This is a genomic window from Escherichia sp. E3659 (assembly GCF_005781135.1).
In the GTDB taxonomy this organism is placed as follows: Bacteria; Pseudomonadota; Gammaproteobacteria; order Enterobacterales; family Enterobacteriaceae; genus Escherichia.
Genome location: NZ_VATQ01000054.1, coordinates 1 through 46,002, shown reverse-complemented (window position 1 = coordinate 46,002; position 46,002 = coordinate 1). Strand labels below are relative to the sequence as shown.

General features: G+C 46.2%; 39 protein-coding genes and 3 pseudogenes. 30 read left to right on the top strand and 12 right to left on the bottom strand.

Going from position 1 to position 46,002, the window contains the following annotated elements; translation table 11 throughout:
• Positions 1 to 710 precede the first annotated feature (710 nt).
• Positions 711 to 1,682 (bottom strand): RepB family plasmid replication initiator protein, encoded by a 972-nt coding sequence (locus FEK47_RS23735; protein ID WP_130224619.1) that lies wholly within the window; start codon positions 1,680 to 1,682, stop codon positions 711 to 713.
• 772 nt (positions 1,683 to 2,454) lie between these two features.
• On the opposite strand from FEK47_RS23735, the pseudogene FEK47_RS23730 reads away from it, so the two are divergent.
• Positions 2,455 to 3,556, top strand: a pseudogene (locus FEK47_RS23730) (transposase); the annotation flags it as partial.
• A gap of 163 nt (positions 3,557 to 3,719) precedes the next feature.
• On the opposite strand, the gene FEK47_RS25580 reads toward FEK47_RS23730, so the two are convergent.
• The 4 genes and pseudogenes from FEK47_RS25580 to FEK47_RS25565 form a co-directional block, all read right to left on the bottom strand.
• Positions 3,720 to 4,025 (bottom strand): transposase, encoded by a 306-nt coding sequence (locus FEK47_RS25580; RefSeq protein WP_240726352.1) that lies wholly within the window; start codon positions 4,023 to 4,025, stop codon positions 3,720 to 3,722.
• Between the two features lie 163 nt (positions 4,026 to 4,188).
• A complete protein-coding gene (locus FEK47_RS25575; protein WP_240727897.1) occupies positions 4,189 to 4,476 on the bottom strand; it encodes a transposase in 288 nt (95 codons plus the stop codon).
• Positions 4,477 to 4,629: 153 nt separating this feature from the next.
• A pseudogene (locus FEK47_RS25570) lies at positions 4,630 to 4,698 on the bottom strand (hypothetical protein); the annotation flags it as partial.
• Positions 4,699 to 4,814: 116 nt separating this feature from the next.
• Positions 4,815 to 5,024: a hypothetical protein gene (locus tag FEK47_RS25565; RefSeq protein WP_240726354.1), complete on the bottom strand. Its 210-nt coding sequence runs from the start codon at positions 5,022 to 5,024 to the stop codon at positions 4,815 to 4,817.
• Positions 5,025 to 5,632: 608 nt separating this feature from the next.
• On the opposite strand from FEK47_RS25565, the gene FEK47_RS23715 reads away from it, so the two are divergent.
• Both FEK47_RS23715 and FEK47_RS23705 read left to right on the top strand, forming a co-directional pair.
• Positions 5,633 to 6,928, top strand: a complete 1,296-nt coding sequence (locus FEK47_RS23715; protein ID WP_138183404.1) for a FliC/FljB family flagellin — start codon at positions 5,633 to 5,635, stop codon at positions 6,926 to 6,928.
• Between the two features lie 292 nt (positions 6,929 to 7,220).
• The gene (locus tag FEK47_RS23705; RefSeq protein ID WP_276606028.1) at positions 7,221 to 8,723 is read left to right on the top strand and encodes a FliC/FljB family flagellin; all 1,503 of its coding nucleotides are present in this window, start codon (positions 7,221 to 7,223) and stop codon (positions 8,721 to 8,723) included.
• A 240-nt stretch (positions 8,724 to 8,963) separates the two neighbouring features.
• Here the strand turns inward: FEK47_RS23705 and FEK47_RS23700 are convergent.
• A pseudogene (locus FEK47_RS23700) lies at positions 8,964 to 10,177 on the bottom strand (IS91 family transposase).
• A 786-nt stretch (positions 10,178 to 10,963) separates the two neighbouring features.
• Between FEK47_RS23700 and FEK47_RS23695 the strand changes: the two are divergent.
• From FEK47_RS23695 to flhC, 3 genes are all read left to right on the top strand, one after another.
• Positions 10,964 to 11,596, top strand: coding sequence for a response regulator transcription factor (locus FEK47_RS23695; protein ID WP_135487820.1), 633 nt, complete (start codon positions 10,964 to 10,966; stop codon positions 11,594 to 11,596).
• Positions 11,597 to 12,741: 1,145 nt separating this feature from the next.
• A complete protein-coding gene (flhD, locus tag FEK47_RS23690) occupies positions 12,742 to 13,089 on the top strand; it encodes a flagellar transcriptional regulator FlhD (RefSeq protein ID WP_130209555.1) in 348 nt (115 codons plus the stop codon).
• Positions 13,090 to 13,099: 10 nt separating this feature from the next.
• Positions 13,100 to 13,651: a flagellar transcriptional regulator FlhC gene (flhC, locus tag FEK47_RS23685; RefSeq protein WP_135487821.1), complete on the top strand. Its 552-nt coding sequence runs from the start codon at positions 13,100 to 13,102 to the stop codon at positions 13,649 to 13,651.
• A 122-nt stretch (positions 13,652 to 13,773) separates the two neighbouring features.
• Here the strand turns inward: flhC and flgN are convergent, their stop codons facing one another.
• From flgN to flgA, 3 genes are all read right to left on the bottom strand, one after another.
• A complete protein-coding gene (flgN, locus tag FEK47_RS23680; RefSeq protein WP_130224462.1) occupies positions 13,774 to 14,220 on the bottom strand; it encodes a flagellar export chaperone FlgN in 447 nt (148 codons plus the stop codon).
• 15 nt (positions 14,221 to 14,235) lie between these two features.
• Entirely contained in the window at positions 14,236 to 14,529 is a 294-nt protein-coding gene (gene flgM / locus FEK47_RS23675; protein WP_130224460.1) for a flagellar biosynthesis anti-sigma factor FlgM, read from the bottom strand.
• A gap of 68 nt (positions 14,530 to 14,597) precedes the next feature.
• Complete coding sequence (gene flgA, locus FEK47_RS23670) at positions 14,598 to 15,296, bottom strand: flagellar basal body P-ring formation chaperone FlgA (RefSeq protein WP_135487822.1); 699 nt, start codon at positions 15,294 to 15,296, stop codon at positions 14,598 to 14,600.
• Positions 15,297 to 15,573: 277 nt separating this feature from the next.
• Between flgA and flgB the strand changes: the two genes are divergently transcribed.
• The 21 genes from flgB (at position 15,574) to cadA (ending at position 40,107) form a co-directional block, all read left to right on the top strand.
• On the top strand, positions 15,574 to 15,987 hold the full coding sequence (flgB, locus tag FEK47_RS23665; RefSeq protein ID WP_135487842.1) for a flagellar basal body rod protein FlgB: 414 nt from the start codon (positions 15,574 to 15,576) through the stop codon (positions 15,985 to 15,987).
• 8 nt (positions 15,988 to 15,995) lie between these two features.
• Complete coding sequence (gene flgC, locus FEK47_RS23660) at positions 15,996 to 16,400, top strand: flagellar basal body rod protein FlgC (protein WP_130209545.1); 405 nt, start codon at positions 15,996 to 15,998, stop codon at positions 16,398 to 16,400.
• A gap of 10 nt (positions 16,401 to 16,410) precedes the next feature.
• Complete coding sequence (locus FEK47_RS23655) at positions 16,411 to 17,124, top strand: flagellar hook capping FlgD N-terminal domain-containing protein (protein WP_135487823.1); 714 nt, start codon at positions 16,411 to 16,413, stop codon at positions 17,122 to 17,124.
• A 44-nt stretch (positions 17,125 to 17,168) separates the two neighbouring features.
• Positions 17,169 to 18,374, top strand: coding sequence for a flagellar hook protein FlgE (gene flgE / locus FEK47_RS23650; protein ID WP_135487824.1), 1,206 nt, complete (start codon positions 17,169 to 17,171; stop codon positions 18,372 to 18,374).
• Between the two features lie 11 nt (positions 18,375 to 18,385).
• Complete coding sequence (locus FEK47_RS23645; protein ID WP_135487825.1) at positions 18,386 to 19,123, top strand: flagellar basal body rod protein FlgF; 738 nt, start codon at positions 18,386 to 18,388, stop codon at positions 19,121 to 19,123.
• 23 nt (positions 19,124 to 19,146) lie between these two features.
• A complete protein-coding gene (gene flgG, locus FEK47_RS23640) occupies positions 19,147 to 19,929 on the top strand; it encodes a flagellar basal-body rod protein FlgG (protein WP_135487826.1) in 783 nt (260 codons plus the stop codon).
• Positions 19,930 to 20,044: 115 nt separating this feature from the next.
• Positions 20,045 to 20,698, top strand: a complete 654-nt coding sequence (locus FEK47_RS23635) for a flagellar basal body L-ring protein FlgH (RefSeq protein WP_240727895.1) — start codon at positions 20,045 to 20,047, stop codon at positions 20,696 to 20,698.
• A 68-nt stretch (positions 20,699 to 20,766) separates the two neighbouring features.
• Positions 20,767 to 21,828, top strand: coding sequence for a flagellar basal body P-ring protein FlgI (locus FEK47_RS23630; protein ID WP_276320030.1), 1,062 nt, complete (start codon positions 20,767 to 20,769; stop codon positions 21,826 to 21,828).
• The gene (gene flgJ, locus FEK47_RS23625) at positions 21,828 to 22,778 is read left to right on the top strand and encodes a flagellar assembly peptidoglycan hydrolase FlgJ (protein ID WP_167854666.1); all 951 of its coding nucleotides are present in this window, start codon (positions 21,828 to 21,830) and stop codon (positions 22,776 to 22,778) included. The genes FEK47_RS23630 and flgJ overlap by 1 nt, the downstream gene beginning before the upstream one ends.
• Positions 22,779 to 22,876: 98 nt before the next feature.
• Positions 22,877 to 24,511 (top strand): flagellar hook-associated protein FlgK, encoded by a 1,635-nt coding sequence (gene flgK / locus FEK47_RS23620; protein ID WP_135487828.1) that lies wholly within the window; start codon positions 22,877 to 22,879, stop codon positions 24,509 to 24,511.
• A gap of 36 nt (positions 24,512 to 24,547) precedes the next feature.
• On the top strand, positions 24,548 to 25,483 hold the full coding sequence (flgL, locus tag FEK47_RS23615) for a flagellar hook-associated protein FlgL (RefSeq protein WP_135487829.1): 936 nt from the start codon (positions 24,548 to 24,550) through the stop codon (positions 25,481 to 25,483).
• Between the two features lie 97 nt (positions 25,484 to 25,580).
• The gene (locus FEK47_RS23610; RefSeq protein WP_135487830.1) at positions 25,581 to 27,233 is read left to right on the top strand and encodes a methyl-accepting chemotaxis protein; all 1,653 of its coding nucleotides are present in this window, start codon (positions 25,581 to 25,583) and stop codon (positions 27,231 to 27,233) included.
• Positions 27,234 to 27,408: 175 nt separating this feature from the next.
• Complete coding sequence (locus FEK47_RS23605; RefSeq protein ID WP_135487831.1) at positions 27,409 to 28,146, top strand: RNA polymerase sigma factor FliA; 738 nt, start codon at positions 27,409 to 27,411, stop codon at positions 28,144 to 28,146.
• A gap of 237 nt (positions 28,147 to 28,383) precedes the next feature.
• Positions 28,384 to 29,277, top strand: a complete 894-nt coding sequence (motA, locus tag FEK47_RS23600) for a flagellar motor stator protein MotA (RefSeq protein ID WP_130224440.1) — start codon at positions 28,384 to 28,386, stop codon at positions 29,275 to 29,277.
• A complete protein-coding gene (motB, locus tag FEK47_RS23595; RefSeq protein ID WP_135487832.1) occupies positions 29,274 to 30,233 on the top strand; it encodes a flagellar motor protein MotB in 960 nt (319 codons plus the stop codon). Before motA ends, motB begins: the two co-directional genes overlap by 4 nt.
• A 1-nt stretch (position 30,234) precedes the next feature.
• Positions 30,235 to 32,253, top strand: coding sequence for a chemotaxis protein CheA (gene cheA, locus FEK47_RS23590; protein ID WP_135487833.1), 2,019 nt, complete (start codon positions 30,235 to 30,237; stop codon positions 32,251 to 32,253).
• Positions 32,254 to 32,263: 10 nt separating this feature from the next.
• Positions 32,264 to 32,773: a chemotaxis protein CheW gene (locus FEK47_RS23585; protein ID WP_135487834.1), complete on the top strand. Its 510-nt coding sequence runs from the start codon at positions 32,264 to 32,266 to the stop codon at positions 32,771 to 32,773.
• A gap of 44 nt (positions 32,774 to 32,817) precedes the next feature.
• On the top strand, positions 32,818 to 34,338 hold the full coding sequence (locus tag FEK47_RS23580) for a methyl-accepting chemotaxis protein (protein ID WP_135487835.1): 1,521 nt from the start codon (positions 32,818 to 32,820) through the stop codon (positions 34,336 to 34,338).
• A gap of 334 nt (positions 34,339 to 34,672) precedes the next feature.
• Positions 34,673 to 36,202 (top strand): lysine decarboxylation/transport transcriptional activator CadC, encoded by a 1,530-nt coding sequence (gene cadC / locus FEK47_RS23575; protein ID WP_135487836.1) that lies wholly within the window; start codon positions 34,673 to 34,675, stop codon positions 36,200 to 36,202.
• A gap of 363 nt (positions 36,203 to 36,565) precedes the next feature.
• The gene (gene cadB / locus FEK47_RS23570; protein WP_135487837.1) at positions 36,566 to 37,897 is read left to right on the top strand and encodes a cadaverine/lysine antiporter; all 1,332 of its coding nucleotides are present in this window, start codon (positions 36,566 to 36,568) and stop codon (positions 37,895 to 37,897) included.
• Between the two features lie 77 nt (positions 37,898 to 37,974).
• Positions 37,975 to 40,107, top strand: coding sequence for a lysine decarboxylase CadA (gene cadA / locus FEK47_RS23565; RefSeq protein WP_135487838.1), 2,133 nt, complete (start codon positions 37,975 to 37,977; stop codon positions 40,105 to 40,107).
• Positions 40,108 to 40,860: 753 nt separating this feature from the next.
• On the opposite strand, the gene FEK47_RS23560 is transcribed toward cadA, so the two are convergent.
• From FEK47_RS23560 to FEK47_RS23550, 3 genes are all read right to left on the bottom strand, one after another.
• Positions 40,861 to 41,493, bottom strand: coding sequence for a hypothetical protein (locus tag FEK47_RS23560; RefSeq protein ID WP_135488310.1), 633 nt, complete (start codon positions 41,491 to 41,493; stop codon positions 40,861 to 40,863).
• Between the two features lie 433 nt (positions 41,494 to 41,926).
• Positions 41,927 to 42,898 (bottom strand): ParB family protein, encoded by a 972-nt coding sequence (locus tag FEK47_RS23555; protein ID WP_240726337.1) that lies wholly within the window; start codon positions 42,896 to 42,898, stop codon positions 41,927 to 41,929.
• Complete coding sequence (locus tag FEK47_RS23550) at positions 42,895 to 44,100, bottom strand: AAA family ATPase (protein ID WP_135488311.1); 1,206 nt, start codon at positions 44,098 to 44,100, stop codon at positions 42,895 to 42,897. The genes FEK47_RS23555 and FEK47_RS23550 overlap by 4 nt, the downstream gene beginning before the upstream one ends.
• 325 nt (positions 44,101 to 44,425) lie before the next feature.
• On the opposite strand from FEK47_RS23550, the gene FEK47_RS23545 reads away from it, so the two are divergent.
• The 3 genes from FEK47_RS23545 to FEK47_RS23535 all read left to right on the top strand — a co-directional run bounded on the left by FEK47_RS23545 (position 44,426) and on the right by FEK47_RS23535 (position 45,895).
• The gene (locus FEK47_RS23545) at positions 44,426 to 44,929 is read left to right on the top strand and encodes an omptin family outer membrane protease (protein ID WP_276606025.1); all 504 of its coding nucleotides are present in this window, start codon (positions 44,426 to 44,428) and stop codon (positions 44,927 to 44,929) included.
• A 229-nt stretch (positions 44,930 to 45,158) separates the two neighbouring features.
• A complete protein-coding gene (locus tag FEK47_RS23540; RefSeq protein ID WP_130209503.1) occupies positions 45,159 to 45,425 on the top strand; it encodes a DUF1778 domain-containing protein in 267 nt (88 codons plus the stop codon).
• Positions 45,413 to 45,895: a GNAT family N-acetyltransferase gene (locus FEK47_RS23535; protein ID WP_130209501.1), complete on the top strand. Its 483-nt coding sequence runs from the start codon at positions 45,413 to 45,415 to the stop codon at positions 45,893 to 45,895. Before FEK47_RS23540 ends, FEK47_RS23535 begins: the two co-directional genes overlap by 13 nt.
• Positions 45,896 to 46,002: the final 107 nt, after the last annotated feature.

Here is a 46,002-nt window from a genome sequence, read left to right as displayed (position 1 = left end):
CGATTATGCGGGATACTTACAAAACCATCAGAGCGACCTTTCATTTTTTGTAATAACGAGCAGCCACAAAAATATGCATGATAAATCATACAGATATAACAGATACCTTAGTTAATCACCCCGTGAATATGTCACCATTCAATGTAACAGCACTCTATAAGCACTTTATCAGTTATCGCTCACTCTTTACCTGATAACCACGCCGCGAACCTTCACTTCTGAGCTCTGTTATCCAATACCTTTTCTCTATCAGCTTTTTCCGGGATATCAGTACGTTAGTTTCACCTAAATAAACTATAGGCAGCAATATAAGCTATAGACAGTAACATAAGCTATAGAGAGGATGCAGGGTCGATATTTATAAGATAAATATAAGCTATAGTCAGTATTAATACTGACGCTCAAACCTGATAAATTTCCCATTACTGATTGATTTAAATGATTTTTATTGCTTATCGCATATAAAGCAGTACTGCTTAACTCGTCGATGCAAACACAATTGAGAAGAGCAGACTATGCATAACGTAGTTTAAAAGACATCAACAGCAATACAGGCCAGTACCACTGATGATGTAAGAAAGTGAAGAATAAAATATAAATTTCAATAAGTTATATGAGACATAAAGATGCCAGTTTTGTGAATCTGAGAAACACTATCCCATTGAATATAAGCTATAGTGAGCATCCATGAGTATGTTACTGACTACAGCTTATGTTTTACGGAGATTCAGAAGTGCTTCCAAATCTTTGAGATCAATTCCCAGCTTTTCAAGTAGCTTAACTTTTTCAATCAGCGAAGAGTCAACCGAATCATTTATATGCTCAGGTTGCTCATAAGCATCGCTATCCGAGCGGGGCGCTTTTAACTTAGGCCGACGGTAATGCACGTTAAAATACACGCTACGCCCACGTTGCAGCTCCGTGTAATCGAGGTATCCAATCTCTTTCAACTGCTCCATAGCTCTGCGAACCGTCTGATTTTGCGAAAAAACAGGCGATTTCAGATTTAGTCGGGCGCGCAAACGCGCTATTGAGATAGGCGCAGGATTTTTGGGCAGGCTTTCGATATAGGTGTAAAGCGCCTGTGCAGACTCCCGTCTCTTCAGCGCGTTTATCGCTTTCAGTTGCAAAAGTACTTTCCGATCAAACTGATAAAGTTCAAATAACCGGGGATCAGCCTGAAGTATGACAATATCTTTAGCGGTGTCGTAGTACGCGGATTGAACCAGATGAGTCGTATACTCTTTAGTCTGGCTGGTAAAAGAAATGACGGTCCCGGCAATTCGTTTTAATGAAGGGCTGATGCGTTCACGAAGCTTTTTAGAGGATCTGCTTGAGGGGATCCCGCAAAGCTTTACAAATTCAACAAAAGAGAGTTGAACCTTATCACCTATAACCTTATGTTTTGCAAAGGAATGAATGATTCCAACCCAGGTTTTAAAATCATTATCCATATCCAGTCGCGGACCAATGATTTCCACTTTGTCAAAGCCTTCAGCCTTAGCAAGTGAGAGCCTGGTCAGCTCTTCAGTGGCATCTGTCGTCGAGAGTGTATTTTTTTTACTGTTTTTGAGCGATTTGAGGGTAGGCACAAATACCCCCAGACGCATCAGAGCAACAGGTTGTACTGTGTTATTTGCATTTGGAGTAAGAGAAACGACTTCTCCTGTTCGTTTATCCACCTCGTAAAAAAAGCTTTTAATATCAATATCTTTTTCCAAAATCAGCTCCAAGTTTGGGCACCCAGTCCATATAACCGAGCTAATAGCACAAAAAAATGCGCTATTGATACGCTGTGCATAACCTGTTGATACTATTGTATAACGTTATCTTGCTGTATGTATCTCATTATAAAATAAGGAAAAAATTCATTATATCTATCGCTTCATTTTATAGTGAATGCACACTATAGCTTATATAGATAGCAAACTACAGCCTGGGTTTATCTCACTACAACTTATATATGTGCATACTATAGTTTATATTTTACAAACTATAGCTTATCGATATCGTCTGAAAGGCAGAGTGGGCGCAGGCTACAGCGATCGGGGATCTATTTAGGATCTTAAATGGATCTATTTAGGATCAACTTTTATGATCTAACCGAACAAAACAATTACCCGCAACTCCTTACGACGTGAGTAAACTCTGAACCAGAGGTGACTCCACATAACAGAACAGTATCAACCAACAGGATACCCCGTAACAGCACTTACCCTGATTTCGCAACAGCGCGCAGATGTTGCTGTTACAGCCATGAACTCGGTCCTGACCTATCCACACCACGACAGCAGTTTATGGTTAGGAAAATGAATCATCGTTTTAAAAATCTCCTGACCATGAACAGCAGTGTCAACAATGCAGTAATGATGTGCTGATCTCCTCCCTGAAAACAGTACCAGTCTAAACTGAAGTCTCCGGTCTTTCTTCCTGCTAACAGAGAGGCTTATTACCATGAAAAAGACCCGTTATACCGAAGAACAGATTGCGTTTGCGCTGAAACAGGCCGAAACCGGCACCCGCGTCGGGGAAGTCTGCAGAAAGATGGGTATTTCTGAGGCCACCTTTTACAACTGGAAGAAGAAATTTGCCGGTCTGGGCGTGACGGAACTGCGGCGTCTGCGGCAACTGTAGGATGAAAATCAGCGGCTGAAGAAACTGGTGGCCGATCTGAGTCTGGATAAGGAGATGTTGCAGGAGGTACTGAAACAAAAGTTCTGAGGCCGGCTCAGAAGCGCCAGGCGGTGCATTTCCTGCAGGAAGCATACCGCATCAGTGTCCGCCGGGGATGCGGGTTGCTGATGCAGAGCAGAACAGAACTGTCTACCACTGGCAGAGCCGGCGTGACGATCGGGCGATAACCCTGCGTATCCGGGAGATCGCGGAAACCCGGATACGGTATGGTTGTCCGCGTATTCATATCCAGCTGCGGTGGGAGGGCTGGCTTGTTAACCATAAGAAAACACACCGGATTTACTGTCTGGAAGGTCTCAACCTGCGCAGAAAGCGCCCCCGCAGACATGTCAGTGCAGTACATCGCCAGCAACGTCCGGTCCTGACGCATATCGATCAGTGCTGGAGTATGGATTTCGTGTCGGATAATCTGTTTAACGGACGGCGTTTCCGGGCGCTGACTGTAGTCGATAATTTTAGTCGGGAGTGTCTGGCGATCCATGCCGGAAAGTCGCTGAAAGGCGAGGATGTGGTCGGTGTGATGGAAGGGTTGCGGGTGCTGGGTAAGCGCCTGCCGGTACGTATTCAGACAGATAACGGCAGCGAGTTTATCTCAAAAAGTCTGGATAAATGGGCGTATGAACACGGCGTGACCATGGACTTCTCGCGCCCCGGAAAGCCGACAGATAACCCGTTCATTGAATCATTTAACGGCAGTCTGCGGGATGAATGCCTGAACATTCACTGGTTCCTGTCACTGGAAGATGCGCAGGACAAACTCGACAGCTGGCGCAGGGAATATAATCATGAAAGGACACATTCATCATTAAATGACATGACTCCGGCTGAATTCATCCGAAGTCTCCGGAAAGACGAAGATCTCTGATTTAGCACTGCACTGATTTTGGGCCAGGGTCATTTGGCCGGGTTCTCAAAAAATGCATGGAACTAAAACGGGTCTATTTACAATAAAATGCCGTTTTCGGCGTATTTTTAACCTGAAAACTGTTTTTCAGACGCACTTATCCTGCAGCCTGTGCCAGAAGCTATCGTTTCCGATCAATGTTATGCAGTCTTTCTGCCACTAATTCGGTCGCATGTCTCCCTGCCTGTGCACTGCTGAAGCGCAGCCGGTTACCGCACAGAAGGCATTTCTGCGCCTCCATCTGCAGGGCTTCATACACTTTGGGCAGCAACTCTCCCCGTTTACGGCTGGACAAAAAACCGTAGTAACGTACCATCTTAAAATGCTTCTCCGGGATATGACTGATATAGCGTCCGATCATCTCTTCCTGGGTCAGCGTCTGCTGGCGGTATTGCTGCGTGCGGTGGTCGTAATAATGGTGCACCACGGCACCGCCGCTGTAGTGCCTGAGCTTCGCCGCCTACACAGGTGGTCGCTTCAGGTACCGGCCCAGGTATTTGACGCTTCGCCAGGCCCCCCGGGTTTTCTTTGCGAAGTGCACTTTTCAGTAGCGTCCGTACTGTGCATCCAGATAACGGCGCCACTGTTTCTCATCCCGGATGATGACCATAGCCCGGCAGACTGGCGGGCTTAATCTGTTCATAGTTGTCCCGCAATAACTCAGTGACAGCAGTGCGCCAGATTTCTTCCCCCCTGTCTTTTTTAAAGAATATATCTTTCCAGATGCAGTGCTTCACACAGAGTCCACCGCGGGTGACGGAGACGTGAATGTGCGGATGCTGGTTGAGCTGGCGACCGTAGGTATGCAGGGCGCAGAAGATACCGACCTCAACGGGCCCACCTGAGCATGGCCCGGGTAGCGGCACGGAACAGGGCATTGAGGAGTGGCCAGTTATTGTTGAAAAAGGGCCACAGCAGGTGGGGCATGGTAAAGGTGATATGCTGCCAGTCGCAGTCGGGGAGGATATGGCTCTGCTGCGAACCCACTGCTCTGTGGCTTTGAAGCCGCAGGCGCTATAGGCCTTTGACTTGCAGCTCTGACAGAAAAAGCGGGAATGGGTGCAACCGGGTGACGAACAGCAGAAGCGGCGAACGCCCATCTCAGATGGTCCCGCAGGCGAGCATGCGCTCAACGCAGAGGCGGGTCCAGGGGCTGACGCTGTCGCCATTCGAAGCGAGGTACCTGTTCCAGCCGTCATCGACGGTGAAAAGGAGTTTAGCCGGGCGCGGGATATACATCCGGAGTATTACACACGGGTATCTTGCCGGTGAAGCGAAAATCAACATACTGCCCGCAGTCGCAGTCGGGTTTTTCGGGCCAGTCAGCCCAGTTGTCGGTGGGTTTGTCCCATGGGTCGAAGGAGACCGGCATTATCCCCAGTTCTGTACAGGTCATGAACTGGTCCACGGGCATGCTTTCTGTCATTGCGCTATCGGTACAGTCATATCCGGCCCTCTCTGCATCACCGGGGTGTTGCTCAAAACCGCGGATAACCGTGACCAGAGGCGGATAGCCCAGTGTGTCGAGAAAAAACTGAGGCCATGGTGGACGCAGTGCTGTATGACTTCTTCGGCGCTGTCATAAAAGAACTCATGCGGGCTCTCATGACCGTGCTCAGGCGGAGCGGATATTATGAAGCGTTTGGGGTAGCGTCGGTACGGGATACGCCCGTCAGCAGGAGACCTGCCGGGTTTTCCGGGTTTGTGTTGTTTACGTTTTTTCGGAGATTTGTTGCGCGGCATACAGAGGATATCCTGGGGGAATTAACATACCGCAGAGCATAAAGCTGTGTGCAGGTCATGAACACCACCGGAACGCTCGCCCTGAAAGGGCGCTACGTTCATAAAAAACACCGGAACGCTCCATTAATGTTTCAATCTTTAGTCGTTTTATTTCCATGCCGATATTACATATGCCTCAGTCCTCAGTCGCTTTGTCATAAGCCGTACTGCTAAACAGTAAACATAATTACATGTTTTATTTGAATTAAATATCAACAATCCACTCCGTCTAACTTACAGGAACGATATACTATGTCACAGGTTATTAATACTAATGCTCTCAGCCTTGTAGCACAGAACAACCTCAATAAGTCCCAGTCAACACTGGGTACAGCTATTCAGCGCCTGTCTTCTGGTCTGCGTATTAACAGCGCAAAAGACGATGCTGCTGGTCAGGCTATCAGCAACCGTTTCACCGCCAGCATCTCTGGTCTGACTCAGGCTTCCCGCAACGCTAACGACGGTATCTCTATCGCTCAGACCACTGAAGGTGCGCTGAACGAAGTGAATGATAACCTGCAGAATATCCGTCGTCTGACTGTTCAGGCGCAGAACGGTACTAACTCAGCTTCTGACCGCCAGTCCATTCAGGACGAAATCGATGCCCGTCTGTCTGAAATCAACCGTATCTCCGATCAGACTGAATTTAACGGCGTTAAAGTTCTCAGCCAGGATCAATCTTTGTCTATCCAGGTGGGGTCTAACGATAAAGAAACTATCGATATCGATTTGAATAAAATGGATGCTGGCACCCTCGGCATGACAGATTTTACTGTGTCAGAAAATATCAATGGGTTGCCAATTACTGCAGTGGAAACCGACGGCGGTTGGTGTGGCGCCGAGTTAACTTATGCGGTGGCTAATCTGGAAAATGAAGGTGACCAAAATATTCACGCGCAGGATATTGTACAGGAAAATGGAACGGGTAAGCTTTATGCTCAATGCGACGATGGGAATTTCTATTTACTTGAGGATTACGGTTCCGTGTTTGAGTTTAATACTAAGACCCCAGTTGCAGTGGATCCCAAAAATGTGAGTTCAGTGGTTGGTCAGAAATATAGCGGTTACATCCAAGTTAATGAAAATTCGGTAGCTGCTCTGGGGGGAAAGACATTGAAATCTGACGAAGAGGGAAATTTTTATGTAGACGATGGTAAAGGCCACATCACCAAGGCAGACTACACAGAGAAAAAAGAAGGTAAAGGTCACGATATACATATTGAATGCGAATTCACCGATACCGGTGTTGCGGTTAAGGGCGCTAATACCGTTACGCCTGATGCGCTGAAAACCATCGATGCTGCACTGGCTCAGGTCGATAAACTACGCTCTGCCCTCGGTGCCGCGCAAAACCGTTTCGATTCTGTGATCAGCAATCTGAACAACACTGTTAATAACTTGTCTGAATCTCGTTCACGCATTCTGGACGCTGACTTTGCCTCTGAAGTGTCTGAAATGAGTCGCGCTAACATCCTGCAGTCTGCGGGAACGTCTGTTCTGGCACAGGCTAACCAGGTTCCGCAGAACGTTCTGCAGCTTCTGCGGTAATTGGCATTCTGTCGGCAGAATGATTCTGCCGACAATCCCTATATTTATCCTGTTCTGCAATCCCACTAAATTTGGCGGACATCCGCTTAAAACCTCAAATGTCTTCTGTTCTGGTCAATTTAAACAGGACACTTTTTTCTCAGCCTGTTGTTCATAGCGCACGGGAGACTCTCCCCCGTTGGCCGTATGATTTCGCTCAAGGTTGTAGTGGCGGATATACGGTATGAACCGCCCCGGTTGTAAGCGTCTCAATTAGACCGTCTGTGCAGCAGACCCCGGTTCCGGGAAAATAGTGTCCATCATTTTTAATGGACACTATCGCGTGAAACACCGGACATGGCTCCTTGGTAAAAACAGACTGGTACGTGAAATTATTCTGTCGGGCAACGACCTTCAGGATCTGCTTAACCATTTTCGTGTGGATGAGCTGATGCTCAGGAGAGTGTGGCACGGGATAACCTCCGGCGATGGGGTTCAGAATGACGCTATTCTGCCACACATCGATTTGCAGCCGCCAGGCTGCTTCGTTCTAGCACAGAACAACCTCAATAAGTCCCAGACAACACTGGGTACAGCTATTCAGCGCCTGTCTTCTGGTCTGCGCATTAATAGCGCAAAAGACGATGCTGCTGGCCAGGCTATCAGCAACCGTTTCACCGCCAGCATTTCTGGTCTGACTCAGGCTTCCCGCAATGCTAATGACGGTATCTCCATCGCTCAAACCACTGAAGGTGCGCTGAACGAAGTGAACGATAACCTGCAGAATATCCGCCGTCTGACTGTTCAGGCGCAGAATGGAACTAACTCAGCTTCTGACCGTGAATCCATTCAGGATGAAATTAACGCCCGTCTGTCGGAAATCAACCGCATCTCCGATCAGACTGAATTTAACGGTGTTAAAGTTCTCAGTCGGGATCAATCTTTGTCTATCCAGGTGGGGTCTAACGATAAAGAAACAATCGGTATCGATTTGAATAAAATGGATGCTGACACCCTCGGCATGACAGATTTTACCGTGTCAGAAAATATCGCAGGGTTGCCAATTACCACAGTGATTCCCGATGGTATGTTTTATAACGCCGAGATAACTTATACGGTAGCTGATCTGGACAATCGAGGTGATCAAAACATTCATGCGCAGGATCTCGTACAAGACAAGGCAACGGGCGATCTTTATGCGAAATGCGACGATGGGAATTACTATTCCGCTCAAGTCATTGATAACAGCGTGGTTAGTTTTAAGACTAATACCCCAGTGACAGTGGATCCCAAAAATGTGAGTTCAGTGGTTGGTCAGAAATATAGCGGTGATGTCACCATTAGTGATAATTCAGTGGCAACTCTGGGGGGAAAGACATTGAAAACTGACGACCTGGGAAATTTTTATGTGGACGATGGTAAAGGCCACGTCACCAAGGCTGACTACACACAGAAAAAAGTAATAACTAAAAATGGTATTGTAAGTATTGAAGGCGAATTCACCGACACCGGTGTTGCGGTTAAGGGCGCTAATACCGTTACGCCTGATCCGCTGAAAACCATCGATGCTGCACTGTCTCAGGTCGATAAACTACGCTCTGGTCTCGGTGCCGTGCAAAACCGTTTCGATTCTGTGATTAGCAATCTGAACAACACCGTTAATAACCTGTCTGAGTCTCGTTCACGCATTCTGGACGCTGACTTTGCCTCTGAAGTGTCTGAAATGAGTCGAGCTAACATCCTGCAGTCTGCGGGAACGTCTGTTCTGGCACAGGCTAACCAGGTTCCGCAAAACATTCTGCAACTTCTGCGGTAATTGGCATTCTGTCGGCAGAATGATTCTGCCGACAATCCCTATTTTTATCCTGTTCTGCAATCCCACTAAATTTGGCGGACATCCGCTTGATGGTTAGGATTTTGGAAAAGCGTTTCAAAAATATCATGACCATGAAAACCGCTATCAGAAACGCAGTGATGACGTGAGGTCGGGTGAGTTAGGGTAATAAAATGCTGTTTACGTCGAAGATTTAACCTGAAACCCGTTTTTCAGGCGCACTTATCCTGCTGCCCGGGCCAGAAGCCATCGTTTCCGGTCGATTTTATGCAGCCTTTCTGCCACTAACGCCGTGGCGTGTCTGCCGGTCTCTGCGCCGCTGAAGCGCAGCCGGTTGCCGCACAGAATGCATTTGTAGGGATCGGTATGCAGAAACGCCTTCATCAGCGCGGCGAAGCCCGGCTGCTCCGTTTTTTTCCGCGCCTCCATCTGCAGGGCTTCATACACCTTCGGTAGCCGCTCTCCCCGTTTCCGGTTAGACAAAAAGCCGTAGTAACGTACCATTTTAAAATGCTTCGCCGGCACGTGGCTGATATAGCGACCGATCATCTCCTCCGGGTCAGCTTCTGCTGACGGTACTGCTGCGTCCGGTGATCATAGTCGTTGTGCACCACGGCACTACCGCTGTAGTGCCTGAGCTTTGCCGCCGATACCGGCGGGCGCTTCAGGTAGCGGCCCAGGTATTTGACGCTCCGCCAGGCGCCACGGGTCTTCTTCGCGAAGTGGACCTTCCAGCGGCGCCCGTACTGCGCCTGCAGATAACGCTGCCACTGCTTTCTGTCGTGGATATGCCCCAGTCCCGGCAGGCTGCCGGGGTTAATCAGGTCGTAACTGAGGCGCAGCAGCCGGATGACCGCCCCGCGCCAGATTTCCTCCACGGGCTGCTTCTTAAAGAAGAGGTCGCGCCAGACGCCGTGTTTTATATCGAGGCCGCCGCGGGTGACGGACAGGTGAATGTGCGGATGCTGGTTGAGCTGGCGGCCGTAGGTGTGCAGGGCGCAGAAGATGCCGACCTCCACGCCCTGCCTGCGGGCCCGGCGGAGCATGGCGCGGGTGGCGGCGCGGAACAGGGCGTTGAGGAGAGGCCAGTTGTTGTTAAAAAACGGCCACAGCAGGTGGGGCATGGTAAAGGTGATGTGCTGCCAGTCGCAGTCGGGGAGAATGTGGCTCTGCTGCGTCACCCACTGCTCGGTGGCTTTGAAGCCGCAGGAGCTGCAGGCCTTAGACTTGCAGCTCTGGCAGAAGAAGCGGGAGTGGGTACAGTCTGCCGATGCGCAGCAGTAGCGTCGAACGCCCATGCTGGCGGTGCCGCAGGCGAGCTTGCGCTCAACGCAGAGGCGGGTCCAGGGACTGACGCTGTCTCCGTTCGAAGCGGGGTAACGGAGACAGCCGTCATCGACGGTGAAGAGCAGTTTTGCGGGGCGTGGAATATACATGCCGCAGAGTATAAAACGGTGCTCAGGACATGCAAACCATCGGAACCGCGAAGCGGTGACGCTCGCCCTGAAAGGGCGCTACTGTTCCGTTAGTACTACAACACCGTTATGTGCAATGTTCTCCGTCAGGCAACACAACCCGATGGTATAAAGAGTTCAGGCACGAGAAAACCGCGCCAGAAACAGCCTGGTTAGCTACTGTAAGCATCGTCTGGCAGTAATGGAGAACTTGCTAAAACAGAACGTCATCACATGATTACGTACAGGTGAAGACTAAGTGCACCTGTTGGAGGTAAACGACTTTTGGCCGTGCTGAGGCATCCACTGATGGATATCATCGTGGATGATGGTGTTACTGTCCTGTAATGCTCTGCAAATGACGCAGTGGAGGCAAGCCCGAAACTGACTATATGGTCAGCGGATTATCAGGTGCTGCGGAAGGGACGTAATCTATATAACGGTATGCAAGTGGTAGGTTACTGGACGATGATATTTATGAAATAAATCACTATCTAATGGTGTAAACAACAAGGTAACTCTGTTAATAGCGAGTCCAACAGCATTGAGAAATTATCAGGGTAGATAGTTGTTCTGATAAACGACTAACGCTTATTAAATTAATTATATTTTTATGAGCGGATGTTTACACAGGATTATAACAGTTATTATGAAATACAAATCATATTCTCATCATGACTATATAATTTGTTTTTTTTACAATCAATAGGGTTAATCACCTAAAATTTATAGGGTGATCCAGGGATTCGCCAGAAAAGGAAGAAAACAATGAAGAAAATTAGTGTGGTGGTAGCTGATAAATATCCACTGATGTTAAATGGAATTGTAACATTCTTATCAAAGTATCCATCTCTTTATGATGTATCATCTACCTTCACTGATGCTCTGAGTGCAGCTGAGTATTGTTCACAATATCAACCGGATGTATTGATTCTTGGTGAGTTCTCTGATGGTCTGGAGGGCATTGAACTGATACGCTGGATAGGCTCTATGAGAGTAAAATCAAAATTAATATCATATATGGAAAAAAAACCGTATATAGATGCAAACAAATTCATTGATGCCGGTGCTATGGGAGTTGTCTGGAAGACAAGCCCTCCTGAAAATTTAAACCATGCGATTGAAAATATTTATAATAATACTCATTATTTTGATGATGGTTTACTTCAGACATCGCCCATCACAAGAAAACCCGTCCCTTGTAATTTTCTCACTATGCGTGAAAGACAAATTCTGCAACTTATTGCAGATGGGCAAACAAACAAACATATCGCAAAGATTTTGGACGTCAGTAATAAAACTGTTGAAACACACCGCTTAAATCTGATGAAAAAAATGGATGTGCATAGTGGCATTGAACTGTTAAAAGTAGGTCTGAGAATGGGAGTCTGTACCATATAGTGTAGAAGGGAAGGGTATAGCGCCTGGTAGTCAGAATAAAATTTGCGTGTTTAGGGCGTTTTTAGCTCCATAAGAGTACGAACCCATTCCGGGGAGTGCTGTCAGAACACTGTCACTGTAGTGGTCATATAATAAATATTGACCACTATTTTACGGCAATAGCAATGACGGCTCTCTGATCCTTCACGCGCTAGTCCATCGTTGGAAAAGAGAGAGCCAGCACTATAGTCGTCGTTCACTACATAACCGCTGTTTTACTGTCAGACCTTGTCTTTAGTGGCTTAACCATTTACTGGTCCCCATTTTGTTTTCAGACCTCTGAAGAGCATTTCACGGCGCTTTTCATCCTGCTATTTTCCTGCTGACCGGTGATGCTAAAGGCATAGTACTCCTGACGTTTTCGTCTGAGATGGCGTAGCTATGCTCCAGTCGACGTTTTTCACTTCACTACCTTTCCTGTTTGAATAACCTGATATCAACGAAAAGCAGCAATGTATACAAAAATAAGTATTTGTCTGATAACTCAATTGAAAGGTGGATGACAGCTTTTAAGAATGAAATCTCTCGAAGCCAGTTGAATTTACTGTAAAGTATCATTTCTCAGTACAAGATACTTAATTATAACTTAAACATCATTAGGAATGTTTTTATGTTACGCATGTAACGTGTTGTTTTTATTTAAATAACATTTTATCATGAAATGATTCCTAAGGTCTTTTGATAGCGAGATCATTTGTTTAAAATCTAACTCATGAAATAACTCAACGGCATTTTGCTTTTCTGGAAATAACCCATAGTTATCACCATTCGTAAGAGTTATGACCTTTTATGTAAAATTGAAATCATCCTCACAGCGTTGTGATGCCATATCGACATTTATGGTGACTACCATAAGAGTGGCATGTCTGCATATACAGTATAAATTTTTCTTTTAAAATAATATGTTAGATGGTTTTTTTGCATTTAATAGCAAAAAACATAGGTTTCCCAACGCCAGAATATTATTTTGAAGCAGTCATCTTTAAATATTTATCAGTAAGCCAACCTGATGTGTTTAGTAGAATCAGGTGATAATATAATGTTTTATTTTGTGTCTAAATATTAATAAACGAACTCGATAAGAGTCTGTCTGGAGAAATAACGTAATGAATGCGATTGAACTTTCTGAACAATCACAAGCAATCCATGATTTGAATCTGACTTACCTTTTATTGGCACAACGATTAATTTTGGAGGACAAAATATCTGCCGGGTTCAGACTGGGACTAAATGAAGCGACAATGGAATCTCTGGTAGGTTTATCTCTTCCCCAGTTGATTAAACTGTCATCTACCGGACAATTAATTTGTCGTTTACGTATAGACAGTGAAATGATACTTAATTGTTTAACCAGAGATTCAAGGATTGATGCTCTGCAACGTATTCACACTGGAATTATTCTTTCCACAGAATTACTGGATTCCTTGTCCGAACAGAAAAACATTGCCATTTGAGGGTACGATTATGAGTGATAAAAGCATTATTAATGAAGTTAAGGATGCTCAAATTGCAATGGAACTGATTAATCTTGGCGCCAGAATGCAGGTTCTTGAAAGTGAAACTAACCTTAGTCGTCGGTGGTTATTAAGACTTTACAAGGAAATTAAAGGGTGTTCACCTGCAAAAGGTATGCTGCCATTTTCTGCTGACTGGTATATGTCATGGGAACAGAACATTCATTCTTCGATTTTCTATAACATCTATCGCTTTTTGCAAAAGAAAAACTTTGGCCGTCCAGTCGAAGTCATGCTCAAAGCTTACCGACTGTATCTGGACCAGATCCAGAAGGAATCCGGTGAAAAGTCTATCCTGAGCTTAACCAGAGCCTGGACGCTGTTACGCTTTATTGACTGCGGAATGGTTGAATTGACGCGTTGTTGCGGTTGCGGTGGCAGTTTTGTCACAACACCAGGATACAGTTTACACACCTTTACCTGTAGCCTTTGTTTTCCACCTTCTCGCGCAAGCAAGAAAATAAAAGAACAATCACTTGAACATGTAAACAATGAGATTTAATGAAAACTAATACGCATATCTTCCTGCCATCTGTGGATTTTAAATGCACAGAATGGCAGGGATGGTGGCGATTATAAAGGCGCGGAGTGACGGATGTTTTCTGGCTGCTATCATCGCCAGATTCATACAGAAATCCGGTAACTATTTCCAACATGATGATAAGAATGATCGCCGTCTTCTCCATAAAGTGATGGCATACTTCCAGTTTGTACTATTAATTTTCTCAGCGTGGTTACTCTTTCCATATGGATTTCGAGTAATTGATTGCTCTTTTGATTCAAATCACTTGCACGACGTAGCACCAACGTAATTCCTTCCCAACGAGTGGCAAGTCTGGCATTATTTTTATAAGGAATATAAAGCTGTGCATTTTTTTCTGCATGCTTACGTTCTTCATCATAAAAATTAATTGCAGCCAACAAACGACTTTTATTGTCAGAGATAACCTGAAGCGAGACTGGATTTATTCTCGCGCGGCTGAGCTGGGAAACTTCTTCCAACAAGGTCCCCTCCAGCTCATCAAGAAGTGTTTGTAATTTAATAAGGTTTTTTTCTAACTGATCTTTCACTTTGTTGCTCCTGGTTTATGAAAATCGAATAATCTCATCAACCAACCGGGCGGCGATATGATCACTGTCCAGGGTTAATTCTCCGGCTGCTATTTGCGCAGAGATTTTGGCGAGGCGGGCGTGGTCTACATCGTTGGAATCATCTGAAGTAAACATGTCAGACAGATGACTTAATTCAACATGCACACTGGCATCTTGATCGTCGGATCGCAGTGATCCATCCTGCGGTTGAGGCTGACGTGAATCCGTTGATTGTCGGATATCAGCTCCCTGTACAGGAGAGGTCTGGCAAATACGCTCGATACTCATAGTTATCCTGATTCGAAATAATAATGAATGGTTACTATGGATATCGGCGTACAGGGAAATAACTGAAGTCAGTCGTTCTGGCTGATAAATGCCTTACCGTTACCTACGGCTGTCGCCAGCAGGGTTTGCCCGGAGTGCATTTGTACACGAAATGACTCTCTGAGGGTTGCATTGTCTAATGCTTTTCCGATGGTATGAATCTCATAATCATCGCCTTTGGTCATAACATCAACTTTTTCACCTGTGTGGATCACCCATTGCTGGCGTAGTTCGCTGAAAGTCAGAGGATGATTTGGTTGTATCCATCGGGTTGGTGTCGCACCAATAATCTTCTGTGGGTCGAGGATGAGATCGGCTGGAAGATGGTCAATATTCCCTCGCTGTGACTGGATATCATTCTGACTTACCGTTTGCCCTGGCGTGAGTTCATGTGCTGCCAGCCAGTATGTCGCGGTGGCGCTTACAGAAACCTGGATAAATTTCAGATGTGTTCCACAAGAGGCAATAACGCTGTGATTACCGCTTAGTTTTGTTGCATGGCCAGGCAAACGCAATGCCGGATTCTCACACAATGATGCCAGCTGAGTGGCAGGCGTCAGGATCGTAACCTGTAATTGTGGCATTCCCTGACTATAGGGGGCCAGCAGCAATGCGATACGTGACGGCAGCGACTGATTGGTTGACTGTGAGGCATGAGCCAGAATTGTCAGATTAAGATAAACGATCAGGAAAAGTAATAAAACCAAGGGTAAACGTTTAAATAACATTTGTTATCGACCTTTCGTCAGAAAAGCTTTCGACTTAAGAAATGCACAATAATATATCCTGATAAACAAAATTTTTACTCGCTAATGTGATGGCATAAAAGCGCTTGTTTGCCGGATAGATATTTCAAAATATATCAAAGTGTTTTTTGTATGCGATTTTGAGGAACAATCTGGTTAATTGACGTCATTGCTGTCGCATATTTGCGTTATGGTTTTTTCGACCTCTCACCATAAAATGCACCGCAATATTGTTAATAAACAAGAAAGGTTTTATCTCATGCTGGATAAACTCGACAGTGAATTCCGGTTTCAGCAGCATGCGTTGAGTCTGCTGACGCAACGCCAGGGCATCCTTGCTTCTAATATCGCGAATGCTGATACACCAGGATATCTCGCACGGGATATCGATTTTTCGCAACAGTTAAAGGACGCCGTTAACCGCAGTCAGGCGGCTGACAATAATATGAGTCTGACGGTCACCTCTGAAAGACATATTGCTGACAGTACGCATTTAATGAGTGATCCGCGACCTCTTTATCGTATACCCGATCAACCCAGCGCTGATGGTAATACCGTAGATATGGATCGCGAGCGTGTTAATTTTGCAGATAACTCAGTGAAATATCAGTCCAGTTTAACGTTTCTGACATCACAGATTAAAAACATGATGACTGTTGTTAGTCAGGGATAAATAAAATTATGTCACTTCTAAGTATTTTTGATATTTCCGGTTCAGCGATGGCTGCTCAGTCTCAGCGTCTGAACGTCAGCGCCAGTAATATGGCCAATGCCGACAGTATCGCGGGGCCGGACGGTAAACCGTATAAAGCCAAACAGGTCATTTTTAGCGTTGATCATGCTGCGGATCAGGAGATCGGCGGAGTGAAAGTCAGTGATGTGGTGGAAAGCGATGCGCCGGATCGTCTGGTCTATGACCCTGACAACCCTCAGTCAGATAACAAAGGCTATCTCCATATGCCGAATGTCGATGTGGTGGGCGAAATGGTTAATACCATCTCAGCTTCCCGCAGTTATCAGGCCAATGTCGACGTAATGAACACCGCCAAAACCATGATGCTCAAAACACTGACTTTGGGTCAGTAAGGAAATAGTAATGTCGGTTTTACCCGTCATGACACAACGCAGTTCTGCCGCAGCAAATAAAGCCAGTGAAGCAGCAACCAGTAATAGCGCGGCCTCCGCCACCAATGGCAGCAGCGCCGAAGATATTATGAATAACTTTATGCAGTTGCTGGTTGCGCAAATGCAGAATCAGGACCCCACCAATCCGATGGATAACAACCAGCTTACGACTCAGCTGGCGCAGTTTAATACGGCGGCGGGTGTGCAGCAGTTGAACGGCACAGTGAATAGCGTCGGAATGCTGGTTACCAGTATGCAGCAGATGAATGCTGCCGAATGGGTAGGGCGCCAGGTATTGGTAGAAGGTGATACCACTGTTTCTACCGCACAGGGTGGCAATAATCAGTTTGCGCTCTCGGTCAATCAGGATGCAAGCGACGTCACTGTCACGCTGACTGATGATGCAGGAAATGCTTACACCGGAAAATTGAAAGATGTTAAAGCCGGCGTGCATGAATATACCCTGGACGATCTCAGTGATTTCGAGCCTTCCGATCCGCGCACAGTAAGCGATACGAATTTTACCGTTTCGTATTCCGCGACCAACCCGGACGGCAGTACTCCTGACATCGTGTCGCTGAAAAAATCAAAAGTAGACAGTGTTTCTTTCACCCAGACAGGGGCTGTTCTGCAGTTAGGTAATGATGAGACGGCCACGCTGGCCAATGTCTACCTCATTGAATAATCAATTTCACACAACTTTTACTACGTTGTTTTTCGGGAAATAAAATGAGTTTTTCACAAGGTCTTAGCGGGTTAAACGCCGCATCACAGGCGCTGGACGTCGTCGGCAACAATATTGCCAACTCGCAAACTGTCGGGTTTAAGTCCGGCTCTATTTCATTTGCCGATGTGTTTGCAGGTTCGCAAATCGGTATGGGCGTTCAGGTCGCTGGCGTTGATCAGAATTTCAGCGATGGTGTTCTTGGCGCTGGCGCCAGCCCGCTGGATATGGGTATTCAGGGCAATGGCTTCTTCCGTATGGAAACCGAAGCGGGAAAAATATTTTATAGCCGTAACGGTCAGTTTAAGACCGATGCCAATGGCTATATCGTGAACAGCCAGGGGATGCGTCTGAGCGGTTATATGGCCATTGGCACACCGCCAACTATCCAGGCCGGTTCACCGGTTGGAGCTCTGCAGATCCCAACGGGCGCGATGCAGGCAAAAGCATCAGATGCAGGTAGCCTGAGCGGTAACCTGGATTCTGGTAATGATATTGTTAAGGTAACTCCTTTTGATCCTGCCAAAGGCGATTCCTATAACTATTCCACTCAGGTGAATGCTTATGACAGCCTGGGTAATGAGCATGCCATTAATGTTTATTTTGTCAAAACGGCAGATAACACATGGTCAGTCTACTCTGTCGACTCTACTGCTCCGGACAATAAAGAGCATAAATTGGCTATAGAATTTGAACCTGACGGAAAGCTCAAAGCGGGCAGCGCTAAACTACTGCCCGTCGCGGGTGCTTCATACCACGGTGCCACAGAACTTAGCTTCAATCTCGATTTATCCAAACTGTCGCAACAAGCCTCCGAGAACTCGATGGATAGCCCGGAAACTACTGGGTATGCGCCGGGTACGATGACCGGCTATGTTGTTGGCGATAACGGCCAGATTGTTGCTTCTTACAGCAACGGGCAGCAGCAGTTACTGGGCCAGGTTGTTCTGGCGAATTTCACCAACCCTGGTGGGTTACAGGCCGAAGGAAATAACTGCTGGTCTGCGAGCCCGGAATCCGGTCAGCCTGTCGTTGGGATCTCCGATACCGGCAACCTCGGCACGCTGCGCGGTAACGTACTGGAAGCTTCAAACGTGGATTTGAGTAAAGAGATGGTCAACATGATCGTCTATCAACGCAACTATCAGTCCAACTCTCAGACCATCAAAACACAGTCTGAAGTCCTGCAAACGCTGGTTAACCTGGGTTAATGGCTTAAAACATGGATCACGCGATATATACCGCTATGGGGGCCGCAACGGCGGCCCTCGATCGCCAGACCGTGGTGTCTGATAACCTGGCTAATGCCTCGACGCCGGGGTTTCGCGCACAGATTGCCGCTTATCGTGCCGTTCCGGTAGACGGCCCGTCAATGGCGACCCGCACGCTGGTGACCGAATCGACTCCTGGTAGTGACTACTCCTCGGGAACAGTCGAAAAAACAGACCGCACGCTGGATGTGGCGCTGCCGAAAGAAGGATGGCTGGCAGTACAACTGCCCGATGGCACCGAAGGTTACACCAAAAACGGCAATATTCAGATGACGGCGGACGGGCAACTGCAAGTCCGAGGTCTGCCACTGATGGGCGATGGCGGTCCGCTGACCGTACCTACCCAGGCAAAGTTAACTATCGCGCCAGACGGCACCATTTCTGCGTTGGGTGCCGGTGAAGAACCGTCAGCCGTAGCGCAAACAGGGCGCATCAAGATTGTCAATGCGCTACCAGGCGAACTACAGCATGGCGATGACGGTGTATTCCATACCCGTGATGCCAGTTCGCTGGCGGCGGATACGAGTCTGCAGCTTATGCCGGGAATGCTGGAAGGCAGCAATGTCAGCCCCGTCAATTCAATGGTGAACATGATCACCACCGCACGCAGCTTTGAAATGAACATGAAGGTCATCACAACCGTTGATGACAATGAACGTAACGCTAATCAGTTATTGAGCGCCAGCTAATCACTGGTAAGGAGTAATAACGCATGATCCGTTCCCTGTGGATTGCAAAAACGGGCCTGGAAGCACAACAGACCAATATGGATGTTATATCTAACAACTTGGCTAACGTAAGTACCAATGGTTTTAAACGTCAGCGAGCTGTATTTGAAGATCTGTTGTACCAGACACTACGACAACCTGGCGCTCAGTCATCTGAACAAACCACTATTCCTTCCGGTTTACAGTTAGGAACAGGGGTAAGACCGGTGGCCACTGAGCGAATTCATAGCCAGGGCAGCCTGGCCCAGACCAACAACTCGAAAGATGTGGCCGTTGAAGGGGATGGATTCCTGCAAGTTATGATGCCGGATGGCACCACGGCGTATACCCGCGATGGTTCATTCCAGCTTGATCAGAACGGTCAACTGGTGACAGCCAGCGGTTATCCGGTTCAGCCGGCGATAAACGTGCCGCAGGATGCGAAATCTATCACCATCGGCAACGACGGTATCGTCAGCGTCACCATTGCCGGGCAGGCGCAGCCGCAACAGGTTGGGCAGCTTACCCTGAGTACTTTTATCAATGATACCGGTCTGGAAAGCATTGGTGAAAACCTGTACCGGGAGACGCAATCTTCCGGTGCACCGAATGAAACAACGCCTGGTCAGAATGGTGCAGGTACGCTGCGACAGGGCTACGTGGAAACGTCTAACGTCAACGTGGCCGAGGAACTGGTCAACATGATTCAGACTCAGCGTGCCTATGAGATTAACAGCAAAGCTGTCTCTACTTCGGACCAGATGCTGCAGCGTTTAACGCAGCTTTGATTTGTGCCTTTGAGCCGCAGGTGGTTTCGCGGCTTTTTTTTATTATGTGATCGTTATGACCTATCCGATAGATTCTGGCCGCTTACTGCGGTGTCTGTTAACGCATGTTGCCCTGATGGCGCTTCTTTCAGGATGCGCGTATATCCCTCATAAACCGTTGGTCGAAGGTGCAACATCTGTGACGCCGCAGATCCCGTATCAGCCTGCTAATAATGGCGCGATTTTTCAGCCAGGCGGCACGATGAACTATGGCTTTCAGCCGATGTTTGAAGATCGTCGCCCAAGAAATGTGGGTGACACATTGACCATCGTGTTGCAGGAAAATGTCAGCGCCAGCAAAAGTTCGTCTGCCAATGCTTCTCATGGCGGTTCGACAGGGCTTTCGTTCAAGACAATCCCGCACTTTATCGAAGGATTGTTCGGTGGCGATCGGGCTAATACGGAGATCAGCGGCAAAAATGAATTCTCGGGTAAAGGCGGTGCGGCTGCTCGAAATACTTTCAGCGGTACGCTCACCGTCACGGTCAGCGATGTCCTCGCTAACGGCAACCTGCGCGTGGTCGGGGAAAAGCAAATAGCGATAAACCAGGGGACTGAGTTTATCCGTTTCACCGGTGTGGTTAACCCACGGACAATCAGTGGTAGCAATACAGTGGTTTCCACGCAGGTTGCCGATGCGCGTATCGAATATGTTGGTAACGGTTATATCAACGAAGCCGAACAAATGGGCTGGTTACAGCGTCTGTTCCTGAATCTTTCTCCGTTCTAAAGGTGTCGGTGATGAATCGTTATTTTTGGCATAAATTTACCCGTCTTACCGGCCTGTTATTGTTAATTATGCTTTCCCTGTCGGTCAGGGCAGAACGTATCCGCGATTTGGCTTCGTTGTCAGGTGTGCGTGGTAACTCTCTGATGGGGTACGGTCTGGTCGTCGGTCTGGATGGTACAGGCGACCAGACCATGCAAACACCGTTTACGACGCAGACGCTGAACAACATGCTTTCGCAGCTGGGGATCACCGTCCCGCCTGGGTCGAGTATGCAGTTGAAAAACGTTGCTGCAGTAATGGTAACGGCAGAACTGCCGCCTTTTGCCCGTGCGGGTGAAAAATTTGATGTGGTCGTCTCGTCTATGGGTAACGCCAAAAGTTTGCGTGGCGGCACATTGCTGATGACGCCGCTGAAAGGCGCGGATAATCAGATCTATGCGCTGGCGCAGGGCAATTTGCTGGTTTCCGGCGCCGGAGCACAAAGCCGGGGAAGCAGCGTACAGGTGAATCAGCTCAACGGCGCACGTATTACCGACGGCGCAACCGTTGAACGTGAAGTACCGATGGATTACGCCAGCCAGCGCCCGTTAAAACTGCTGCTTAACGCGAGTGATTTCTCTGTTGCCCAGAAGATTAGCGACACCATTAATCGCCGTTTCTATTCCGCAGCTGTGGCTGAAGATGCGCGGACAGTAAAACTGTATGCGCCAAATGGCGAGGCTGCCAGAGTCCGTTTTCTGGCTGCGGTGATGGATTTGTCACTGAATGCTGGTTCCGGAGATGCTCGCGTCATTATTAACTCGCGTACCGGGTCGGTGGTCATAAACCGCCATGTCACGCTTGATACCTGTGCTGTTGCCCAGGGTGATCTGAGCGTGGATATCGCCCACTCCAGTCAGGTGAGCCAACCGGACACCCCATTGGCTGGCGGACAGACGGTAGTTGTGCCGCAAACTCAAGTCTCTGTTCGTGAACAGGGCGGTTCTTTGCAACGCGTCAGCACCAGTGCCGATTTAAGTCATGTAGTACGGGCGCTGAACAGTCTCGGTGCGACGCCGAATGATTTGATGGCGATCCTGCAAGCGATGAATGACGCCGGTTGCCTGCACGCACGCCTGGAGATCAATTAATGAACAGCCTGTCAATGATATCTAATGGTGCCGCATTTGATGAACATAGCCTTGACGGGCTTAAGCGGGACGTAAAAAGTAATTCGGCAAACGGTCTGAGAGTCGCGGCACAACAACTCGAAGGGTTGTTTGTACAGATGATGCTGAAAAGTATGCGCGATGCCTCGTTGGGAAGCGGGGCGATGGATTCACAACAGTCCTCGATGTTTACTTCGATGTTCGATCAGCAAATTTCGCAGAACATCGCGCAAACGGGGAAACTTGGCTTTGCGGATCAGATGGTCGCCCAGATGGGCGGTGGTGTTCATCCGCATACCGCCACTTCTCAGCCGTATGTCCCGTCCACGTCGCATTTTAATGCGGCGCTGCCTCATTCACCGGCGCATCCTTTCTCGCTATCGCAATTAGTGCCTCGTTCTGTTCGGGAGTTACCCGAAACGGCGTTACGGGAAGGGGGCGGTTTTATTTCACGCCTGTTGCAACCTGCTCTGGCCGTTGCCCGCAAAAGTGGGATCCCGCATCAGCTTATTATTGCGCAGGCCGCGCTTGAATCAGGCTGGGGAAATCGTGAAATCCCAACACAAAGCGGCAAACCCAGCCATAACCTGTTTGGCATAAAAGCCGCATCTGACTGGCACGGTGAAACGACGGAAATAACCACCACCGAATATAAACATGGGGTGGCGAATAAGACCAAAGCGCGATTTAAGGTTTATCCCTCTTATACAGCGGCGCTGGAGGATTACGCGTCATTACTGGTTAATAATCCGCGTTACCGACATGTCTGCAATGCCGTAAAACCAGAAGCGGCGGCAAAAGCGCTTCAGTCAGCCGGTTATGCTACCGATCCTACATACGCACATAAATTAATCAGCATTATTCAACAAGTTAAAGGTCGGGCTGAGCATGCTGTGAATGCCTATAACACGGACCTTTCATCAATATTTTAAATACAGCCTTTAGGGAATTTCACTCAGGCCGATTTATTAGTAAAGCAGAGTTTTTATAACCTAAAGATTTCAATCAGCGTCGACATGGCGGGTACCTTATGAATTTATTATATCTGGCTCAGAATGGATTAAGCGCGGCGCAGTGTGCCCTTAACGTCGTCGGAAACAACCTGACGAATGCCGTAACGGCAGGGTATAGCCGTCAAAACATTCTGCTTGGAGAAGCGGGCGGCCAGTCTACTAATTATGGTTTTTTTGGTTATGGTGTCGCCGTGGATGACGTTCAGCGCATGTATGACGGATTCCTGAATAATCAGGTACGTGGCGCAACAACAGAATTTACCACCATGCAGGGCCGCTACCAGCAGGTCAGCCAGATTGATGACATGTTAGGGGATGATACCAATAACATCTCCACGACACTTGGCAATATGTTTACGGCAATGGAAGGGGTCAGTAAAAACCCGACAGATCCAGCCGCACGTCAGGGCGTATTGTCGCAATTTGAAGCGCTGGCGAATCAGTTTCGTACCGACAGCAAGACCCTGAATGGCCTTGATAAAAATACCAATACGCAAATCAGTCAAAGCGTTGAGGATATCAACTCCTGTACCACTCAGTTAGCAAAACTGAATGCGGAGATCGAAAAAATTCATGGTCAGACGGGCTCAATGCCTTCCGATCTGCTCGATAAACGCGATCAACTGTTAAATAAACTGAGTACGCAGATCGGCATTAAAGTCACGGAAAATAAAGAAACGGGCAGTGTGAATGTCTCAATGCAAAACGGCATGTCACTGGTCAATGGCAGCAAGTCTTACAATTTAAAAGCCACTCCGTCAGATAAAAATTCGTCGCAGATGCAAGTTGCTTACATTGATGCCACCGGTAATCCCCAGTTGCTGGATGAAGATGCCACGACAGGTAATCTCGGCGGTTTGTTTAAGTTCCGTAATACCGATCTGGTCGATGCCCGTAATCAGCTTAATCAGTTAGCGCTGAAAATGGCGTCGAAATTTAATGAGGTTAACCACGGGGGCTTTGATAGTAACGGTCAGGCCGGTGGCGATATTTTCAGTCTCGATGCTCCGCAGGCAACAGGCTATAACTCCAATAGCGGCAGCGCTTCCCTGGGGGTGAAAATAGATACTCCCTCAGCGGTTAATGCCGAAGATTATACCATCACCTGGAATGGCACATCTAATGTCTGGGAAGTGAAAAACAGCGAGGGTAAAGCCATTACGCCAACCGTTACTGGTGGGTCACTCTCATTTGACGGCATCACCGTGACGCCGACAGGAACACCTAATGATGGTGACAGTTTTACGCTGAATCCTGCTTCCGGCGCGGCAGATAGCATTAAAGTGGCGATTACCGATGGCGATGGAATTGCTGCCTCCAGTTCGGCTGATACGACAGACGTGAACAACAACGAAAATATTAAGAACCTGATAGCCCTTAAGGATGAAAACATTGTCGGTGATATGACCCTGACAGGCGCTTATGCCAACCTGGTTAGCTCTGTGGGCTCGACGGTCAGCACCCTTCAGGCTGAACAGGATACCGCCGGAAAAGCCTGTGACCAGTGGGCAATGCAACAGCAAGCGGTTTCAGGGGTGGATATGAATGAGGAATACGTCAACTTACAGATGTTTTCTCAATATTATCAGGCCAATGCCGAAGTGCTTAAAACAGCTAACAGTCTTTTTGACACGTTGTTAAGCCTTAAATAATACGTCACTGACAATATTCTATTTGAGATAATCGCTATGCGCCTTAGCACCAGTTTTATGTATCAGCGTCAGTTAGACAGTATGTCTAAAGCCATGACCAATTATAACGATCTCTCCGTGCGCCTTTCTGCCGGTCAGACACTATTGAAGCCGTCTGACGATCCGGGGCAGGCATCGCAGGCGGTAATGTATCAAAATGCGCTTTCACGTCTGGGCGAGTTTGATACCGCAAGAAAATATGCTCAGGATGCCCTCGGACAAGAAGATAACACGCTGACGTCTATATCCGGCTTACTGACCGAAGACCTTTCCGGCAAAATTGTTCAGGCGGGATCTGAAACGTACAGCAAAGCGGATCGCGAAGCACTGGCAACAGAGTTATCCGGGATCCGCAGCCGTTTGCTCGATCTGGCGAACAGCAAAAACAGTGATGGACAGTGCATTTTTGCGGGCTATAAAACAGGTGCTGCGCCGTTTAAAGCCGATGGTAGCTACGTTGGCGGTACGACGGCAATGACGCAGAATGTGTCCGACAGTACGGAAATGCAGGTTGGTACGACAGGTGATGCGCTTTTCCCGACTGATGCGGGAACGGGGGATAATATCCTGCAATCCTTACAGAAAAGCATTGATGCGTTAAATAATCTGCCGGAAAACCCGACCGACGCTGAACGAAAAGCGTTTGAAGCAACCATTGGGCAAACCAATACTGATGTACATAAAGCAATTGATAACCTAGGAAAAGTTCAGGCGCGTGTAGGTTCAAGCCTGCAACAACTGGAGACGCTGGGAAGCAGTGCTGATACGCAGGCGATTACCGTACAGAGCCGACTTCAGGAATCAACCGGTTCTGACTGGGACACCATGATCAGCGTATTATCTGAATCGAAAATGTCTGAGTTTGCTTTAAATTCATCTATGAGCGTTTTTCAGGCAATGCAGCAACTTTCTATCTTCAAAACGCTTGGGTAAATATTTAACCCTGACCTGATCGGGGAAGGGTAAATATAGCTGTTATTACGGGTAATTATTTACCAGTAGGGATATTTTTTACTTTGGCTAAGAAATCATGTTAAAACATTTTAATATTTCGACCTGGATGAATATCCTGCTGGGTGTATTCATCTTATTTCTCGTGCTGATATCCGGTTTGAGTTATGTGAACTCAAATAACGCATCAAGGAATTTTGACAGGGCTATCTTATCTCTGGATAAAAATGAATCCCTGATGATGGCGGCTATCTATACTCTTGATAGTTTCAGCGGAATTAATTCGCTGATGATGCACAATATTACGAAACAAGAAATTACGCAGGATGAAATAGATACTTATCGTGATGTGTTAAGTAAGTCACGTAAGTTAATCAGCCAGTTTATGGATAAGCCGTTCACCACCGAGGAAGAACATAACCGTGCGCTGGCGGTCAAGAAAAGCTTTGATGATGCTCTGGACAGAGAAACCAATAAAATGGGGTTCATCACTCATCCGGAAGATTATCCAGGTAATATCGTTGCTGACGATATGGATGTGCAACATGCGCTACGTACCAGCATTGACGCTTATCTGGACGAAGCCGCTCGTGTTACCAACAAATTTAATGTCGAGTCAGACAGAGAAACGCAAAGAATAACCACCATCTCAGTGATTACACTGCTGCTGGGTCTTATTATCTTTTTTGTGTCACGTATCTGGTTGAAACGTAACCTTTTCCAGCGCCTTGATATGGCAAAAGAAGCATTCAGAAAAATCGCCAGCGGCGACCTGAGTCATGAAACAAAAATTGGCAATCTGAATGAAATCGGCTTTATGCTGGCTGAAGTGGAAAAAATGCGATTATCGTTGACGGAAACCGTTAATGGCATCCGTGCCGGCGTGAAGCAGATTTACCACAATGCCCATGAAATTGCTAATAGCAACAATGACTTGTCATCACGTACAGAAGAGCAGGCTTCTGCACTCCAGCAAACTGCTGCCAGTATGGAAGAGCTAAAAATCACCGTTCGTCAGAACGCCGATAACGCGCACAGCGCCAGACAACTCGCGGAAAGCGCCAGCATTAGCGCACGTAATGGCGGTGATGTGATGAACAATCTTGACGGTATTATGCGTGAAATATCAGACAGTTCCCGTCAAATTGCTGACATTAACGGCGTTATCGACAGCATTGCTAATCAGACCAATATTCTGGCGTTGAACGCGGCAGTAGAAGCGGCGCGTGCAGGTGAACAGGGGCGCGGATTTGCCGTTGTTGCCGGTGAAGTTCGCAACCTGGCTAAACGTAGCGCAGATGCAGCAAAAGAGATTCGTTTGCTGATCAATACTTGTGTCGCCAACATGAATACCGGTTCTCAGGAAATGGTTGTCGCCGGGGAATCGATGAAAGAGATCGTCAAATCTGTTATTCAGGTTACCGATATCATGGCAGAAATTACCTCAGCCTCTGATGAGCAAAGTATCGGCATAAGCCAGATTGCGCAGGCAATCAATGAAATGGATCTGGTTACGCAACAAAATGCGGCGATGGTAGAGCAGGCTGCTAAAACTACCAGTGATGTCGAAACGAATGCCGGTGAACTGGATAATATGGTTTCTTCTTTCGTTGTCGAAGAAGAAAAAGATAAACGTTCCTGGAATGTCAAAAAACAGGCCAGAAAACATTTATTACCTGATGTATCGAAAAAAACACCAATTCAGTCAGATGATGAGTGGGAATCGTTCTAAATTAAAATAATAGCAAGATACATATCAGGATAATTATTAGGTGTATAAAAAATGAATTTACCTTTGATTATTGAAGTCTTGATATGTTTCACTTTAATCGCTTTTATCAGGCTATATGATTTCCTGATAATGTCGAATAATAAACCTTCATTGTAATAATGCGGAATATGATAAAGTGAAGGGGTTATATAATCTGGCAGTAACATATAATAAGGGAGATTTATGGGCGCAATTTGGCGGATTGGTACGCCATGAAGCACTTAAATTGCAAGCCCGACTCCCTGCGGGTGTTGAACTGGATGACCTGATGCAGGCCGGTGCAATAGCTGTAATGAACGCCGTCGATCAGTTTGATCCCAGTATGGGGGTGAAACTGAAAGTTTTTCTGGCGCAGCGTGTTCGCTGGGCATTCATTGATGAACTGCGTGAGAATGACTGGGCGCCGCGCCGCATACGGCGAAAATCGCGTGAAGTTAGCGCCGCGATTGCCCGTGTGGAGCAGCGAACCGGGAATGCTGCGACAGAACAGGAAATCGCGGCGGAACTGGAAATGTCGCTGCAGGATTACCAGACCGTTTTACAGGAAACAAACTCAAGCCTGATTTGTTCGCTTGATGAGTTGATGGAAGATGGGGGTGAAGGATTTGAACTTTCCGAATTTCAAACGGACGAGGAAAATCCTCTGAATGATATTCTGCGCAAAGATCTTATGCAGAAAATTAGCGAAGAAATTCAGCTGTTACCCGAGCGTGAGCAGTTTCTATTAAACCTGTATTATCAGCAGGATCTTAATATGAAAGAGATTGGCCTCTTGTTATCTGTGACAGAAACACGCATCAGCCAATTACACAGTCAGACAATCAAAAGATTAAGAGCAAGGCTTGAAATGCATGCAGATATTAATCTGCAATAACTCGATGTCCTGAGGTTGGTCATTCAGTTACAGATATTATTATCTAATATGTGATTGTCGTACCTCCTGTACAGATATGCAACCGTGAGCATTCGCCCTCGTGATTTTATTACCACGAGAGAGATTTCTCATTGTCGTTGCTTACGCTGCCGTCGGGATGTTCGGTAGTTTTTCATCGTAGTGAACATCTCTGTCAGCCTTTTTCATACCAGGCATGACCGATGGTAAGGAGCGAACATGCTTGTTTTATTAGGATATTTTGTAGTTTTTGTGACTGTGTTTGGTGGTTATGTCCTCGCCGGAGGATATCTGATGTCATTATATCAGCCTACCGAATTTTTGATTATCGCAGGTGCTGGTCTGGGTGCATTTATCGTTGGTAATAATGGCAAGGCTATTCGTTCAACTATAAAAACATTTCCTGTCTTATTCCGGGCTAAGGCACTTTATTCAAAAGAAATGTACATGGATTTACTGGCTATGATGTTTTTACTGCTAAGTAAAGGACGTCAAAAAGGGCTAATGTCACTGGAAAATGATATTGAAGATCCTGAAAGCAGTGATATTTTTTCCTCTTATCCCCGCTTATTGAAAGATAAAAGCGTGATGAATTTTATGGTTGATTACCTGCGGCTGATGATCAGTGGCAGTATGAACGCCTTTGAAATGGAATCTTTAATGGATGAGGAAATTGAAACCTGCGAAATGGAATATGAAACAACGGTTCACAGTTTGCAAACTGCAGGTGATGCTTTACCGGCATTCGGTATTGTGGCAGCCGTGATGGGGGTCGTAAACGCCCTGAGCGCAGTAGACAAACCCGCCGGTGAACTTGGTGCTTTGATAGCCCATGCGATGGTGGGAACCTTTTTAGGGATCCTGCTGGCCTATGGTTTGGTGCTTCCGCTGGCGTCTCTGTTACGACAGAAAAGTGCCGAGCAAATAAAAATGCTTCAGTGTATTAAAACCACGTTGCTGTCATGTATTCATGGTTCTGCGCCGCAAATTGCGGTTGAGTTCGGTCGAAAAACCCTCTTTACCAGCGAACGTCCGGGCTTTGCCGAGCTTGAGGAACATGTTCGCCAGGCGAAATATTCGGCCAATAATTCTTCCACAGGTGAGGCCCCATGAAGAACAACGGGACCGGCAACATTGTTGTTGTAAGACGCTCAGGTAATAAAAAAGAAGGTTTACATGGTGGTTCGTGGAAAATCGCTTATGCCGATTTTATGACTGCCATGATGTCCTTTTTTCTGGTTATGTGGCTGGTTTCTTCCTCCACGCCAGAGCAGCGTCATCAGCTTGCAGAGTATTTCAAAATCCCCATCGGCGTACCTATGGCCGAACATGGTGACAAAGATACTCAGAGCCAAAGTATTATTCCTGGCGGTGGCGAGGATGTTGTTCATCAGGATGGGGAAGTTCAGAAAGCTGTTTTGCAAAAGCAGGAAGATCATTTCTATTCGGGAAATAAAACGCTGAAGCATGCAGAGTCAAAGCTGCAAGGCATCATGAAGACGGACACCCGTCTGAACAAATTCCGTTCAAATTTACACTTATCGTTGACCCCGGATGGACTGTTGATACAGATAACGGACAGCCAGGAACGCCCGATGTTTAAAGTCGGTAGCTGGACACCGGAAACCTATATGGTCGGAATTCTGGAGGCATTAGTGCCTGTTCTGAACCAATTACCGAATCACATAATGGTAACCGGACATACTGATTCGTTGCCTTATGCTGGCGGTGAAGCTGGCTATAGCAACTGGGAACTTTCCGTTGATCGTGCTAACGCGGCGAGAAGGATTCTTATTAATCATGGTCTGGAAGTCGGCAAATTCTTACAGGTTATCGGTGATGCTGACAGTATGAATCAGGCCGGTACAGCGAAAGACGATCCCGCCAACCGTCGCATCAGTATCCTCGTGCTGAGTGAAGAGAAAGAACAAGAAATTATGAACGAGGATAAGTTGCTTAACAGTGATGTGACAGGAGAAAAACTCTCTGTGCCACCTAGTAAACCTGACATCGATAATCCGCCGTTAAACCCCACGTCCGAAAAACCGGTTCAGGAGAAGACGAAATAAGATGGATATCAGCGATTTTTATCAGACTTTCTTTGATGAAGCCGATGAGCTATTGGCCGATATGGAAGGGCATTTGCTCGAGCTTAATCCGCGAACACCTGATAAGGAAAGCCTGAACGCTATCTTCCGGGCCGCTCATTCGATTAAAGGCGGCGCGGGGACATTTGGTTTTACTGTATTACAGGAAACGACACATATTCTGGAAAATATTCTGGATGATGCTCGTAGTGGAAAACTCCAGCTCAATGAAGGCATCATTAATCTTTTTTTGGAAAGTAAGGATATTATGCAGGATCAACTTGATGCATATAAATCTTCCCGCACGCCGGATGAGGACAGCTACCGATATATTTGTGAGGCGCTGAGACAGTTAGCCCTGGAATCCAAAGAGGGCTCTGTAAACAATAGTCATCAGGCCGAGCTGATAAAAGAAAGTAAAAAAGATACGGGAACGGGAGAAGATGTTTTAAAGATTACCCTCAAGGATCTAGGCGAAAAGGATTTCGAACCTCTTGTTGAGGAACTTAAGAATCTTGGCATGTTGCAGGATCTTAAAATTGAAAAAAGCAGCCTGCAGGCTCGTATGCTCACCACTACCGCTGCGGATGATATTCTGGCGGTATTATGTTTTATTCTGGAACCAGAACAAATCACGATTGATGTTTGTGATGACGATTTTGTAGAAAATACCTGTCTGGATGCAGACGGTGTTGCGCAAGAAACAAACGATAATGGTTTTTCTGCGACAAGCAGTTCCCCGATTGGCGCTGCGCCATCAAGAAAACTGCGTAGTGCCAGCGAATCCCGTAAACAAAGCACTGAATCCGGTAGTATTCGTGTCGCCGTAGAAAAAGTAGACCAGATAATTAACCAGGTCGGTGAACTCATTATTACCCAGACCATGTTGACACAGTTATCTGCGGGGCTGGATCCTGCTCAGTATGACTCGTTGATTAATAGTATTGCGCAACTCGAACGTAATGCCCGGGATTTACAGGCATCGGTGATGTCGATCCGTATGATGCCAATGGAATATGTCTTCAGCCGTTTTCCCCGTTTAGTTCATGACCTTGCTAATAAATTAAATAAAAAGGTAGAGCTGACGTTGTGGGGCGGTTCTGCGGAACTGGATAAAAGTTTAATCGAGCGAATTATCGACCCGCTGACTCATCTGGTACGCAATAGTCTGGATCACGGTATTGAGCCGATTGATGTCAGGCTAGCTAATGGTAAACCTGCTACCGGTAGCCTGACGCTATCGGCAGAGCACCACGGCGGTAATATTGTTATCGAAGTCGTAGATGATGGCGCCGGCCTCAACAGAGAAAAAATCCTTAATCGCGCTCATGTGCAGGGCGTCGCTATTAGTGAAAACCCCAGCGATGAAGAAGTCTGGATGCTCATTTTTGCAGCGGGTTTCTCCACCGCAGAGAAAGTCACAGATGTCTCCGGTCGTGGCGTTGGTATGGATGTGGTGAGACGAAACATTCAGGATATGGGCGGTCATGTGACAATCCATTCAGAACAGGGGCGTGGAACCACTATCCGAATAATATTACCTCTGACGCTGGCAATTCTGGACGGCATGTCTGTACGCGTTGGGGCTGAAATTTATGTTCTCCCACTTGGCGCGGTGATGGAATCACTGATGTTGCTGGAAATGCCGCTAAACAGAATGTCCGGCGGTGAGTTGGTATTGAAGGTCAGAGAGGAATATCTGGCCCTCATCGAGCTGAATCGTCTTTTCGGTATCCAGAGTGATTTACAGAGTGTAAATGAAGGTATTGCGGTCGTCGTGCAAAGTGCAGGTATTCGCTATGCGCTACTGGTGGATCAACTGATTGGCCAGCATCAGGTCGTCGTTAAAAATCTCGAACAAAACTATCGTAAGGTGCCGGGAATTGCTGCCGCCACTATTCTGGGGGACGGCAGCGTAGCTATGATCCTGGATGTTGCTGCGCTTTATTCCAGAACAGCAATGACGCCTGCAATAGTGGATTCCGGCAACGTTCTCAATTAAGGGAAACATTATGAAACTCACAGATAACGATAAACAATCGGCAAAAGAAAATGTCGGTAATGAATATTTGATTTTTACTCTTGGGCAAGAAGAGTACGGAATAGAAATATTAAAAGTACAGGAAATTCGCGGCTACGAGCGAGTTACGCGCATTGCGAATACCCCAGATTTTATTGCCGGTGTGACAAACCTTCGCGGTGTTATTGTGCCTGTAGTTGACTTTCGCGTTAAATTTCATCTGGATACAATTTCATTTGATGAAAACACGGTCGTTATCGTGCTAAGTTTTTCTAACAAAATCGTTGGGATAGTGGTTGATGGTGTCTCTGATGTGCTCTCTTTGTCACCTGAACAAATTCGTCCGGCACCTGAATTTAGCGGCGCAAAATTAGCGACAGATTACTTGCTTGGCTTAGGTACGCTTGATTCCAGAATGCTTATTCTTGTCGATATTGAAAAATTGCTTAACAGCGAAGAAATGCAATTGGTTGAACGTACAGCAGAAGTATCAGTTGACTGAAAATGAGGCTTTAGTGGTTTTCATGCTTACAGGTCAGGTGCATAATGATTTTTTCCTTAAAAAACAGCAAAAGGCTCAGGATCTTACCTGAGTCATTATCTTTAAAAACAACGTTTATTGTTGCTGTTTCTTTTGTTGTACTGGTTTTTACCATGTCAAATATCATAACGTTATATCACTTTATTGAGATTAAAAATAATGTTTTCAGACTAACGTCAGGTTTAGATCAGATCAATACGTTATCAAAGACGCGGCGAGCACTTGAGCTTGTCTTTGAAGAATGGGATTATCGCGATAATAGTAAATCATTGTATGACATGGAGTCGGCTAAAAATCATTTTCATGACTATATGGACATTATTTCCGATGATGCTAAAAATAGTGTGAAACAAACTCAGTCAATCAGAGATGCTTTTAAAAATGTTGAAGAAGCGGTTCGATCAGGGCGACTGAGTGAAGTAGAGAAAAAAGTAGATAAATTTATCTCTCAAGAGAATTATTTGGATGATTATGTCTATAAATATGATGAGCCTGAAGCTAAGGGTATTATTAATTGTCTGATAGCTGATTCTTATTTTGTTGGGGTGATCTCTTTTTGTTTTTGGATAATACTCGCAGTCGCAGGCTGGTTATGGTTAAAAAACAATGTATTCTCACGATTTGAGTACATCAAAGAATGCTTTTCTTTAATTTCTAATGGCGAACTTAATCATACATTAGCCATCGGTCAGAAAAACGAAATTGGTGAAGTTATTGAACAACTGGACACGATGCGGCTAAATTTAAGCGATATCATTACAACGTTTAAAAGTTCAATTGAACTAATTAGCGACAGCACTGATGAAATGACGCATGGTAATAGCGATCTGTCGACCCGTACAGAGGAGCAGGCGGGCGCATTACAGCTAACTGCTGCCAATATGGAAGAGATCAGTACGACGGTTGCGCATAATGCTGACAACGCCAAAAGAGCGAATGAATTTGCCAGCGCGGCAAATACGACGGCACAAGAAGGGCTGACGGCGGCGCAGGCAGTTACGGAAACTATTCGTACTATTGAACAAAGTGTTAAAAAGATATCGGAAATTAACAAAGTTGTGGATGACATCGCTCGCCAAACATATATCCTGGCGCTTAACGCTGCCGTTGAAGCAGCAAGAGCCGGAGATCATGGGCGTGGGTTTGCTGTTGTTGCCAGTGAAGTACGGCATCTGGCTCAAAACAGTGCCAGCGCGGCTAAAGAAATCAATGAATTAATAACTTCAGCCGTTGAACATGTCAATACAGGTAATGCGCTTGCCACCAATGCAGGTAAGACGATAAATGAAATGGTGAATGCCATTTATGATGTCAACAGCATTATGAATGATATCTCCCAGGCGTCTGAAGAGCAGAGCAAAGGGATTCAGCAGGTTGCGTATGCGCTGACTGAAATGGATACTGTGACGCAGCGTAATAACTCATTGGTAAGTGAATCTGAAACCATCGCGCTGAGTCTACACGACCAGGTCAGACAGTTACAGGAAATGATCGCCTTCTTTAAGTTACCAATTAATCATTCTTGATTACCCACTATGACTTTCAGATATAGCATTCTGCCTGGATGCTATATCTCCATTTTTGTCGATAACTCTGAATTCTATTCCTGTTCCTCTGGCTACCACTCCAGGTCTGCGTCGGTTAATCTTTAGCCTCGGGCTAATCTATTACATAGGATTAATATAAATGCCTTTATATTAGCCAGGGTAAACGCCCGAGTTAAACTAATTAAATATCTTAAGTTAGTTTCTTTTTGCTACAGATTTAACTTATTTTATGGTTAATAATATGGAAACAGATGCAACAATTGAAGAGGGTGTTAATATCTGCATATAACAAGCCGTTTTTGGAGTTAATTTTATGCAGAAACCTGTCGTTCGAGTGGGCGAATGGCTAGTCAGCCCTGATGTTAATCAAATCAGCCGCAATAGACGGCGAATAACACTCGAACCGCGATTAATTGATCTTCTGGTTTTTTTGGCTCATCACCCCGGTGAAGTGCTTACACGCGATGAGTTGATTGACCATGTATGGAAGCGAAATATAGTCACCAGCCACGTTGTGACGCAAACTATTTCTGAGTTGCGTAAGTCATTAAAAAATGACGATGATGATGAGAATAATGAATATATCATTACTATCCCTAAACGTGGATATAAACTCACCGCGCCGGTAACATGGTGCGCTGAAGAAGGGGAGGTGACGGCATCCTTATCCCCTGAACAGCCCGACATTGTGTCAGATACGCCGCTACCGACCAATACTCCCATCATTACCGCGCCTCGATTATCTGACAATCAACTGCGTAAATATCATCATCTCCGTGTTTTTATCGTTTGGGCTATCTTTTTACTGGCTGTGCTTAGTTGTGTATTTATGGTTGCAAAAACAGCAATTAAATCTAATTTAACGACGACCAATACTCAGGTTCTTCTGAACCCACTTGATATAGACATCCACCTTGTTAACGGAAATGCATGTAATAACTGGAATTTGCAGCTTTTTTATGCTGTTGGCTTAGGAAGCCTGGTGACATCTACGCTTAACACATATTCTAATTATATGGTGCATGACAAAATAAACTACAGTGGCCATGTTTCGGGAAATTCAGGAAAAACGTTAACGCTGGAGTTTCTCAATCAACGTCACTACCGAGCACAGCAATGTTTTATGTCTGTCCGCCTGGTCGATCATGCGAACGGCGAGGTTATGCTGGATAAACGTTACTTCATTACGGGGTCTAATGAGGTAGCGATCCAGAATGATTTACTGAGCAATTTATCATCGGCGCTTTCGCTATCCTGGTCAGACAAAATGACGGAAATGATGAGCCATTATCAACCCATTAAAAGTCAGTCTCTGGCACATTTTTTTGAAGCACATCAGTTGTTAATGCAGGGGGATGCTGCATCGCTAAACAAAGCCAGTGAAATCCTCGAAGACGTGGCGAAACAGTCCCCGGAATTTACCTATGTTAATGCTGAAAAAGCATTGATCGATATTTTTCGCCATACGCAGCAGTTGCTTGATGACAAGCAGCTTAAAACGTTATATGCCTCGATGGAGAAAATTCGTAACAGCCCAGGGCTCAAGGATTCAGCGATTTACTATCAGATTAAAACTGTCGATTTGTTAGATCGTGGCAACGTGGAGGAGGCGTATCAGGCAATTAATCTCGGTATCAGAAATGAACTCTCCTGGCTAAACTATATCCTGCTGGGAAAAGTCTACGAAATGAAAGGCGAAAACCGTCTTGCCGCTGATGCCTATATTACCGCATTTAATTTGCGTCCTGGAGAAAACACGCTGTACTGGATTAAAAATGGTATATTCCAGACATCGCTAAACCGCATCGTACCCTACCTTGAAAATTATTCTTCAGCAGAATAAATGAAGCCTTATCATATTTTTTCTTAAATAATATGATAAGGCATTTTTTTCATGTCATCAGTCACCGTATTTATATTTTACGCAATCCATCATAAATCAGAAAAACTACGGTTTTACTCTTAAGGAAATCGATTTAATTGATTGATAATCAACAAAATTTATCTTTTCATGATAACCGTAGATAATCCAGATAACCTTTATGATTCTCTAAAAAACATCATTTATATATCGTTTATTGTTTATTCATTTTATCTTTAGGACTTCATTCTCCTGAATTAGTACCCTTTTCTATAGTCGGTCAGTCTGCAGCGTTGTTTACATGTTGACTTGTGCCTTGAATATTAAATCCAGGAGATTGAAAATATGAGTTCTGCCAAACAGATCGGGCTATTTGCCTGTACTGGCGTGGTAGCCGGTAATATGATGGGAAGCGGGATTGCATTATTACCCGCGAATCTTGCCAGCATTGGTGGTATTGCCATCTGGGGATGGGTTATCTCTATTATTGGTGCGATGTCGCTGGCTTATGTTTATGCCCGCCTGGCGACAAAAAACCCGCAACAAGGTGGCCCAATTGCTTATGCGGGGGAAATCTCTCCGGCATTCGGATTCCAGACGGGTGTTCTTTATTATCACGCTAACTGGATTGGTAACCTCGCAATTGGTATTACCGCGGTTTCTTATCTTTCTACCTTCTTCCCTGTATTAAATAGCCCAATTCCAGCCGGTATTGCCTGTATTGCTATTGTCTGGATCTTTACCTTCATCAACATGCTTGGCGGTGCCTGGGTTAGCCGTTTGACAACTATTGGCCTGATGCTGGTACTGATTCCTGTCGCGCTGACTGCTGTTATTGGCTGGCACTGGTTTGATCTGGCGACTTACCAGGCAAACTGGAATACCTCCGGTACGACTGACAGCCGCGCTGTGATTAACAGTATTCTGCTCTGCCTGTGGGCTTTCGTTGGTGTTGAATCTGCTGCGGTGAGCAGCGGTATGGTGAAAAATCCAAAACGCACCGTTCCGCTGGCAACCATGCTGGGCACGGCAATGGCCGGTATCGTTTATATTGCCGCAACCCAGGTGCTTTCCGGTATGTTCCCTGCCGACCGTATGGCTGCTTCTGGTGCTCCGTTCGCCGTTAGCGCCGCGACGATGTTTGGCGGCTGGGCCGCACCGGTGGTTTCTGCTTTTACCGCTTTCGCCTGTCTGACTTCCCTCGGTTCCTGGATGATGCTGGTTGGCCAGGCGGGTGTCCGTGCGGCAAACGACGGCAACTTCCCGAAAGTTTATGGTGATGTTGACAGTAACAACATCCCTAAAAAAGGCCTGTTGCTTGCAGCGGTGAAAATGACCGTCCTGATGGTGCTGATAACCGTGATGAACTCTACCGGTGGTAAAGCTTCTGACCTGTTTGGCGTGCTTACCGGGATCGCAGTGCTGTTGACCATGCTCCCTTACTTCTACTCCTGTGTTGATCTGATTCGTTTCGAAGGCGTCAACCTGCGCAACGGCGCCAGCCTGGTTTGTTCAGTGCTGGGTTGTGTCTTCTGCTTCATCGCTCTGTCAGGCGCTACGTCCTTCGAGCTGACCGGGACATTTATCGTCAGTCTGATAATCCTGATGTTTTACGGCCGTAAATTGCACCAGCGCGAACATGCTGCTGACGACGTTAGCAGCGTAGACACCCACTAATTCCCTTCGTTTCTCTGCGCTCCTCTCGTTCTCCCACAACGAGACGGGAGGAGCCAGCTCTATCAGGAGATATAAATATGAACGTTATCGCGATAATGAATCAGATGGGTGTTTACTTTAAAGAAGAGCCTATCCGTGAGTTGCATTGCGCCCTCGAAAAACGGGGCTTCCACGTTGTCTATCCAAACGACCGCGAAGACCTGCTGAAGCTGATTGAAAATAATGCTCAACTTTGCGGCGTGATCTTTGACTGGGATAAGTACAATCTTGCGCTGTGCGAAGAAATCAGCGCTATGAATGAGTACATGCCACTGTATGCGTTTGCAAATACTCACTCTACGCTGGATGTCAGCCTGAACGAGCTGCGTATGCAGGTGCGTTTCTTCGAATACGCGCTGGGCGCGGCGGAAGATATCGCCTTAAAAATCAAACAAAATACTGACGAATATATCGATACCATTCTGCCGCCACTGACCAAAGCCCTGTTCAAATATGTTCGTGAAGGTAAGTACACATTCTGTACCCCTGGCCATATGAGCGGTACGGCATTCCTGAAAAGCCCGGTCGGTAGCATTTTCTATGACTTCTTTGGTGCAAACACCATGAAGTCAGATATCTCCATCTCGGTATCTGAGCTGGGATCTCTGCTGGATCACTCTGGTCCGCACAAAGAAGCGGAAGAGTATATTGCTCGCGTGTTCAACGCTGAACGCAGCTATATGGTCACCAACGGTACGTCAACCGCTAACAAAATCGTCGGCATGTATTCCGCTCCGGCGGGCAGTACAGTGCTGATTGACCGTAACTGCCACAAATCGCTGACCCATCTGATGATGATGAGCGATATTACGCCGATCTACTTCCGCCCGACCCGTAATGCTTACGGTATTTTAGGCGGTATTCCGCAGAGCGAATTTCAGCATGAAACCATCGCCAAACGCGTGAAAGAAACGCCGAATGCCACCTGGCCTGTACATGCTGTTATTACCAACTCGACTTATGACGGCCTGCTGTACAACACCGACTACATCAAGAAAACGCTGGACGTAAAATCCATCCACTTTGATTCCGCCTGGGTGCCTTACACCAATTTCTCGCCAATTTACAAAGGTAAATGCGGGATGAGCGGTGGTCGTGTTGAAGGTAAAGTGATTTACGAAACTCAGTCTACGCATAAATTGCTCGCGGCGTTTTCTCAGGCATCCATGATCCATGTGAAAGGGGATGTTAACGAAGAGACGTTCAGCGAAGCCTATATGATGCACACCACGACTTCACCGCACTACGGTATTGTCGCATCGATGGAAACTGCTGCGGCAATGATGAAAGGAAATGCCGGTAAGCGTCTGATTGATGGCTCTATTAATCGTGCAATCAGGTTCCGTAAAGAGATTAAACGCTTAAAAGGCGAATCGGACGGTTGGTTCTTTGATGTCTGGCAGCCAGAGCAGATTGACCAGGTTGAATGCTGGCCGCTCAATTCTGACAACGGCTGGCATGGTTTCCAGAACATTGACAACGAGCATATGTATCTGGACCCGATCAAAGTCACTCTGCTGACACCGGGTATGACGAAAGACGGCACAATGGACGATTTCGGTATTCCGGCGAGCATTGTGGCGAAATACCTTGATGAGCATGGCATTATCGTTGAGAAAACCGGTCCTTATAACCTGCTCTTCCTCTTCAGCATTGGTATCGATAAAACCAAAGCTCTGAGCCTGTTGCGTGGCCTGACCGAGTTCAAACGCGCCTTTGATTTAAACCTGCGTGTGAAAAACATGCTGCCGTCACTGTATCTGGAAGATCCTGAATTCTATGAAGACATGCGTATTCAGGAGTTGGCGCAGAATATTCATAAACTGATTTCTCACCATAATTTGCCAGATCTGATGTATCGCGCGTTCGAAGTTCTGCCAGAAATGGTGGTAACACCGTATCGTGCATTCCAGAAAGAACTGCATAGCGAAGTGGAAGAAGTTTATCTGGATGACATGGTCGGTCGCGTGAACGCCAATATGATCCTGCCGTATCCTCCGGGTGTACCGCTGGTGATGCCTGGCGAAATGATCACCGCTGAAAGCCGTCCGGTACTGGAGTTCCTGCAGATGCTGTGTGAAATTGGCGCGCATTATCCGGGCTTTGAAACCGATATTCATGGTGCGTATCGCCAGCCCGATGGCCGTTATACCGTGAAGGTACTCAAGTAATTAAAGTGACAAGTTGATATAACAGTTTATTTCCTTCTGTCTTATATCGATCCATTGGAAGGGGCCGGTGAATACATGCTGTCGTTCACCGGCTTTATTTTTGCCTGCTACCCACATCTGTTTTGCACTATTCTTAATTTCTCTCTGTTATTTTATGGCCTCACAACTAAGGTTAAATCCTGATGGTTTTCTTTTACGTTGAATGCCAGTATGTGATAGTGCATATATAAAATCTTACTCAGAAAATCAAAGGCTATTTAAGTTATAAGGGAAAGATGTTCCCCTACTTAAGTACCACAGATAAATGTTGTTCTGTAAAAGAAACACCCGGTGTTAACCAGAGTAAACAAGGAGAAGCAAGATGGAAGGATATGAAATTACGATCAGCAACCGAAAAGTTAAGTTTAGCCATCAGGTATCGATAAGTTTTTTACTCAGTGTTATCGGTTTTTTTGCTTTTACGGCAGCAGTAATTTTGTTATGGCACAATTACAATATATAGGTAATGACTGGAAATTACGTATCACTATCAGGGATTCGATTGTGGAGATAGCTGACGTGAAGGTTTATTTTCTTTCACGTCAGCGAGTTGCATAGTCTGATGTTCACCAGACATGACCCGTTCAAAGTATCACGGGGTATCAAATTGTCTTATCTATTGGGATAAGAGTGTACTTTATAATGCGTTTATTTAATTGTCTGGTCTGACATGTTTTATGTCATGTGAAATGATACAAATTAGAATATTATATTTTACTTAAAAACTGCGCAAGCATTTAAATATAAATTACCTATTTCCGAAAAACAAGAACTACCCCCATTGCAAAAATATGCTTTCCCATTATCGAAACCGTGTATTGCCGCGATATCATTATCACCATCATCGCTAAACCAACTGTAAACTACCAGTTTACCCCACTCCTTAAAAAGCCCTCCATTGATTTTACGTTCTGCATAGGTCATTACATTATCCTGGAGTTCTAGTACGTGTGGAAGTTGCCCGTTTACACTTGCCACCCATAACTTGGTTTCTTCAACATTAAGTGTTTTCTCTGTATTATGTTTGAAAAAATTTTTAATAGTAAAACTATAGACTTGTACACGAGATGTCTTTCTGTCGCGTGCTTCTACATAAAACGTCTTTCCAGCAAAACTTTCATTAGCATTGTTAAATTTCACGACGCCGTCCTGATCCACAGAAACAGGATTTCCGGGTAAATCAGATCTACAACTCCAGATAACGTTTTGATTATTCTTAACATCACCATTAATTACCATTTGAAAATAAGCTTCCGGGAAAAGTGTGGTAGGGAAGCGATTTTCTTGCATATCCTCGATGCAGTTAAACATATGACCGTTGACTAAAACATCTGTAATAATATTCATTATTCACCTCTAAAAATTATCGATTAGTGTTACTGACATTTTTATCCACTCCGGGGATACTAAATGTACGAGGTATAGTTTGCACTTTTTCTGGAAGAGAAGAATGTATAATGTTATTATTTTTATGGTTAATAAATGACAAACTAATTATGTGTTTGTTTGATTGTTATAATTTCTATTATTAATTTAATATTATTGGTGACATCTAATTATTAATGAATGGGGAATTTGTTACTTCACGGGAAATACAGAGGAAGATATATCGCTGTGGGCATGACAGACACTAGAAGCGACGACAGTGCGGATGTTTCTGCAATATATTGAATTTACAGGGGTTTGTAGGCCGGATAAGGCGTTTACGCCGCATCCGGCAAGAAACTACGTCGGGCTAAATAGCCATTACCGCACATTCATGATGTCCGCGCGAAAACACCTACTCAAGATGTCTGGCGAGCACGTCATTAATTGACTGCTCCAGCTCGTCCATAACTTCTTTTGTCAGACGATTAAATTCAAAAGAGATTGTTCGGCCATTAATGCGTTTACGCGCGTATCGGTCTTTGTCATCAAAAGCCCACAGCGAAACCACCTTCGCTTTCTCTTTTTTAGGCAGCGAGATCAGCAAAGACGATTTTTTCTGAATAAGCTTCAGCAGCTTATTTTTAATCTCATCTTCCGCAAGGCCACCTTCGCTCAGAATAAGATCAATATCTTCTGAAATTTGTTCGATCAGCGTGCTCAGTTCGACATTTTTCTCGGCGAGACTTTCGTCCACTGCCGCCAGCAATTTGTAATCGGAAAAATGAAGCTCTGACTGTACCGGGAACAGTGAAACCAGCTCCTGCGGAACGGATGCCGCCTGCATGGCGCGGGAGACTTTGGCCGGTGACAGTTTTTCCTGTGCGGCTATCTGTTTCTGATTCAGACCAGACGCTTTAAGCGCCATCAAGCGTAACCCGACTTCACGCAGGTTATGTTCTTTCGCCGTCTGAATATCTGCCGCCAGTTTACGGGCTTCATCGGCAGATACCGTTGAAGTGGTGACCAGTACTTTCAGCGGGGTATGACACAAAATGGCCGCCGCGCGTCTGCGGGAACCATCAATAATTTCCACGCCGTCTTCCCGCTCAATGCCGATGCAAGGGAAAAACTGTTGCAGGCGAAGGGTGCGGGTAATGTCTTTCAGGGACTCGCTGGTCAGCGAAGTTTGATCGCGGCCATTGATCTCCTGAATGACATAGGTCCCATTTTCAACCTCGTTGGCCGGGATGGTGCGCAGCGAAAAAGTAACATGACGTCCGGTAGAGAGGGTAAAGATTTGCTCCTGAGACGGTCCGCCATCATCCTCGTGCAGTGCAGGGGTTTTGAAGGTTCGGCCTATGGTTATTCTCTTGGCGCTCATCATACACCTCCATTGGTTCTGATAAATTCAATGCGGTCGAAGACTGCCCGGGCGAAATCTTCAGCGGCATGGCGGGCATTTTTTAATGCCTCACTGCTGCCAATATAGGTGGCCGGGTTTGCTGAGACCACGGTGTCGAAAGATTCGCCACAACGCTCAAAGCCATCCAGTCGCGGTAACGCGACATCGAGCATATCGCCGCCAAAAATTTCTTTCGCCAGGCTATGGCAAAGCTTATGGTCGGCCTTATTCGACAGTTTTGACATAAAGCCGATATTGCCTTGCAGATTACACTTCATGCCAGATTCATTAATAATTTCAACCAGTTCAGGGAGTCTGGTTAAATATTTCAACGTCGAGTGAAAATCCACCTGCGCAGGCGGAACCGGCGTTAACAGCAGATCGGCTGAGGCGATGGCATTTTTGAGAAATGCATCAAGGTGTGGGCCGCTGTCGATAAAGATGAAATCGTAATCTTTGCGCAGTTTATCAATCACATTCTCTTTCAACACCGCGTGAATATTTTGCCCCGGCAGGTGTTCGGCGCATAACTCATCCCAGCGCGAGGCGATAAACGCATCTTCAATTGAGGCTGGCAGTACGTCTACGCCCGGCACAATGGAAGGCACGATAAATTCTGAGAGTAGCTCCTCGCGCGACACATTTTGCAGCATGGCCTGTGCGGAGGTGGCATCAACCATGCCAATGGCCCGGGTATGGTTGAGGAACATGGTTGCTGAAGACTGCGGATCGAGATCAACCACCAGGATGCGTAAGTCTTCATAAAGCAGGTGAGGGTGGGTGCGTAGCGCATGAGCCAGAGAAACGGTAGAGACCGTTTTTGATACGCCACCTTTCAGGTTGCCGATGAAAACGGCAAATGCCGATGGATAGCGGTCGCGATATTTGGGAACCCCACGGTGATGGTAAATGTCGATAATGTTCTGAATCGACATCGCATACTTGGTGGAACTACCTGCAGGGCGCTTATCAAACACATAGCCGCTTTCTTCCATCTCGTTGACGGCGTAGTCCACGCTGGCGCGCGTGAGACGGGGCAGCCGGGCAAGCGCCGCCTTGGCATAGACCTGATAAAACTTGTTTTCCTGCAACTCTTCTTTCTGTGACTGAATTTGTTCGGTGAGAGAAAACAGCATTTTCTCTGAACGTTGCGCAACTTTTAACAGATGGACAGGCGTATCCATGATTTTCTGCCTTTATGCTGAAATGATGAATTTCGTCAAGAATGCTACATACAAGTGGCAAAGTAAACATTTCAGATGCAATAAGGTAAAAATAGCGGGTAGCGTCTCACTTATCCGCTGAGTAGTGAGCGTCTCTGGGCGTTATTCGCCAGATCGGAGCGGGGCAGAAGGGCGAGTTATGTCGTGCTGATGACGTACATAAAGCGTCTGTCTGGATAATATCGTTGTTGCGTTGCGTTCAACCTGATGGAACTCTGATAGCACTATTTTCAGGCAATACTCATCAGGTCAATAGTCCAAAAACATCAGTAACATCAGGGTATTTTTGATAAAAAAAAGCCTGCGCAATAAATGTTGCGCAGGCTATTGGTACAACAGAACCTTTTATTTACAGAGAATAACTCCAGTAAATAAACGGATAAATACCCTTCGGCGCGAATGTCATACCATTGGTTACCAGCAGAAATACCGGGTGCCTTACTTAGGGCTGACGGGGAAATATGTTTACCAGGATTTTGATATCACTGCACAGTTTAAATTCAGTCCGTGGGTAGAAGCTCGCGACCACGATGAGCATTACATGCGTGACCTGAGTTTTAACGAAAGTGCCAGTAACTCAAACTATTACTCAGGTACTATCAACGCGGGATATAACATTACTTCCCAGGCTCGTGTCTTCACTGAACTGAGCTGGACGCGTTTCTCTGAAGGCAGGGGGGACTCAACTGTGCATGATAAAGTCACAGGTGACTCTGAACATTACAATGATGCTGCAGGTATTCAAAACTATAACTACGCCATTGGCGCAGGGATTGAGTACCGCTTCTGATGGTTAAATGCGTCTTCGGGGGCAGTAAACGCCCCCGAATTTAAATAAAAATTACGTAGTTACAACATCCTGATAATTTACCCATCCGTTGCAGCAGCCGTCTTGCCAACATTAAGTACCTTTAGTCAGTAACTCTCTGGTGAAAAATTCAGTTATCCGCTATGTATAGCAATTGCTACACAGCAATAATCTGCTATGCTGTATAGCAAATGCTATACGGAGTGTTACCATGAAATCAGATGTCCAACTCAACCTTCGCGCCAGAGAATCCCAGCGGGCGCTGATAGATACGGCAGCAGAAATTCTGCATAAGTCGCGCACGGATTTTATCCTCGAAATGGCTTGCCAGGCCGCAGAGAATGTCATTCTTGAACGCCGGGTGTTTAATCTGAACGAGGAGCAGTATGCCGAGTTTATCGATATGATCGATGCACCGGTTGAATCTAATCCTGCATTAGAAAAACTTCTGGCAAGGAAACCACAGTGGGATTTGTAACTCAGCCTGAACCTTTATCGAGTTCACATCAACTTGCGGAATTTGTTAGCGGTGAGGCTGTTCTGGATGAATGGTTAAAACACCGGGGATTAAAGAATCAGGCGCTTGGGGCTGCGCGGACGTTTGTTATCTGCAAGCAAGAGACAAAACGTGTAGTTGGTTATTACTCACTTGCAACCGGTAGTGTGAATCATGTCGAAGCAACGGGAAATATTCGCCGTAATATGCCTGACCCCATACCGGTGATTATCCTGGCTCGTCTGGCGGTCGATCTTTCGTTCCACGGTAAAGGACTGGGCGCCGATCTGCTTCATGATGCGGTATTGCGCTGCTACAGAGTCGCTGAAAATATTGGTGTTCGAGCCATTATGGTCCATGCGCTTACCGACACAGCCCGACGCTTTTACCTGCATCATGGTTTTAAAGCATCACAAACGCAGGAGAGAACGTTGTTTCTCAGACTGCCGTAATAATGGGGGCAAGGGAGATTGAAATGTGCATACTGAGGGCTTACAGATGTGTTATTTAACATAATCTTTGTTATATGTACTTTAAATGTAGTAGCTAAATTGAGATG

Bases quoted from the DNA above. Each gene is read 5' to 3' on its own strand.
- FEK47_RS25575 (WP_240727897.1), bottom strand. From the start codon at position 4,476: ATGCCCTGTTCCGTGCCGCTACCCGGGCCATGCTCAGGTGGGCCCGTT.
- FEK47_RS25565 (WP_240726354.1), bottom strand. From the start codon at position 5,024: ATGACAGAAAGCATGCCCGTGGACCAGTTCATGACCTGTACAGAACTG.
- FEK47_RS23715 (WP_138183404.1), top strand. From the start codon at position 5,633: ATGTCACAGGTTATTAATACTAATGCTCTCAGCCTTGTAGCACAGAAC.
- FEK47_RS23695 (WP_135487820.1), top strand. From the start codon at position 10,964: ATGAAGAAAATTAGTGTGGTGGTAGCTGATAAATATCCACTGATGTTA.
- flhD (WP_130209555.1), top strand. From the start codon at position 12,742: ATGAATGCGATTGAACTTTCTGAACAATCACAAGCAATCCATGATTTG.
- flhC (WP_135487821.1), top strand. From the start codon at position 13,100: ATGAGTGATAAAAGCATTATTAATGAAGTTAAGGATGCTCAAATTGCA.
- flgM (WP_130224460.1), bottom strand. From the start codon at position 14,529: ATGAGTATCGAGCGTATTTGCCAGACCTCTCCTGTACAGGGAGCTGAT.
- flgA (WP_135487822.1), bottom strand. From the start codon at position 15,296: ATGTTATTTAAACGTTTACCCTTGGTTTTATTACTTTTCCTGATCGTT.
- flgB (WP_135487842.1), top strand. From the start codon at position 15,574: ATGCTGGATAAACTCGACAGTGAATTCCGGTTTCAGCAGCATGCGTTG.
- flgC (WP_130209545.1), top strand. From the start codon at position 15,996: ATGTCACTTCTAAGTATTTTTGATATTTCCGGTTCAGCGATGGCTGCT.
- FEK47_RS23655 (WP_135487823.1), top strand. From the start codon at position 16,411: ATGTCGGTTTTACCCGTCATGACACAACGCAGTTCTGCCGCAGCAAAT.
- flgE (WP_135487824.1), top strand. From the start codon at position 17,169: ATGAGTTTTTCACAAGGTCTTAGCGGGTTAAACGCCGCATCACAGGCG.
- FEK47_RS23645 (WP_135487825.1), top strand. From the start codon at position 18,386: ATGGATCACGCGATATATACCGCTATGGGGGCCGCAACGGCGGCCCTC.
- flgG (WP_135487826.1), top strand. From the start codon at position 19,147: ATGATCCGTTCCCTGTGGATTGCAAAAACGGGCCTGGAAGCACAACAG.
- FEK47_RS23635 (WP_240727895.1), top strand. From the start codon at position 20,045: ATGGCGCTTCTTTCAGGATGCGCGTATATCCCTCATAAACCGTTGGTC.
- FEK47_RS23630 (WP_276320030.1), top strand. From the start codon at position 20,767: ATGCTTTCCCTGTCGGTCAGGGCAGAACGTATCCGCGATTTGGCTTCG.
- flgJ (WP_167854666.1), top strand. From the start codon at position 21,828: ATGAACAGCCTGTCAATGATATCTAATGGTGCCGCATTTGATGAACAT.
- flgK (WP_135487828.1), top strand. From the start codon at position 22,877: ATGAATTTATTATATCTGGCTCAGAATGGATTAAGCGCGGCGCAGTGT.
- flgL (WP_135487829.1), top strand. From the start codon at position 24,548: ATGCGCCTTAGCACCAGTTTTATGTATCAGCGTCAGTTAGACAGTATG.
- FEK47_RS23610 (WP_135487830.1), top strand. From the start codon at position 25,581: ATGTTAAAACATTTTAATATTTCGACCTGGATGAATATCCTGCTGGGT.
- motA (WP_130224440.1), top strand. From the start codon at position 28,384: ATGCTTGTTTTATTAGGATATTTTGTAGTTTTTGTGACTGTGTTTGGT.
- motB (WP_135487832.1), top strand. From the start codon at position 29,274: ATGAAGAACAACGGGACCGGCAACATTGTTGTTGTAAGACGCTCAGGT.
- cheA (WP_135487833.1), top strand. From the start codon at position 30,235: ATGGATATCAGCGATTTTTATCAGACTTTCTTTGATGAAGCCGATGAG.
- FEK47_RS23585 (WP_135487834.1), top strand. From the start codon at position 32,264: ATGAAACTCACAGATAACGATAAACAATCGGCAAAAGAAAATGTCGGT.
- FEK47_RS23580 (WP_135487835.1), top strand. From the start codon at position 32,818: ATGATTTTTTCCTTAAAAAACAGCAAAAGGCTCAGGATCTTACCTGAG.
- cadC (WP_135487836.1), top strand. From the start codon at position 34,673: ATGCAGAAACCTGTCGTTCGAGTGGGCGAATGGCTAGTCAGCCCTGAT.
- cadB (WP_135487837.1), top strand. From the start codon at position 36,566: ATGAGTTCTGCCAAACAGATCGGGCTATTTGCCTGTACTGGCGTGGTA.
- cadA (WP_135487838.1), top strand. From the start codon at position 37,975: ATGAACGTTATCGCGATAATGAATCAGATGGGTGTTTACTTTAAAGAA.
- FEK47_RS23560 (WP_135488310.1), bottom strand. From the start codon at position 41,493: ATGAATATTATTACAGATGTTTTAGTCAACGGTCATATGTTTAACTGC.
- FEK47_RS23555 (WP_240726337.1), bottom strand. From the start codon at position 42,898: ATGATGAGCGCCAAGAGAATAACCATAGGCCGAACCTTCAAAACCCCT.
- FEK47_RS23550 (WP_135488311.1), bottom strand. From the start codon at position 44,100: ATGGATACGCCTGTCCATCTGTTAAAAGTTGCGCAACGTTCAGAGAAA.
- FEK47_RS23540 (WP_130209503.1), top strand. From the start codon at position 45,159: ATGAAATCAGATGTCCAACTCAACCTTCGCGCCAGAGAATCCCAGCGG.